Here is a 52,906-nt window from a genome sequence, read left to right as displayed (position 1 = left end):
GAAACATTAAAATACTTTATCTGAAAAATAAAAAAAGATTGACAAGTTTATTGAGAAACATTATCATTTCGGTGTAAGATAGTAAATGAAAAACATTATCAATAAAATAGATTTTAAAGTAATGCGCACTTGACCAATTAGTTTAGTAAGTGTATTATTTTTTACAACGCTGATGATAATGAAAATCAATATCATTATTATTAGTGTTACTTAATGAAATTAATGTTTATGTGAAAGGATAGAGAAAATGAACTTAGGGGAATTTGATGGGAAAACAGTTTTAGTAACAGGTGCAGCACAAGGCATAGGCAGTGTCGTTGCCGAAATGTTTTTAGAAAGAGGAGCCACAGTTATTGCGGTTGATCAAAATGAAGAGGGGTTAAATGTACTCTTAAATCAAAATGAATTAAATAAAACACGTATGAAAACGTTTCGTTTAGATGTGAGTGATAGCACTGCTGTTGAAGACATTGTAAATCATATTGCAAATGAAATAGCGCCAATAGATATTTTAGTAAACGTTGCAGGGGTTTTACGTATGGGAGCAATTCATTCGTTAAGTGATGAAGATTGGAATAAAACATTCTCTGTAAATACTACAGGGGTTTTCAATATGTCCCGAGCGGTAAGTAAAAATATGATGTTAAGAAAATCAGGGGCAATTGTTACAGTCGGTTCAAATGCGGCAAATACGCCGAGAATGGAGATGGCTGCGTATGCTGCGTCAAAGGCTGCAACAACGATGTTTATGAAGTGTTTAGGATTAGAGCTTGCAGCATACAATATACGCTGCAACTTAGTTTCTCCAGGTTCTACTGAAACTGAGATGCAAAGATTACTATGGGCTGATGAGAATGGAGCTAAAAATATAATTGCTGGTTCTCAAAATACATATAGACTCGGAATTCCATTACAAAAAATTGCACAACCTTCAGAAGTTGCTGAAGCAGTGTTATTTTTAGCTTCAGATAGAGCAAGTCATATTACAATGCACAATTTATGTGTCGATGGCGGTGCTACGTTAGGAGTTTAATAAAAATTCAGGAGGTTATTATATTATGAGTGAACATACAGCTGTAAAGGAATTGTCAGAAAAACTTTTAGAAGATTATAAGACTGAATCTTCGTTCTTTTTTGCTTCACCAACTCGAACGATATTAGCAGAAGGAGAGTTTACTACAGTAAAGCATCGTGAAATTGAAAGTTTCCCAGAGCTTGTGCAAGCGACATTAAGTAATGCGAAACAAGCTGGAAATCCAAATCCTATTGTTATGGGTGCTTTGCCATTTGATCGTAGAAAAGAAGTCCAACTTATCGTACCAGAATATAGTAGAATTTCTGAGCGTTTACAATTGGATACAACCAATCAGCTTGAAACAAATGAGAACGTAACATTTGAAATGACGCCAGTACCAGAACCTGAAGTTTATATGAATGGTGTGAAGCAAGGAATTAAAAAAATACAGGACGGTGATTTGAAGAAAATCGTTCTATCTAGATCGTTAGATGTTAAATCTTCCGAAAAGATTGATAAGCAAAAACTTTTGCGAGAATTAGCAGAGCATAATAAGCATGGTTATACATTTGCTGTAAATTTACCGAAAGATGAAAAAGAGAACAGTAAGACGCTAATTGGAGCAAGCCCTGAATTACTTGTTTCACGTAATGGTATGCAAGTTATTTCTAACCCGTTAGCTGGTTCAAGGCCACGTAGTGAGGACCCAGTAGAAGATAAAAGAAGAGCAGAGGAATTACTTTCTTCGCCAAAAGATTTACATGAACATGCGGTAGTAGTTGAAGCGGTTGCCGCTGCACTTCGTCCGTATTGTCATACATTACATGTTCCAGAAAAGCCATCAGTTATTCATAGTGAAGCGATGTGGCATTTGTCTACAGAAGTGAAAGGTGAACTTAAGGATCCAAATACTTCTTCTTTACAATTAGCAATTGCCCTTCATCCTACGCCAGCAGTTTGCGGAACTCCGATGGAAAAAGCAAGAGAGGCTATACAGCATATTGAGCCATTTGACCGCGAGTTCTTTACAGGAATGCTAGGATGGAGCGATTTAAATGGAGATGGAGAATGGATTGTTACAATTCGTTGTGCTGAAGTACAAGAAAATACACTTCGTTTATATGCAGGAGCTGGAGTTGTTGCTGAGTCAAAACCAGAAGATGAGTTAGCAGAAACATCAGCTAAGTTCCAAACAATGCTAAAAGCTTTAGGGTTAAGAGATAGTTCACTTAATGAAAAATAGGGGGAAGAAAGAATGCTAGTAGGTTATACAGAATGGCCAAAAGAATTTGCCGATCGTTACCGAGAAGCAGGATGTTGGCTTGGTGAAACATTTGGAGGAGTGTTAAGAGAGCGAGCTGAGAAATATGGAGATCAAATCGCGGTTGTAAGCGGTAAGACGCATGTAACGTACAGTGAACTTGATAAAAAGGTAGATCGTTTAGCAGCAGGTTTACTGAATTTAGGAATAAAGAAAGAGGACAGAGTTGTAATCCAGTTACCTAACATTATCGAGTTTTTCGAAATATGTTTTGCACTATTTCGAATTGGAGCGCTTCCTGTCTTTGCACTGCCTTCACATCGAAGTAGTGAAATTAGTTATTTTTGTGAGTTTGGTGAGGCGAGCGCTTACGTTATTTCAGATAAGGCCCTCGGTTTTGATTATCGAAAACTAGCAAGAGAAGTGAAAGAGAAAGTGCCAACTTTACAACATGTAATTGTAGTGGGAGAAGAGGAAGAGTTTGTGAACATAAATGATCTGTATATGGATCCTATCTCATTGCCAGAAGTTCAGCCCAGTGATGTTGCATTTCTCCAATTATCAGGAGGGACAACAGGTCTTTCTAAATTAATTCCTAGAACACATGATGACTATATTTATAGTTTACGTGTTAGCGCTGAAATTTGTAATTTGAATGCAGAAAGCGTCTATATGACAGTTCTTCCAGTAGCACACAATTATCCAATGAGTTCTCCAGGAACATTTGGAACTTTCTATGCGGGTGGAAAAGTGGTATTGGCAACTGGTGGTAGCCCAGATGAGGCATTTGCTCTTATCGAAGAAGAAAAAGTTACAATTACAGCGCTCGTTCCGCCATTAGCAATGATTTGGCTTGATGCTGCATCTTCTCGTAATGCCGATTTATCGAGCCTAGAGGTTATTCAAGTAGGTGGTGCTAAGTTTAGTGCTGAGGTTGCAAAACGTATACGCCCTACATTTGGATGTACGTTACAGCAAGTATTCGGTATGGCGGAAGGATTAGTGAACTATACAAGATTAGACGATCCGGAAGAAATTATTATTCATACACAAGGTAGACCAATGTCTGCACACGATGAAGTACGAGTTGTTGATGAAAATGACAACGATGTAAAACCTGGCGAAGTAGGTAGTTTATTAACACGAGGTCCATATACAATTCGTGGTTACTATAAAGCCGAAGAGCATAATGCACGATCATTTACAAAGGATGGATTTTATCGCACAGGAGATCTTGTAAAAGTAAATGAACAAGGATACATCATTGTAGAAGGAAGAGATAAAGATCAAATTAACCGTGGTGGTGAGAAAGTTGCTGCGGAAGAAGTTGAAAATCATCTATTAGCACACGATGCGGTTCATGACGTAGCAATTGTATCTATGCCTGACGATTATTTAGGTGAACGCACCTGTGCTTTTGTTATAGCTCGCGGACAAGTTCCAACTGTAAGTGAATTAAAAATGTTTTTAAGAGAACGTGGTATAGCGGCTTATAAAATTCCAGATCGAATTGAATTTATTGAATCATTCCCGCAAACAGGAGTCGGAAAAGTCAGCAAAAAAGAACTACGTAAAGTCATTGCTGAAAAACTTATTACAGTAAAACAATAATAAAAACCGGAAGGAAGTGATTAGATGGCTATCCCATCTATTTCAGTATATAAAATGCCAATTGAATCAGAACTACCAAAAAATAAAGTGAATTGGACACCAGATCCGAAACGTGCAGTACTTTTAATTCATGACATGCAAGAATATTTTCTTGATGCATATAGCGATAAAGAATCACCAAAAGTAGAACTTATTTCAAATATTAAAATGATAAGAGAAAAATGTAAGGAACTTGGTATACCAGTTGTTTATACAGCACAACCTGGTGGGCAAACGTTAGAACAACGAGGTTTATTACAAGACTTTTGGGGTGACGGTATTCCTGCTGGACCGGATAAAAAGAAAATTGTTGATGAACTTACTCCTGATGAAGATGATATATTCCTAACAAAATGGAGATATAGTGCATTTAAAAAGACAAATCTATTAGAAATTTTAAATGAACAAGGAAGAGATCAACTTATTATTTGCGGTATTTATGCGCATATTGGCTGTCTTTTAACAGCTTGTGAAGCATTTATGGATGGTATAGAGCCCTTCTTTGTAGCAGATGCAGTTGCTGATTTTTCACTAGAGCATCATAAACAAGCATTGGAGTATGCATCTAATAGATGTGCAGTAACGACATCAACAAACCTACTGTTAAACGATTTGCAAAGTGTAAAAGGTGATGAGAGTGAAGGAATCACTATACAGGAAGTGCATGAACTAGTTGCACAACTACTTCGTGAGCCAATAGAAAGTATTGATTTTGATGAGGACTTATTAAATAGAGGACTTGATTCGGTCAGAATTATGAGTTTAGTAGAGAAGTGGCGTCGTGAAGGGAAAGAAATCACTTTTGCAGATTTAGCAGAACATCCAACTGTTGCAGGTTGGTACAGTTTACTATCTTCACAAACAGCACAGGTGCTGTAACAAATAGACTACATAATAAAGGGGTAGTAAAGAATGCCTAACAGTCAAAAGATTCGTCATTCGTTATCATCTGCGCAGTCTGGTATGTGGTTTGCGCAACAATTAGATCCGCTTAACCCAATTTATAATACTGGGGAATATGTAGAAATAAACGGAAATATTCATCAAGAAATTTTCGAATTAGCTGTACGTAAAGTTGTAATAGAAGCAGAAGCACTTCATGTTCGCTTCGAAGAGGATGAAATTGGCCCATGGCAAGTTATTGAAGAATCACAGTTTTATATGCATTTTATTGACGTTCGTAAAGAAGAAAACCCTGAAGAAGCTGCTAAAGTATGGATGAAAAATGATTTATCTATGCCCGTCGATTTGAAAAAAGATATTTTATTTACGGAAGCACTTATTCAAGTTGAAAATAATCGTTTCTTTTGGTATCAGCGCATCCATCACATTGTGATGGATGGCTATGGATTTTCACTTCTTAGCCAAAAGGTAGCGAATGAGTATACATCACTTATAGAAGAAACAAACAAGAATGAAAAGCCATTTGGTTCTCTTACAAAAGTTGTACAAGAAGATATTGAGTATCGTGAGTCTAAACAATTTCAGGAAGATCGTACTTTTTGGTTAGAAAAGTTTGCTGATGAACCAGAAGTTGTAAGCTTGGCAGAACGAGCACCGAGAACATCAAATGGATTTTCACGAGAAACAGCTTATTTATCTAGTTCTAGCACGAAAACTTTACTAGAAGATATCAATATTTCGTTAACAAGTTGGCCGGAATTCATTGTCGCTGTAACAAGTATTTATATGCATAAATTAACAGGTGAAAATGATATTGTTTTAGGTTTACCGATGATGGGGCGTCTAGGTTCTGTATCTATTCATACACCAAGTATGGTAATGAATTTAGTACCACTGCGTCTCACTGTAACTCCAAATATAACTCTTGCGGAATTATTGCAGCAAGTTTCTAAAGAAATCCGAGATGTACGTCGTCATCATAAATACCGTCACGAGGAATTAAGAAGAGACTTAAAGTTACTAGGTGAAAATCAAAGGTTGTTTGGACCGTTAGTGAATGTTATGCCTTTTGATTACGGGCTTAATTTTGCTGGAAATCGTGGTATTACGCATAACTTATCAGCAGGACCTGTAGATGATTTATCGATAAATGTATATAAACGTTTTGATCAAAATGAGCTAATGATTCATTTTGATGCGAATCCCGAAGTATATAATGGCGCGGAGCTAGCATTGCATAAAGAAAGATTTATGAATCTATTTGAATTAGTAATAAAGAATTATGAGAAAAACGAGTCGATTGGAAAAATAAATATTACTCTGCCTGAAGAAAATCATAAGGTTTTATTGGAATGGAATGAAACGAAGGAAGATGATGAGTTAATCAGTCTACCTATATCATTTGAAAAACAAGTGCAAAAAAATCCAAATAAACTAGCGATTACTTGTGACGGTATAAACCTTACGTATAAAGAGCTAAATGAACGAGCGAATGAACTAGCACATTATTTAGTAGAAGAAGGAATACGACCAAATCAGTTTGTAGCTTTAGTATTCCCTAGATCAATAGAAATGGTAGTTAGTATGCTAGCAGTCTTAAAGGCTGGTGCAGCATATTTACCAATAGATCCAGAATACCCAGCAGAAAGAGTTAATTATATAGTAGATGATGCAAAACCAGTTTGTATCATAACACATTCATCTGTTTCATCTAAGTTAGTTATAGAAAATGGTATGAAAAAAATTGTATTAGATGGCGAAGAAACGAAACTAGCGTTACATACATATTCTCGTATGAATATAGCATGTAAGAATGATGTATTACTTTTAAACCCAGCCTATACAATATATACTTCAGGCTCAACAGGAAACCCAAAAGGTGTAATTGTTCCTATGAGAGGTTTAAGTAACTTTTTAATGGCTATGCAACAAAAATTTTCGTTAAATGAAAATGATCATTTATTAGCAGTTACAACTTTTGCGTTTGATATTTCTGCTCTAGAAATTTATTTACCTCTTATTAGTGGTGCAAGTTTAACAATTGCGCAAAAAGAAGACATACAAGAGCCTTCTGCATTAACGACACTTTTACAAGAAGAAAGAGTGACCGTTATGCAGGCTACACCGACGCTTTGGCAGGCGTTAGTAACTGATTATCCAGAGAAGCTACAAGGGCTAAACATACTTGTTGGTGGTGAAGCTCTTCCAGCGCATTTAGCAAATAAATTAAAAGAATTAGGTTGCTCAATAACTAATTTATATGGACCAACTGAAACGACGATTTGGTCTACTTTCATGAACATTGATGAAAGTGAAAAGGGTATACCTCCTATTGGAAAGCCAATTTCCAATACAGAAGTGTATGTATTGGATGCAGGGTTACAACCAGTTCCACCTGGAGTTATTGGTGAATTATATATTGCAGGGGAAGGACTTGCAAGCGGATATTTAGGAAAACCTGAGTTAACAGCTGAACGGTTTGTTGCAAATCCTTATGGAGAATCAGGGAAGCGCATGTACCGTACAGGAGATCTTGTGAAATGGCGTAGTGATGGTGCGTTAGAGTACATTAGTCGCGCAGATCATCAAATTAAAATTCGTGGATTCCGAATTGAATTAGCTGAAATTGAAACGGTATTACAACGACATGAAAATATTCAACAAGCGGTAGTAATGGTACGAGAAGATCGTCCAAATGATAAACGCATCATTGCATATATCATTGCAGAAGAAAAGGAACCGATTAATCTTTCAGAAATTCGTTCTTATGTTTCAGAAAGTTTAGCGAATTATATGATACCATCGGCATTTGTTGTGCTAGAAGAATTACCATTAACGCCAAATGGTAAGGTTGACAGAAAGAAATTACCTGCGCCTAATTTTAATGGAATGAACAATGAGAGGGTTGCTAGAAATCCGAAAGAAGAAATATTATGTGATTTATTTGCAGAAGTACTTGGTGTTTCTCGAATTAGTATTGATGATAATTTCTTTGAAATGGGTGGACATTCCCTTCTTGCATCTCGTTTAATGGCAAGAATTCGTGAAACGTTAAGTGTGGAATTAGGTATCGGGAAACTATTTGAATCACCAACTGTTGCCGAACTGGCGAAACAATTAAACCATGCAAAAAGTGCAAGACCAGCTATTCAGAAAGCAAGTAGGCCAAATGAAGTTCCACTTTCATTTGCACAGCGCAGGTTATGGTTCTTAAATTGTTTAGAAGGTCCAAGTCCTACTTATAATATTCCGCTAGTCATTCGTATGAATGGAATATTGAATGAGGAAGCATTACAAGGTGCTTTTTATGATGTAGTTGAGAAACATGAAACACTTAGAACAATTTTCCCTAACGTATTAGGTAGTTCCTATCAGAAAATTTTAGATATGGAAAACTTAAATCTAGAAATGATTATAACAAAAACATGTAAAGATGAATTAGAAAGTGTACTTTCAGAGGCGGTAAGATATAGTTTTAACCTCGATATTGAGCCGGCAGTTCGTTTGCAACTTTTTACAGTGAGTGAAAACGAACATGTATTATTAATTTTATTACATCATATTGTAGGTGATGGCTGGTCATTACAGCCGTTAACGAGAGATTTTACAGCGGCGTATAAAGCACGATGTCAAGGTGACAGAGTTCAGCTGGAGACACTTCCAGTTCAATACGCAGATTATGCACTTTGGCAACAACAATTGCTAGGTGATGAAACGACACCAGAGAGTCTTATTTCAACACAATTAGATTTTTGGAAAGAAGAACTTAAAGGTTTACCAGATCAAATGGAGTTACCTACAGATTTCCAGCGTCCAATTGAGACGAGTTACCGCGGGGAAACAATTCATTTTCATATAGATGAAGGTATGCATAGTAGGTTAGTAGAGCTTGCACGTAAAAATGGAGTTAGTTTGTTTATGGTGTTACAAGCAGGGCTTAGTGCACTATTTACAAGATTAGGTGCAGGCACTGATATACCAATTGGAAGTCCCATTGCTGGAAGAAATGATGATGTACTTTCAGATATTGTTGGTTTATTTGTAAATACATTAGTGTTACGTACAAATACTTCAGGAGATCCAAGTTTTAAAGAATTATTAAATAGAGTGAAGCAGGTAAATCTTGCAGCTTATGAAAATCAAGATGTTCCATTTGAAAGGCTTGTTGAAGTGTTAAATCCAGTACGTACTCGAAACAGCCACCCGTTGTTTCAGGTTATGTTAGCTTTTCAAAATACACCAGAAGCAACGTTTCATGTACCAGGTTTAGAAGCGAGCCTTGAAATTCAAAGCGTCGGTTCTGCAAAATTTGATTTAACATTTGAAATTAGTGAGAGTAACGGGGATGATGGTACTCCGAACGGTTTACATGGATTACTAGAGTTTAGTACCGATTTATATAAACGTGAAACGGTTCAAAAACTAATAGAACGATTCATTTTGTTATTAGATGATGCGGCGACAAATCCGGATCAATCCATTGGCAGATTAGAAATATTAACTTTAGCAGAGAAAAATACAGTATTAGAAAAGTGGAATGGTGGTTTTCAAATTGCACCAGAAATGACATTGCCACAATTATTTGAAAAACAGTCTCATATAAATCCAAATTCTATTGCTGTTGTCTTTGAAGATAAGAAATTAACTTATGAAGAGTTAAATAGAAAAGCAAATAAAATAGCTCGATTCCTAATAGCAAAAGGGATTGGTCCTGATCAACTCGTTGCTTTAGCGATGCCAAGATCATTAAACATGGTGGTAAGCTTATTAGCTGTTCTTAAAGCGGGTGCTGGATACCTTCCGTTAGATCCAGATTACCCAGCAGATCGTATTTCATTTATGCTACACGATGCGAAACCATCATGTGTTTTAACGAATTCAGAAGTGGAAATTGAATGTGACGAGGCACTAAAAGTTTTAGTTGATGATGTGAAAGTAATAGCAGAAGTTGAGAAATATAGTGAAGACAATATTGATGAAGTGGAACGAATTAAGCCATTATCTCCATCACATATTGCTTACGTTATTTATACATCAGGCTCAACGGGTAGACCGAAAGGCGTTATGATACCTCATCAAAATGTAGTAAGACTTTTAGGGGCAACTGATCATTGGTTCCAGTTTGACGGAAACGATGTTTGGACGATGTTCCATTCATACGCTTTTGATTTCTCGGTTTGGGAAATTTGGGGACCTTTATTATACGGAGGGCGTTTAGTTGTAGTGCCACATACTGTAAGTCGCTCGCCGAAAGAATTTTTACAGCTTCTTGTTAAAGAAAAGGTTACGGTTTTAAATCAAACTCCATCAGCGTTCTATCAATTGATGCAAGCAGATCGTGAAAATGAAGAGATTGGCCAAAAATTATCTTTACGATATGTTGTTTTTGGAGGAGAAGCACTTGAGCTAAGTCGCTTAGAAGATTGGTATAGTCGACATCCTCATAATGCACCAAAGCTTATTAATATGTACGGTATTACGGAGACGACAGTGCATGTTAGTTATATTGAATTAGATGAAACTATCGTCTCTTTACGAGCAAATAGTTTAATTGGGTGCAGTATACCTGACCTTAAAGTGTATGTGTTAGACAACTATTTACAACCAGTGCCACCTGGAGTAGTTGGAGAAATGTATGTTGCAGGTGCAGGGCTTGCGCGTGGATATTTAGGAAGAGCAGGATTAACGGCAGAACGCTTTATCGCAGATCCATTTGGCAAGCCAGGTACAAGAATGTATCGTACAGGAGACTTAGCTCGCTGGCGTAAAGATGGGACGCTAGATTATATAGGACGTGCAGATCATCAAATAAAAATTCGTGGATTCCGAATTGAATTAGGAGAAATAGAAGCAGTCATAATGAAGCACCCTAAAGTTGAGCAAGTAGCCGTTATTGTACGGGAAGATCAACCAGGGGATAAACGGTTAGTTTCTTATATCGTCGCATCAAATGATGAAGAGATTGATACGAATGAAATGCGTCAGTTTGCTAGTGGTAGTTTACCAGATTATATGGTTCCATACGCTTTTGTAGTAGTAAATGAGTTACCTTTAACTCCAAACGGTAAATTAGATAGAAAGGCATTGCCAGCTCCAGAATTTATCGCATCATCTTCTAGTCGTGGTCCAAGAACACCGCAAGAAGAAATGTTATGTGACTTGTTTACAGAAGTGCTAAGTGTACCTCAAATTGGAATTGATGACGGATTTTTTGATCTTGGTGGGCATTCACTCCTTGCAGTACAGCTTATGAGCCGCATTAAAGAGGCGCTTGGAGTGGAACTAAACATTGGCACTTTATTTGCAGCACCGACTGTTGCAGGGTTAGCTGAAAGACTTGAGATGGGGAATGGTCAAAGTGCACTTGATGTGTTGCTTCCATTACGAGCAAGCGGGGATCAATTACCACTATTTTGTGTACATCCAGCAGGTGGATTAAGTTGGTGCTATGCAGGACTTATGAAATCTTTAGGAACAGATTATCCAATCTATGGTGTACAAGCACGTGGTATTGCTAAAAATGAAGAACTTCCAAAAACTTTAGAGGAGATGGCGGCGGATTACTTGAAACACGTTCGTGAAGTACAGCCTCATGGACCATATCGTTTACTAGGCTGGTCGCTTGGAGGAAATGTTGTGCATGCAATGGCGGCGCAACTACAAAATGGAGGGGAAGAAGTAGAATTACTCGTTATGCTTGATTCTTATCCTGGACACTTCTTACCGAATACGGAAGCGCCTACTGAAGAGGAAGCGTTAATAGCATTACTTGCTTTAGGCGGATATGACCCAGATAACATGGATGGTAAACCACTTACAATGGAAAGTGCAGTTGAAATCCTTCGTAAAGATGGAAGTGCATTAGCAAGTCTTGAAGAAGAGACTATATTGAATTTGAAAGAAACATATGTAAATTCAGTAGGGTTGTTAGGGAAGTATGTACCGAAAGTTTATAACGGAGATATCTTATTCTTTAGATCTACTGTTATACCAGATTGGTTTGATCCTATTTCTCCAAATACGTGGCTAAATTATTTAGACGGGCAAATTGTGCAGCACGATATTGATTGTAGACATAAAGATCTATGTCAGCCAGGTCCACTCACGGAAATTGGACAAGTATTAGCGAAATATTTGCAGAATAAGAAAGGGGTAAGTAGAGTATGACGAATCCATTTGAAAATGATAATTACACATATAAAGTATTAATAAATGAGGAGGGCCAGTATTCTCTCTGGCCTGCTTTTCTCGATGTACCTATTGGCTGGAATGTCGTATATGAAGAAGCTAGTAGGCAGAGCTGCTTAGAATATGTTGAATATAACTGGAAAGATTTGAATCCGAAAAGTAATCAAGTTCGCGAAAAAACATTAGCAGGAAAACGATAATGAAAGCAAAACTAAATCCAAAAGTAGTTGTAAGTATCGTGTATATAACTGCGATGTTTATGGCTGCGATGGACGCAACGATTGTAAATGTAGCACTGCAAACGATAAGTAGAGAACTACAAGTACCTGCATCTGCAATGGGGACGGTTAATGTTGGGTATTTAGTTAGTTTAGCTGTTTTCCTTCCGATTTCTGGTTGGTTAGGAGATCGTTTTGGGACGAAAAGAGTATTTTTAATTGCTCTTTTCGTATTTACAATCGCTTCTGCTTTATGCGGAATGGCTAACGATATTACTTCATTGAATATTTTTCGTATCATTCAAGGTGCTGGTGGAGGGCTTTTAACACCGGTCGGAATGGCGATGTTATTTCGAACATTTTCACCAAAGGAAAGACCGAAGATTTCCCGGTTCATTGTACTTCCAATTGCTGTAGCGCCAGCAGTTGGGCCTATCATCGGTGGTTTCTTTGTAGATCAAATGTCTTGGCGTTGGGCATTTTATATTAATGTACCGTTTGGAATCGTTGCATTGCTATTTGGACTTCTATTTTTAGCAGAGCATGTTGAAAAATCAGCTGGTCGCTTTGATTCTCTTGGCTTTATTTTATCAGCACCAGGATTTGCGATGCTCATATATGCACTCAGCCAGGGACCATCAAAAGGGTGGATTTCTCCAGAAATTATGAGTACCGGGGTAGCTGGGCTTGTATTCATTGCGTTGTTTATAATCGTAGAACTGAAAGTAAAGCAACCGATGTTAGATTTACGCTTATTAAAAGAACCAGTATTTAGAAAGATGAGCATTATATCATTATTTTCATCAGCTGGTTTATTAGGAATGTTATTTGTTTTTCCACTTATGTATCAAAATGTGATAGGAGTTTCCGCGCTAGAATCAGGACTTACGACATTTCCAGAGGCGATTGGATTAATGATTTCTTCACAAATTGTGCCATGGTCATATAAGAAATTAGGAGCTCGAAAGGTAATTTCTATTGGATTAATATGTACGGCGGTTATATTTGTTTTATTGAGTTTTGTAAATCACGATACGAATCCGTGGCAAATCCGGGCATTATTGTTTGGCATTGGTATTTTCTTAGGTCAATCTGTCGGTGCGGTTCAATTTTCTGCCTTTAACAATATCACGCCGCCTTCTATGGGGAGAGCGACTACTATATTCAATGTGCAAAATCGATTAGGTTCAGCAATAGGAGTAGCTGTTTTAGCTAGTATACTAGCTGGTTTTGGAAGTAATAACGTTCAATCCGATTTTTTACCATATCAAGCAGCATTAATTGGATCAGCAATATTTTTGCTTATAGCACTACTATTTTCTTTACGTATTTCCGATAAAGAGGTAATGTCAAAGAAGAAAGAAAAAACATTATCAGTATCAGAAAAAGAGAAAGTACTTGTCAATGAGTAACAATATACGTATGCTTTTTTATGAAAATTGATATTCGTTGAATAAAGGAGAGTTTACATGATAGAAAGTAAAGTTGTAGATTCTATTCCAACTTTGAATGAGAATGATTGTCAAATATGGTGGGCAAGAATTTCAGATTTACAATCATGGCATTACAATTTACTAAATAATATAGAGCGAGAGAAAGCAAATTCGTATCATCATTCGGCAGATCGAGCTCGTTTTATAATAGGTTGCGTAATTAGTAGATTAGTTCTCGGCAAGATACTTTCTATGTCACCAGTCCAAGTACCAATTGATCGAATGTGTTCCGTATGTAAATTGCAGCATGGAAGACCACAATTACCAGAAGGTATGCCGCAATTATCTGTTTCGCATTCAGGTGAGTGGGTTGTCGTTGCATTTACAAAATCTGCACCTGTTGGCATAGATGTAGAACAAATGAATCCAAATGTAGATGTTATGAAAATGGCAGAAGGTGTATTAACAGAGATTGAAATAGCACAAGTTATGAAACTGCCAAATGAACAGAAAATAGAAGGTTTTTTAACATATTGGACTCGAAAAGAAGCGGTGTTGAAAGCGACAGGTGAAGGACTAATGATTCCACCAGTACATATTACAGTATCAGCTCCAAATAATCCTCCAAGATTGTTAGTTTTTAAGGATAAGCAAGAGTTGGCAAATAATACAATGATGGAAGATGTAAGGCCTAGTTTAGATTATATGGCTTCTGTTGCAATATTCAGTAAGGAAGTGACTGAAATTACGCAATTAGACGCGGTAGCACTTTTAAATCTTAAATAAAAAATTATAGAAGAGGTGTTCCTCATGTTAGTGGCGGAAAATAGAAAGAATGAATTCACTTATAATATACAAGCAATTAAAAATATTTTATTTTCTGGAGATACATCATCCATTCACGCTTTAGAAAAGCTTTTAAATGATACAGTTCAGTTTGATGTTCTTGAACAAGAGGCACTTGGTAGACAGTACATTCCGAAAGAAGCAAAGAATTTCTTTGATAAAGATGGAACATTTCTTTACCGTGTATCTAATGTTAGTTATAAAGGTAAGGTTTTATCTGAAAATCTAATTTTTGCAGACACTTCGTTTTTACCGGACGCAATAAAGAGTGAATTAGAGAGTGGAAATATTCCTGTTGAAAAGCTTATAGAAAAGATGGAAGTAAGAAGAAACGTATTATATGAAGGATATCAGCCATCTGGAAATATTATCGAATTGTTTGATGGATGTTCTGTTACAGCGAATGTGTATCCAACTAGAAAGTATCAAATTGTAAGTAACTGCAAATGTGTATTTTATATTTGTGAAGTGTACCATGCAGAGAATATAAAGCAATTGCTTAAATGAAAACAAGAAACCAGCCTATAAAATGGCTGGTTTCTTGTTTATTTAACAGCTTCTTTTAATTCTTTACCTGCTTTAAATGCAGGAACTTTACCAGCTGCGATTTGAATTTCTTCGCCAGTTTGCGGATTACGTCCTGTACGAGCAGATCTTTCGCGCACTTCAAAAGTTCCAAATCCGATTAATTGAACTTTATCGCCAGATTGTAATGCATTAGCAATTGTGTCAAATACGGATTGTACAGCTGCAGAAGCGTCCTTTTGAGAAATATCAGCTGATTGTGCTACGTTTTTAATTAATTCTGTTTTGTTCATGTTTTCACCTCATAAAAAAATTTTTGGAATGAATGTTTTAGTATAATAGATAGTAAAGATAAAGCTATCACTATGATTAGAAAGAATACTATATAATTATGTTAATTTCGTTGCAAGAGACTGAATCCCTTCTATTATTTAGGGATTAATTAAGAATCGATGCATATAAAAAGCTTAAGTATGAGGATGAGGGGGAGTATAGGAATGATTTTTCGTGAAAAAAATGAGAAGGAAAGTATATTAATTCGTCAACATGATCATGGTTTTTTAGCTGGAGAGATTGCAAAGCATATAAAAGAGGACTTTTTTGAAGGTAAAACATATTTAAAAGAAACAGTTGATGCAATATATGAGCATGACAGAGGATGGATAGAGCTTGATAAAGTACCAATTTTGAATGATGCTAAAAATATTCCATATACATTTATGGATTGTCCAAGCCCATTACGTTTTGTTTTTTATACGATTGGTTTGAATGAAATTGAAAATTCTAATCCATACGGGGCATTGCTTTGCAGTAAACATTTTTTATCATTTCCACTAAACGAGGAAGATGAAGAGATGATGTCATTTTATAAACATGAATTAGAACGACAAAAAAGAATTTTGAAAACGTCAACAAAGGAACAGTTTGCGATGTTTGATAAACATTATAGATTATTAAAGTTTTGTGATGAACTTTCTTTATACGTATGTATGAATAAGCCTGGTGTAAAAAAGAAAGATGAAATTGATTTATTTAAAGATGGTTTTGAAGGAACAGAAATGTTTAATAGTAATGAGGAGAAACTTATTCAAGCTGAATGGGTAGACGAGGAAACAATTCGGATTACACCATTTCCATTTCAAACGGAATTTCATACGTATGTAAAATATAAAACGATAAATAAACAGGAAATGAAAGGAAAAGGGATTGCAAAGGCTGATAGAGAATCGGAAATGAAGAAACAAACCATTCGTTTCATACAATAAGGAGGTAATATAAATTGAAAGACTATATATTAAAACAGTGTGATTACCATGCTTGGGCTAATACTCGATTATTCAATCGATTAAAAGAGTTACCAAACTATGAGACAATTTTTAATGAGCAGATACAGAGTGTATTCCCATCCATTAAGGATACTTTTGTGCATATTTATATTACAGATCAAGTGTGGTTACACATATTGCATGGTAAAAGTATGAATGAAGCAATACAAGACCGAGAAGATTTACGAAAACAAATTGAAACTAAATCGTTACATGAATTAGAAAAAATGTTTGAAAACATGGCAAATCAATATAAAGACTTTTTAATTACAATACAAGACGTGAATGCTGTATTTGTTATTGAGAACCCATATGCAGGGGCATTAGAAACTTCAATTTTAGAGTTAGTACAACATGTCGTAAATCATGGTACATATCATAGAGGAAATATAACAGCGATGATTCGTCAACTTGGTCATTCGTCGACAATGATGGATTTTGTACTGTATTTACATATGGTTAAAAAGCAGGGAGAGTAATATAGTTTGTAAGAAGGAGAGGCTTTAATTATAGAAGTCTCTCCTTCTATTTTATTCCGCATTCATGGTAGATCGACTGATTAAAGTTTTCTTAAGAAGCTTTATTTTCTTGTAATTGCTTAGCGTATTGTACAGCCTTAAATGCATTGACTCTACCATTTTTCCAGTACGTACCTGTACCACTAATTTTATCAGAAGTTGACTCAATAATTTGGCGAATTTGTGTATTGCTATATCCTTGATTTGCTAAAAGAGCAGCGACTCCTGCAACATGAGGTGTTGCCATAGAAGTACCACTTAATGATTGATACGAGCTTCCTTTATAAGTGGAGTATATATTTGAACCTGGTGCTGCAACATCTACCCAGCTACCATAAGTAGAAAATGAAGATTTCTTATCTGCTTGATCTGTAGAAGCAACTGCAATTACTTCGCTGTAATAAGCAGGGTAATTAGCTTTTGTATTTCCAGCATTTCCAGCAGCTGCAACTATAACAGAGCCTTTATTCCATGCATATTGAACGGCTTGTTGTAATGCAGTACCACCATTTGGAGCTCCTAAACTTAAACTAATTACTTTTGCTCCCGAATCAGCAGCTTCTCGAATACCTTGCGCTACAGCATCAAGTGTACCACTTCCTTGATTATCTAATACGCGGACAGCATAAATTGAAGTTTGTGGGGCAACACCAGCAATTCCGACACTGTTATTCGTAAGGGCTCCAGTAATTCCAGCGCAATGTGTACCATGACCATTACCATCATCAGATGTATTGTCGTTATCAACATAATCATGCCCGTAAATTACTTTCGAAGCCAAATCAGGGTGTGAGCCTTGAACTCCTGTATCAATAATAGCTACTTTTACACCAGGATCACTTCGTTGGCTATCCCAAGCTTGTGGAGCTTGAATCTTTTGCAATCCATATTGATTTTTAAAATATGGGTCGTTCGGAGTCCAAAAGGCGTGAACGTAATAATTCGGTTCTGCATATTCTACATCTGGATTATTTTTATAACTCTTTATTTTTTCTTTTACAGTACCTTTCGAAAATTGAACGACTTCAAAACCTAACTTATCATCTTTAGATAAGACATTAGCTCCGACAGATTTATGAAAAGATTGCACGTTACTTAAAGATGCATTTTGCTTGAACTTAACGATTAATTGGTTAGGAACGTAATCAGTAGATGATGTTTCAGCGCTTGAAGTATTCGTGTTAAAGAAGAAACCACCAATAATAAATGATAAAACAGATAGGAAAACAATGATTTTGTTTTTCAAAAGATTTTTCCTCCCTTTTCTTGGATAAGTTTTTCAGCGACGCTTTAATGTCGCATTCCTTTTCAACTATATAGTTAGACCATACGATTTATGTCATTTATGTGAAAAACTTTTAGTGGAATAAAAAAGGGAAAGATTGATATAAATATATTTTTAATGATATTTACTGAGTAAGAAAACAAAAAAAGGAATGCTCATCATGTATGAGTCATTCCTTTTTTCAGAGATTAACTTGCCTGTTTTTTATGACTTTCTTTTAATTTCTCTGCATGTAAAAAGCGATTCGTTTCAGCGACAACAATACTACTTAATCCAATTAGACCAATTAAGTTTGGAATTGCCATAAGTCCATTTGCAATATCCGCAAATGTCCATACGATGCCTAATTTTAAATTCGCACCAATAGCAATCATGACGATAAAGATTGCTTTATAATATTTAACAGCACTTTCTCCAAATAAATAAGCCACGCATTTCTCTCCATAATACGACCAGCCTAAAATAGTAGAGTAGGCAAATAAAATAATTGCGATACCGAGAATCATACTACCAGCAGTACCGAATACAGATTGGAATGCAAGTGTTGTAGCTTCAACGCCAGTTTTACCTGATTTCCATGCACCTGTTGTAATTAATACAAGTCCTGTAATTGTACATACAATAAACGTATCTAGAAAAGTACCGGTCATAGAAACTAATGCTTGCTTTGCAGGTGAATCTGTTTTTGCAGCCGCCGCGGCAATAGGGGCACTCCCTAAACCAGCCTCGTTCGCAAATACACCGCGCGCCATTCCGATTTGAATAGCTGATGCAACTGTTGCTCCGATAAAACCACCAGCAGCTGCAGTACCAGTAAATGCACCAGAAAAAATAAGTGAAAATGCTTCTGGAATTTGATCGTAGTGAAAGAAAATAATAATAAGGCCAGCAATGATATAAAAGAAAGCTTTAATAGGAACGACATATCCCGTCACTTTCCCGATTTTTTTTACACCGCCTAAAATAACAATTGCGATTAAAAATGCCATTAGTATACCAGTTAAAGCAGGAGGGAAAGAGAAATTAATTCGCATTGCCTCTGCAACTGAATTAGATTGCACCATATTACCAATACCGAAAGAAGCAGTTGTACCGAATATAGCGAATAATACTGCTAGCCATTTCTTACCCAAACCACGTTCTAAATAATACATTGGCCCACCTGAATATTCACCATTTTCATTACTAACACGGTATTTCACTGCAAGTATTGCTTCAGCATACTTTGTTGCCATACCGAACAATGCGGTAATCCACATCCAAAATATTGCACCAGGTCCACCTATAGTAACAGCTGTTGCAACACCAGCGATATTTCCCATACCAATCGTTGCGGCCATAGCTGTCATAAGTGCTTGGAAGTGACTAATATCTCCAGAAGAAGAGGTATCTTCTGATTTTTTAAATGCTAGTTTGTGAGCGTATAATAGTTTACTAAACTGTAAACCTTTTAAACGCACTGTGAGAATGACACCAGTTCCAACGAGTAGCAACAAAGTTGGTAATCCCCACACGTATTGATTTAGTTGTTCTAATACTCTACTTAATGTCTCCATCTTTATTCTCCTTTTTTAGAAAAAATAAAAACCACTTCAAGTAAATGAAATGGTCTCTGGAGAAACAAGAGATAGAAAAATAAACCGATACAATCGGCTTTTTCTTTCGCTTGTCTCTGTCCTTTTACCTGAGAGATTATCCGCTAAAGTAGCGGATTTGCTCCTTCGGTGCTCGTTTTCCTCCACGCTCTATAAAAGCGAGAGGGAGTCTCTCCAGAGATTCGTCCCCATGCAGTTCTACTTGTAACCAAGACCTGAGAGTTTCAAAGTTGGTATAACAACTTTTTGCCCCGTCGGTAGATCAATAGACCTTCTCCTGAATGGTTCATCCGAATTATAAAATTTACAAACACATTGATTGTAAATCAATAAAAATATTATAGACAGACAAATTGTAAATTGCAATCATTTTTTATTTTAAAATAGTAAATAGTTTTATTTTTTTGTAAGTCCTAATTTATCTTCAACTTCATTTAAAGTAGATAAAGCGATGACAATATGTTGATCCGCAAGTCCTAAAGCTTGTTTTGTTTTTTCAATAGTTTCATTGGTTGGAGTAGAGTTATTTGCTCCGTCTATAATCAAATTTGCTGCATTTTTCATGAAATTTGATGCGGATTTAAACTGAGTTGTGAATTGAAGTAGTTGTTTTTGTATATCTATATCTGTTATGTTTTCTTCAATTTTAAGTGTGTCTATTTCGTTCATAATTGTTTCATACTGCTTGGAAACGGCATTCATTGTAACTAATAGTTTATTTCGATCTACTGAATCTCCATTCGTGTTAATCTCTTCCCAGGCAGGCAACCAATCTTTTTCAATGATTTCATTATAATTAGTAGTCAATTCATTAATTTTAGGTTGTAATTTCGTTTTGAAAGTTTTTGTATCCGCTGTTTCTACAGGTGCTTTTTCGTTGTTATTTTTAACATTAGTAACGTAGAAAATTGTACCGAAAATGATGAAAATAGAAATAATAACTGTCCATTTAGTAAAAAGTAATTTCTGCAATATGTAACGCCTCCAAAATTTAAAAACTTATAATTATAATATATAACAATAATGTTGTTTGGAGTAGAGAAAATAGGTTGGAAATGATTTAAATTATGTCTTTTCTATACATAAATAATTAAATTTAGTAAAATGATGAAAGTTATATGTGAGAAAAGAGGGTTTTTAGTGAAAATGAATAGAAGAAAACTAGTTTCAAGTATTTCAATGGCTATGTTATTAGTTGGTGTAATTGCATTCATATTTATGAATAAAGAATCTAAAATTAAAGGTTTTCCAGTACCAATGTCAGCAATTCATATTAACGATGATAAGGAAGAGGATTATCAATATATAAGTGTAATGCCAATTACAAAGGCGAGTGGATGGGAGAACTTAGGGGAAAACGGGCATACTGTTAGTTTTAAAAAGGGGGAGCGGAAGGTAACTGTATTACATTATCCAGGAGAAATTACGTATTATTTGTTTGAAAAATAATTGATGATAAAAGAGATAGGGAGTAGATGATAATGTAAGATTGTTTACTTTCTATCTTTTTTGGATTTTAATTCTGAATTGTTTGAATTAAAATTATTATGCGTATAGTATAAAATAATATGTTTTATTGAATGATATAGATAATTGGTAATACATAATAATGTTATGTAAACTATAAGCGGGGTAAGAAAGCAAAGCAAGAGATTTTAATTTTTATATTTTAGATGTATTTTTACACGGTAAGTATTCCAATAATCAACTTACAACATTTACGGAGGGCATCAAACTTTGAATAAGTAATGGAGTTGATAACAAAATAAATTAACGTTTGTGTATATGGAAAAATAGAAAGTATGGCGAGTGGGAAATGGATCGAATCATAAGGGGGAATTAAAAATGTTACTAAAAACAATCTACTGTAAGGTGGAAGAAGAGAAAAAAGAATTGTTTTCCAGTGCGCAAGAAAAATGGCGTGATATACAACACCTAGATGGTTTTCATGGACAATTTGGTGGATGGAATGAAGATGAGGCATGTGTATTTACTTTATGGGAAGATAGAAGTGTATATCAATCATTTATGAATGGAGCTCACGATACAATTTATTTAAATAGTAATCAAGAGGATACGTTTCTTTCATGTGAAATTGAATTATTTCAAACGTTGTATGATATAACTGATATGCATTTGAAAGACGTTGTAATAGAGGGGGCATTCGTAAGAGTTGCTATATGTGATGTAAAGTTGGAAAAGGAAAAGTATTTTTTACATAAGCAAGAAACAATTTGGAATAAAGGAATGGAAAAAGCAAAAGGAATGCTAGGTGGAGTAGTTGGGAAGTCTTTAAAAAATGAAAATCGTTACATAGTGTTAACGTATTGGAAAGATGAAATAGCGCACCAACATTATGTGGAAGAGATTTTCCCAGATTTATATAAATTAGCTAATATTCATGAAGATATAGAAAAGATACAAGGAAAACAAGCTGTATGTAAGGAAGAATGGCTTGTATATTAAACGCTGAAAAAGTGCATAAATGATTGTATAATAACGATATTTTCTTATAAACAAGTAATTAATAGAAGACGTTATATACCCTTTCATGTTAATATATTTAAGTTATAATAGGAGGCTTACCCTTTTGTATTGTACGGTAGAAGCAGTGTGAGCTTGAAATTTTTTTAGAAAAGGATGTGCCTAATTTGCGTATCAATAAATTTATTAGTGAAGCTGGAAAAGCGTCTCGACGTGGAGCGGATAAACTAATTAATGAGAGAAGAGTAATTATTAACGGTAAGGTTGCAAAAATTGGTGACCAAGTGAACCCAGGTGATGATGTACGAGTAAATGGAGAGCAGCTTCGAATTGCTCGAGATCACGTATATATCGCTTTAAATAAACCAGTAGGTATTACATGTACGAGTGAAAAAGCTGTAAAAGGTAATATTATCGATTTAGTGAACCATCCTTTACGAATTAGTCACATTGGACGTCTTGATAAAGACTCAGACGGTTTAATTTTATTAACGAATGATGGTGATATTGTTAATGAAATTTTACGTGCTGAAAACAAACATGAGAAAGAATATATCGTTTCAGTAGATAAGCCAATTACACCTGATTTCTTAGAGAAAATGGCAGCGGGTGTTAAAATTTTAGGAACAAAAACGCTTCCTTGTGAGGTTACACAGTTATCAAAATATGAGTTCCAAATTATTTTAACACAAGGGCTAAATCGTCAAATTCGCCGTATGTGTGAAGCTTTAGGTTATCAAGTATACACGTTAAAACGTACGAGAATTATGAATATCGAATTGAATAATTTACCAGTTGGGCAGTGGAGAGATTTAACGAAGAAAGAGAAAAGACGTCTATTTGCAGACTTAAATTACGAACCACAAGATTGGTAAAATTGTGAAGTGAAACCAAAAAAATTTGGTTTCACTTTTTTAATTAAATAAATAATTTTTTTAAACACTTGCAAAAATAAAATGAATAAGATATATTAAATAACAATAAATGGATGTTTTACAAAAAGCAAAGAAAAGGACACGAGTTATTTTACCCGGTTATACAGAGAAGGAAGGAAAGCTGAGAACTTCCAAACGCAGAAAAATAACTTACCACCTTAGAGCTGCACTAGGGAAATTAAGTATCTAGTGCCGTGTATGCGACGTTATCGCAAAAGAAGCCATTATGTTTTTTGTGATGGGAATCTGGGTGGAACCACGGATATAAGCATATTCGTCCCTATATTTAGGGATGAATATGCTTTTTTGCATTCAATTTCATAATAAGCGAAGAAAAGGACACGAGTTATTTTACCCGGTTATACAGAGAAGGAAGGAAAGCTGAGAACTTCCAAACGCAGAAAAATAACTTACCACCTTAGAGCTGCACTGGGGAAATTAAGTATCTAGTGCCGTATAAACGACGTTACCGTAAAAGAAGCCATTGTATGTTTACAATGGGAATCTGGGTGGAACCACGGGTATAAGCACGCTCGTCCCTATTTTAGGGATGAGTGTGCTTTTTATTATGAAATGGAGAGATGAAAAATGAAAGAACAAATGATTGAAATTAAATTTCCAGATGGTAGCGTGAAAGAATTTGTAAATGGAGTTACTTTAGAAGAAATTGCTGGATCCATTAGCAGTAGTTTGAAAAAGAAAGCAGTCGCGGGGAAAGTAAATGATGGATTATATGATTTACGCCGAAATATTGAAGAAAATGCGGAAGTGGAAATCATTACTATAGATTCAAATGAAGGTGTAGAAATTGCAAAACACTCTGCGGCACATATTTTAGCGCAAGCTGTAAAAAGATTGTATGGTGATATAAATCTTGGAGTAGGGCCTGTTATTGAAAATGGATTTTATTATGATATGGATCTTCCAAGTAGTGTAAACATAGAAGATTTACGAAAAATTGAAAAAGAAATGAAAAAGATTATAAATGAAAATATAAAGATAGAACGAGTTGAGGTTTCTCGAGAAGAAGCAGCTAAGCTGTTTCAAGAAATAGATGATAGTTTGAAATTAGAACTTTTAGAAGCAATTCCTAGTGGAGAAAGTGTAACACTATATAAACAAGGTGAATTTGTAGATTTATGTAGAGGACCACATTTACCATCTACAGGTTATTTGAAAGCATTTCAATTAACTCACGTTTCCGGTGCATATTGGCGAGGTGATAGTAATAACCAAGTGCTTCAGCGTATATATGGTGTTGCATTCTCTTCTCAAAAAGAATTAGAAGAGTATTTACATTTCGTTGAAGAAGCAGCAAAAAGAAATCATCGTAAGTTGGGAAGTGAGCTTGAGTTATTTATGTTTTCTGAAGAGGCTCCGGGAATGCCGTTTTATTTACCGAAAGGACAAATTATTCGAAACGAATTGGAAGCATTTTTAAGAGAAATTCAAAAAGAGTACAATTATCAAGAAGTACGCACTCCGTTCATGATGAACCAAGAAGTATGGGAGAGATCAGGGCACTGGGGACATTATAAAGATAATATGTATTTCTCTGAAGTAGATAATAAAAGTTTTGCATTAAAACCGATGAACTGCCCAGGGCACATGCTTATGTTTAAAAATAAATTGCATTCTTATCGTGAATTACCGATTCGTATGTGTGAATTTGGTCAAGTACATCGTCATGAATTTAGTGGTGCGTTAAACGGATTATTAAGAGTACGTACTTTCTGCCAAGATGATGCACATTTATTTGTAACTCCAAAACAAATTGAAGAGGAAATTAAATCCGTAATGGCGCAAATTGATTACGTATATAAAACTTTTGGATTCGAATATGAAGTAGAGCTTTCTACTCGTCCAGAAGATTCAATGGGTGATGATAAATTATGGGAGCAAGCAGAAGCAGCATTAGAAAATGTATTACAATCGCTAAATTATAAATATAGACTAAATGAAGGTGACGGTGCATTTTACGGGCCGAAAATTGATTTTCATATTAAAGATGCTTTAAATAGAAGTCACCAGTGCGGAACAATCCAGCTTGATTTCCAAATGCCAGAGAAATTTGATTTAAATTATATAGATGAAAATAATGATAAGAAAAGACCAGTTGTTATTCACAGGGCAGTTTTAGGGTCATTAGATCGCTTCTTAGCAATATTAATTGAGCACTTTGGAGGTGCGTTCCCGGCATGGGTGGCACCAGTTCAAGTGAAAATAGTTCCGGTTTCAAATGCAGTACATGAACAATATTGCAGTGAGGTTGCACATAAATTAGCACAAGCTGGAGTTCGTGTTGAACAGGATGCACGAGATGAAAAATTAGGATATAAAATAAGAGAAGCACAAATGCAAAAAGTACCGTATGTTCTTGTTATTGGGGATAAGGAAATGGAAAGCGGAGCTGTAAATGTACGTAAATATGGGGAAGAGAAGTCAGAAGTTGTTGCGCTAGATGTATTTGTGGCAAGGATTGAAGAGGAAATAAAGAATAGAGAATATTGATTGTAAAGAAAACACACTATTAAAAATTAGTGTGTTTTCTTTTTTATCTTACAAAAATGTAAGGTAAATGTAAGCGAAATCGAGGGAACGAGTTGTAGAAAAATGAGAATATGAAGTAGGAAATAGGTTCATGTTACGGATGTAACTCTTATTGAATGCATAATTAAAAAATTCTTAAGAATTCACATGACAAAATAATAAGAAATATGTGAGAAATTGATTTTATACAAAAGGGATGGAGTGAAAGAGATGTCAACAAATGTAGTTACTGTAGAAAGTGTAGAAAAAACGTATGGGAAAAGAAATGAGAATCAGTCAAAAGCATTAAGGGGCGTATCGTTAAGTATTAAAGAAGGAGAATTTGTCGGGATTATGGGGCCTTCTGGATCTGGAAAAACGACTTTACTTAATGTGATAAGTACACTTGACCAGGCGACAGGTGGTAGTGTGACGATAGCTGGAACAAATATTACTTCTATGAAAGGTAATGCATTATCAGATTTTCGATCTCAAAAATTAGGTTTTATCTTTCAAGATTTTAACTTACTAGAAAATTTATCAATTTATGAAAATATCGCTTTACCACTTTCTTTGCAAGGCGTACCGTCCAGTGAGATTACTGGAAAGGTAAATGACGTTGCAAAAAAATTAGGCATCACTGAAATTTTAACAAAATATCCGACTGCTGTTTCTGGAGGACAAAAACAAAGAACAGCGGCGGCAAGAGCTTTAGTACATAATCCGGCAATTGTATTAGCAGATGAACCGACAGGAGCGCTTGATAGTAAAAACGCAAAAAGTTTATTAGAAGCGATGCAAGATTTACATGAAAATCACAATGTAAGTATTTTAATGGTTACACACGATGCATTTAGTGCAAGTTATTGTGAGCGTATTTTATTTATTCAAGATGGTCTTCTTTATAAAGAATTAAATCGTCAAGGCACTCGAGAGAATTTCTATCAAGACATTTTAGGTGTGCTCGCTCATATGGGCTCAGCTGCTGAGTCTAAGTAGGGGGCGAAACTATGTTATTTAAATTATCACGTCATAGTATGAAAAAGATGTTAAAAGATTATATGGTTTTACTTATTGGTCTCGTTATTAGTATTAGTATTTTCTACATGTTCCAAACGATGGCGATGAATAGTGAATTTACGAAAGATAATAGCCTAATTAGTAGTATTAGACTCGTCTTTTGGGTAGGTGCAATACTATTATCTTTCATTACTGTATTTTATATTATATATGCCAACTCTTTCTTGCTCACGTTAAGAAGAAAAGAACTCGGTATGTACATGATGCTTGGTGCGAAAAAGAAAAAAGTAGCACAGTTATTATTTATTGAAACATTCGGTATGGGGATTGTAAGTATTATTATCGGTATTGTAGTAGGGATGTTACTTGCAAGTGTAGCAGGAAACTTTTTAATGAATGGAATGGAAATTTCAGCAAAAGGTAGTTACGCATCTGTATACACACCAGCAATTTTAGTTACAGCTATTTTCTTCTTAATACTATTTTTCATTACTGGCTTAATGAACAGCGTCCGATTGTTACGTAAAACTGAACTAGAGTTAATTCGTGAAGATGAAACACTAGATGAAGTGAAGAAAAGTAAAACTCGCATTATTATAATGACAGTACTTGGTGTATTACTGGTAAGTACAGGGTACTATTTTATGATCAATGTAAAAATATATGCTGAATTAGGTTTTATTATAGCAACCATCGTTACAACACTTGGAACATATTTTATCTTTAGTTCATTACTCCCATTTTTTGTGATGAAAATTAAAGGGAATAAAAAACGAAATGAAATTGGTCTAAATAGTTTTACATATGCACAGCTACGCTTTCGAGTAAATAGTTTATCGAGAGTATTAGGTACTGTAGCGATGTTAATTGCATTAGGAGCAGGTGCGATGACTGCAGGTATGGCGTTCCAAAAAAATGTAGGTATTATGACAGACTTTTCTCGTGTATATGATGTTGTAATTCATGATCCGAATGATCAAGACAAAGCGGCCTTGAAAGAAATGGAAATTGTTGAAGAGAGCAATTACAAATATAAAGTAGATGGAGAAGCGGTTTATTATTTACGTAACGACTTAACTGCGAAACCACCACTTGTTTCAGACCATTTTGATACAAAAACTTTAAAAGAGCCTGTTCGTAAACGTGTGACTGAACCTTTAACTGAACCTTTAACTGAACCTGTATATTCAGCTTTAGAGGCTCCTGAATTAGCAAAATTCCCTCAAATGCCAAAGGATTGGGAAGACGCAGTTGTAAGAGAGATACAAATTACGCATAATCAATTTAGCGGAAAACCAGTAAGAATTGCAGACGAAGAGCATTATAAAGGGATTCAAGGAACAGAACACACTGTAACATTAGCAAAAGTAGATGATATGAAAAAATATAAACCGTTATTGATCGAAATAGACAAGAGACAAAAAGAACAAATTGAAAAAGCAACAGGTGCAAAGGTAGACTTATTTACGAAAATGACAATTTATCAGTTTATGAACAGCTTCATGAGCGGAACAATGTTTATGGGATTTTTCCTCGGAATTGCCTTTTTAGCAATGATGGCGAGTTCCCTTATGTTCAAAATATTAACAGGTGCTTCTCGTGATGTACGCCGTTATGAAATGTTACGAAAAATCGGCGTAAGACGTAGTATGTTAACGAAAAGTATATATAAAGAAATTTCATATTTATTTATCTTCCCAGCAATCATTGGCATCTCTCACGTTTTAGTGGGGCTTAACTTATTCAGCTTTATATTAGTTGATCCGTTTGTAAAAGTGTGGGTGCCAATAGGAATCTTCTTAGTCATTTATTTCATCTATTACTGGATAACTGTTCAACTTTATAAAGGGATGGTAATGCCGAAAGAAGAGGTAGCTAAATAGTTTATGAAAAGAGTCCTTGTTTTGAAAATAGGGCTCTTTTTATGTTTTTTATAAAGAAGGAAAAGATTGGTAATGGTCGAAAAACATAATGTTATTTCCAATAAATTACTAAAATGATAATGTTTTATTAAGAGAAACGACCCGAAGTATGAAAGAAATGCTACAGTTATTTCGAAACAAAGTGTATGCACGTTTTTTCTAGGGAATATTTTAGAGCGACTTAGTTCTATGATTGCTGGAATTATTCTTTCTATAGAGAGATAGAAAGAATAAAAAAGATAGCTGAAGACAAATTGTTTTCAGCTATCTTTTTTGTTTAATTTAGTGATGTCCAGCTAGTAGAGTAAACGCTATTATTAGGAGAAAACCACTAGTTGCCCACATTAGAAATGTAAGGAAAGAGAGCTGTTTCTTAGCTTTCCAAAGCATTTCATGAATTGTGACATATCCAAGTGAACCAATAGCACTTCCCATAATGAGGCCTTGCAGGTGAAGAGCTTTTCCTTCCATCAAAATTCCAAAAACCGTACCAGTACCGAGAATAAGAGAAAGTAATAAAGTCGTTAATAAAAAGGAAATATATTTATGCTTTGTAAAAAGAAATGGAATAATTAAAGCTAATCCTTCTGGAATATGGTGCACGACGATTGCTATTAAAAAGGGAATGGCAGAGTCATTATGATTTATAAAAGCTGTACCTAACGCAAATCCACTAGGTATATTATGAATAAATATAGCGAAAGAGAGAAAAAGGAAGGTTTGCCATGCTTGTTGATCTTTTTTATGTATCATTGGATGATGACAATAGTTATCTAATAAGCTCATAACTAAAATACCGATGGCTATACCAAGTATAGGCCCAATTATTTCATAGCTTGAAAATGTTTCAGGGATAATTTCAAGTGATAATAACCCGAATAAAATACCACCACATAATGCGTATAAACGATGCATCTTTTCTTCAATGAGTTGGCGTGTTGCTACTCCAACAGCACCACCTAACAGTAATCCACCGAACGAAAAAAATGTTACAATCATTGGGATCCATAAACGTTCCATAGTATCACACTCCGATTCTATTCCCTTATTTTTAGCTTACGAAAAATTAAGTTGGATTAGTCCAAGTAATTGTGTTTGAGTATAGAGAAAAAAGTAGTGATTCGTTATAATTTATATATTAAATTTAAGTGAGAAAATGAAAAGGGGAATTGGTTATGCAACAAATTAAAAAAATAGGAAACTCATTTTGGTATATGACACCAGTTTCTGAAACGGATAGACCTATATTAGGAATGGTTGTTGGAAAAGAAAAAACTTTAATGATTGATGCAGGGAATTCAGAAGAACATGCACAATTATTTTTAGAAATGTTAAAAGAACAAAATGTATCGAATCCTGATTTTGTAGCACTAACGCATTGGCATTGGGATCATATTTTTGGATTATCTGTATTACGGAATGCATTAACTATTTCGCACGCTGAAACGAAAAAAGAAATGCAGGCAATAGTATCTTATGAATGGACAGATGAAGCGTTGGACGCACGCGTAAAAGAGGGTACTGAAATTGAATTTTGTGCGGATTGCATCAAGAAAGAGTTTGAAGAAAAAGCGAGAAATATTAACATTATTCCTCCAACCTTAACGTTCCAGGATCAAATAGAATTAGACCTTGGTGAAGTGACCTGCGTGTTAAAACATGTGGGCGGAGATCATGCACATGATTCTGTTGTTATGTACATAAAAGAAGAAAAGATATTGTTTTTAGGAGACTGTATATATGCAGATATTTTTTCTTCGAAGTGGAACTATACGACGAAAAGAACGTTTAAATTGATAGATGAATTAGAGAAATTTGATGCTGAGACATATATTCTTTCTCATGGGGAAGCGATAAATCGAGAGGAGTTTTTACAAGAGATTCGTATGTTAAAAACAGTAGGAACTTATACAGAAATTCATAAAGGCGATGAAGAGAAGATAAAGGCAGTGTATAAACAAGAACTAGATAGGGAATTAAATGAAGATGAGTTAGAAACAATAACGTATTTTGTCAATGGTTATGAAATGGTTAACCTGTAAAACATAGCTCTAATCAAATAGCATTATACTGCACAAAAAGAGTATTGAAATTTAATTCAATACTCTTTTAAATATTAAGTTCCAAGCAATTTCTAAATTTTTTGGCTGGTTCATCATCTGGATTTATACCACTTTCAAAACTGGTAGTGAAAGGTAACCACTGCCAATCTTCGCATCCTACAAAAGCTACTCTTGACCAATTCTCAATGAATTCAATGAAATTATTCGCAATCTTATACCCATGTCCTTCTCCATCGTCGTGGCTTAGGTAAATTATCGGAGCATCTATATCATCTTTCATATCAAATGCTAAATAATCTCCATTTCCCACTTCACAAAATGCTAATTTGTTGTGCCAAACTACATCATATTCATCATCTAGATTTGAAAAAACCTCGTCAACCAAGTCTTTACGTTCTTTTTCGAATTCAGAAAGACTTTCTAAACTCCAGTGGGGTGTTCCGCAAAAAATATCAGTAAATTCATTTGGTAGCTCTACATCGTCAGGTAAAAACCAGCGTAAGCTAAAATTTCCTGAGAACTCTAAAAGTACTTTTTTGAAGCTATTTGGTAGTTTAATACCCAGTTTTTCTTCTACTTGGATTATTTGTTCAAGGGAAGATGGTTCATCTATACAAACTTCTTGAACTTCACCACCTATGTATTTAATTCTAGAAGTTATAATTTCTATTCGTTCTTTTAGTAACTCATAATCCATCTTATCACCTCATGTTATATTAATTAAAGTATATCATTCTTAATAAATTTTTTCGTGTTATTGAGGTTTTAAGTAGCAGCTTTTTTAGCTAATTTAGTAATATATTCAAAGAAAACATCGTGTTTTACATCGTAAACGACATTTACAGGTCGTCCATTAGCAGTTTCCTCTGTACGTCCTTGGCTTGGTCCGTATGTATGAACGATACTATTAATCGTTTCAGTTTTTGCAAGGTTAGTGTTTCCGACAAGCGCGGTAGTTAGTACATCCCATAAATAGTAAGTAGAGTTCGTTGAGAAGTGAACGAGAGGGGGGACCATTGCATAGCATTGACCAAGGAAATCCATACCAATATACTTTCGTTCTTTTGCCCACTGTTCACGTATGTTTATAGTTAACGGAACTTGGTTTGTACTTTCTAGTGTCACTAAGTCGATTTTAATTTTTGCATCCCATACACGAGCCACTGCTTCAGGGTCCCAAAACGAATTCCACTCAGCTGTTCCATCATGCTCTGGTTCATGTACATTGCCTGCTGTAAGAAATGTACCACCCATCCAAACGAGACGTTCAATTTTATCTTCGATTATGGGAGCTTCATATAATGCACGAGCAAGGTCAGTTAGGGGCCCAGTAAATAATAAAGTTGTTTTTCCTTCCGTTTGTAGAAGCGTTTCTATTAAATGATGATGCGCGGGTTTTGTCACCACGGGTGTTACAACTTTTCCAGACTCATTTAAAATTGGTAGAGCATCTACATAAAATGCATGCATCCGCCAGTCTTTTGGAAACGGGTTTTGCCCGCGAGAGTTTGAAGCGGCTACTGCAATATTACCTTTGCCGAAGCGATCGATAATTTTACGACTGGCAGACATTGCGGGTTCTAAATAGCAGTCTGCTGGGATAACAGATACACCGGTAAGCTCAACGTTTTCCATTTGAAGTAATAAAAATAATGAAATTAAATCATCTACGCCGCCATCATGATTGAAGTACACTTTTTTCTTCATTGTAATCTCCATCCTATATGATTTAGTTAGAAATTAAATATGAATTGAGGAGAAGTCATCAATAATTTCCACCACTTCAATTTCTCCATTAATCAGTAGCTCAGGAAGTTCATTTCTAATATTTCCTTTCCAATACTCTCTAGCTTGTTCGATTTTTTGAGAAAAAGGAATACCATCTTCTTTTGGTAAAAGATTCCCGTCACCTTCAAAAGAACTTCCGATTACTTGTAGTTTAACAATCTGTAAAACTTCTCGATTGTAAGAATCAAATAATGCTTTCCATTTTAAAGCATCTTCATAGCTTTTTGCAGCGTATAAACAAGATAATCTGGAAGGATATTCAGGGAATTCTTGTAGTCTAACCATTTCTACAATTGTTTCTCTAGCTGCTCTAATTGTTTGATCCATATAACTCATGACTACTTTAGCATTTTCATTATTTATATGTAATTCGTTATTTTTATAGTGTTTATTTAAAATTTGTATGCCATCTTCACCATTAGCATTTAATTGTTCTCTTTCAAAAAAGAAGTGATATAGAGTATTGTGTTGATTTTTGTTAAAAGGAATGATTTGTCCGATATGCATTTTTTTCTTTGTTACGATATGATATACGAAAAATCCTTGTTCATTCATGGTTATCCTCCTAGTAATAATGTAATGCAATGTTAAATTTAGTAATTCAACATTGAAATATATAAAACCTTTATAAGTAAAAGTGAGAATTTGAGTTGAAAGTAAAGAAAATACATGAAAACGTTTTAAATTTGTTCACAAAATGTTCACTTACGAAGGGGGTTTCAATATCGATATAATGACAAAGACTCAAAGAGAAAGGATGATGAATTTTGCCAACAACAAGAAAAGAAAACCTCCAATTTGGTATGATGATGTGCCTTGGGATGGTTATCGTAATGACGTTTTACAATTTACTAATGAATGAAACAGGAGGACCAATTTATACTAAAGAGATTGCATTAGAACTATTAATTGGCTTTATTATTGCGCTATTAATTGAAATATGTATCGTTGGACCTTGTGCGAAAAAAATTGTATTCATGTTGCCATTTGATAAATCTAAGAAAATAAATATTATCGTTGCGATGGCGACAACTATGGTAATCGGAATGGTGTTCTTTATGTCATTTTTCGGTATGGCTATGATGCATTTACATGGTGGACTACAAGGAGCTTCATTTGTTTCAATTTATTTTTCGATTTTTATTAAAAATTTCATAATGGCATATCCATTACAATTAATTATTATGGGACCGCTTGTACGTTTCTTATTTGCAAAGTTTGTTATGAAAAAGAAATCTTTTAATGTAGCGTAATTCAAATTTATAAAATTTTATATATAAATAATAAAGATAAACACATCTCGCATTTTTGAGGTGTGTTTTTTGTTCATTCCAAGTTATTTTCATAGTGATGTGACATTTGTCCTTTTGCCATTATAGGATTATAGCTTTTAATTAAGTCAGAAATAAAAGATGAGGAGATGATTTTTTGAAAGGTATTATATTTGCTGTTTTTGCGGGGATATTTATAACACTTCAAGGAACCTTTAATGCGAAACTTAGTTCACATATCGGTATATGGTCGACAAGTATTATAACCCATTTAATTGGATTCCTTATTGTAACAACTGTATTTTGGTTAAAGAAAGAAGAGAAAGTAACAGATTTAAAGAGTGTGAAAAAAGTATATTTAGCAGCGGGTGCATTTGGTGGATTCATTATTTGTGCAGAAACGATGGCGATATATTCACTAGGAGTTACATTGACAGCTGGCACACTAATGGTTGCTCAATTGTTAACGGCAACAGTTATTGAAATGAAAGGACTGTTTCATATAAAAAAGATACAGATGGAGAGATATCATATTGTGGGAACAATAGTAATGATTATAGGTATTGTTGTATTTAATATGTAAATGAAAGGAGAAATGAATATGGAGGATAAATCAGGTTTAATTACGCATTATTTGAGAACCAATAAAACGCTCGAGATTTTTTCAGAAATAGATACAGTTTATTTTCAATTAAATCACTTTGAAAAAGGCGAGCTTATTTGCAATATAGATGACGAAATGGATCGTTTATATTTTGTTGTTAAAGGTAAAGTAAAAGTTTACACGATTACACCTGAAGGGAAGAAACTAATCCTTCGCTTTATCAATCCATTGGCCATTATTGGTGATATTGAATTAATTCAAAATAGCAAAGCACATAATGTCGTTGAAGCTTGTTCAGATGTTGTAGCAATCTCTATTTCTAATACGGTTATTAGAAACAAGTTATTACATGATCCTATATTTATGAAGTTCTTGCTTGAAAACATTGCCAACACGTTAAAAATATCGACTCGTTTTACTGCTCTTAATTTACTTTATCCTGTAGAAGTACGTGTAGCTAGTTATTTGCTTTCAATTTCAACAGATAGTAACGGGAATATGTATAAAGGGGATTTGGATGCAACTTCAGTAACGAGTATTGCAGACTTTATAGGGGTAAGTTATAGGCACGTAATTCGGGTATTACAAAGATTTTATAATGATAAATTAATTGAAAAGAGTAATGGAGTTATTGTCATTAAAGATTTTTCTAGAATGAAGGAAGTCGCTAAAGATAATATATATGAGCAATGAAAGGGAGAGGAAGATTTTGATTGGATTTAGTTTAGCTATATTAGCAGGAATATTAATTAGCTTACAATCTGTTTTTAATGTAAAAGTAAATGAAAATGTAGGACAGTGGTTAACGACTACATGTGTCCTTGGAATAGGTCTCATTAGTTCTATTCTATTTTATATCATTACAGAAAACAGTATTAACATTAAAGTGTATACTACAAATTATTTGTTTTATGTAAGTGGACTGTTTGGCATCGGGTTAATTATTTGTATAATGGGTGCAATAAAGAGCTTAGGTCCAGCATATACGGTGCTAATTAGTCTTATTACTCAATTGGTCGTTGCGTTATGCATTGATACATTCGGATTATTTGGAATGGAGAGTATTCCATTACAATTAAATAAATTAGTTGGTATAGGTTTATTAATTGTGGGAGTAGGAATTTTTAAAAATCTATTTTTGAATAAGAAAGCTATTAGAATAACCGAGGATGAGATTTAAAGGTTATAAGGATGTTGATAATCAGATTATAGATGTTTATGTAGTGGGAATACATTTTATATATGTCTCTGTTAGTGAAGGGTCTATATATATTCGATAAAAAACGTGAATTAGCTATTAGTGTAGTTGAAAAGAAGACGTCAATAAGTTAAGGTCTTCTTTATGTATTGTTCTGAAGTTATCAGAACTTAAGTATAAGGGAATGGGAAGTGGTTTAAGTTAAGAAGAATATGCCCGAAAATAAAATATTACTTAACATATATAACTAATGAATGCAATGTCTTTTTCAGTTATTAAGTTGTAAATCATTTTATGATAAAATCTTTTACATAATTTAATAAAGGGGTAGTTTTCAATGGGTTATTTCTCAAATGGTTTATTAGTTTTGTTTGTGCTAATCGTATGCAGTTGTATATTTTTTGGTTGATAATATAATGAGAGTCTTATATAAAAGAAGTTATCTTAAGTGAGATAACTTCTTTTTATTTTATATTGAGAAGGAATTCTATCTTTCTTATTGAAGTTTGTTCTAGTTATTTTTACATCGATCAGATTTGTGTAAAGGGAATTTTATGAAATATAAACAAGCCAGAGAATAGGGAGTATTTACATGGAAAATAGTATACGCCACACAAGTGAACATCCTACAGATTTTAATGGATTATTATCCTTATACGAATCTTTAGGATGGAATTCTCTTAAATTAAAGGTTAACGAGTTAGAACAAATGTGTAAGCAAAGTTGGTATGCAATTTATGTTTTTGATGATAAGAGGTTAGTAGGGATGGGGCGTGTCATATCAGATGGAGTCATAACAGGCATTATTTGTGGAGTTGGTGTATTGCCAAAATATCAGTCTAGTGGCATCGGAAAAGAAATAGTGAAACGATTAATCCAGCACTGTGAACAAAACAAGGTTATTCCACAACTTATGTGTGTAGAAAAATTGCAATCTTACTATGAATCTATAGGGTTTGAAGCATTCTCTATTGGGATGACAAAACATATTATAAGATAGAGGTGCTTTATCCCGCTATTTGCCGGGCAGTAAAACCCCCACGGATTAAAGTTTCACTTTATATTTTCAGTTTACTCGTACATATTTTCAAACTTCAGTATAAAGGAGAATGGCTGTATGGAGATTGCTAAAGAGATAGAAATGTTACAACTTGAATTTCAAGAATTTGTTATTCATCCAATTCTTTTATGGGATGATGAAATGGCAGTATTAATAGATACGGGTTTCCCAGGACAAATTGAAGATATACAAGTAGAGATGGAAAAGGTTGGGGTATCATTTGATAAGTTAAAAGTCGTGATTTTGACGCATCAGGATATTGATCATATAGGTAGTCTTCCGGAGTTGTTGCAGCGCTGTGGAAATAATATTAAGGTTTATGCGCACGAATTAGATAAGCCATATATTGAGGGGGATTTGCCTTTATTGAAGGATGGAAATGTAGAGAACCGACCAAAAGGAAAAGTGAGTGATACTGTGATTGACGGGCAAGAACTTCCGTATTGCGGTGGAATACTAATTCTTCATACTCCAGGGCATACTCCGGGTCATATTAGTTTATATTTGAAACGAAGTAAAATTCTTATTGCAGGAGACTCTATGTATAGTGTGAATGGGATGTTAGGAGGAATTCACGCCCCAACAACTATAAATATTAAGGAAGCAAAGCAGTCTTTGAAGAAGTATTTAAATTTACATATTGAATCTGTAGTTTGTTACCATGGGGGATTAAGTAAGGAGAATATAAATGTTCAACTTCAAAATTTGTAAAGTTAAAATGGAATTTTTTGTTAAGTGACGTTGAAGTATAATCTGATTATTAGTATATAAATAAATTATAAAAGAGCATGTTTGAAAAAATTAAACATGCTCTTTTATTAAAGTAAATCAGTTTAATATGAATGACCTAACCCATTCCAATAAAAAGAAACGATTTCTTGTGCTAATTCATCTATATTTGCCAGAATAGGATTGTGATTTTCATCTTTAAAATTCCCAATTGATAATAAAGATACGAAAGCATGAGCCACAAATTTAGCGTTTCCTTTCGGAATTTCTTCGATGTGCATCGCAGTATCGAGTGCTTTTTCTAGCACTTCATACATATTATTTTCAGCATTTTTTAATTCCTTCAATTGTTCTTCAGATAACGACAGTTTAGCATCTTTCATAAAATTTTTCATATCAATATCCATCGTTGCGTGTAAGTAAACTTTGGCGAAGTCTAATAATCTTTCTTCTAAAGTTTTGTTTGTAGAGAGTATTTGAGACATATTCTCTCGTATACGTATCATCATTTGGGTCATAGTAGCGGTAAATAAATCGGCTTTTGTTGAATAGTAATAGTAGACGGTTGCTTTCGTAACACCACAAACTTTTGCGACCTCATCCATAGAAACGACTTGATAATTTTGTGTAAGAAATAAGCGGGTTGCCACTTCTAAAATGGTTTCTTTTGTAGATTTTGTATTTTTATTTTGACGCGGCCTTCCGAGAGGACGTTGTTTTTGTTCCAAATACATTCGCTCCTGACATTTATGATTGAGATAATTATAACATAATTTTCAATCATTCTTGATTAATTAACCGACCAGTATATATAATTAATAATGGAGGAAAAAAGGAAGGTGGGTTTTTATGAAAAAGCACCCGTTACATATGTTAGGGAGGCTTGTAGCAGGGAAAAATACGCAATGGATCACTTTATCGGTGTGGGTTCTTATTACATTATTACTTTCATTTACGTTACCACAAGTAAACAGTACGAAAGAACCGAATCCAAAAAATTTACCTGAAACAGCTATGTCACAGCAAGCGGAAGCGCTTATGAAAAAAGAGTTTCCGAATAATGCAGGGAATCCGTTGTTAGTAGTATGGTATAGAGATGGTGGATTACAGTCACAGGATTATAAACTCATACAAGACGTTTATAAAGAGTTAAAAGCTAGTCCTTTAAAAGAACAATCAACGTTACCGCCATTTGATACAATTCCAGAGCAAGTATTATCAAAAAGTGCATCAAAAGATGGTACATCATTTGTTACACCGGTATTCTTTAATAAATCTGCTGGTACGGATATATTAAAAGGGAATCTGGAAAAAATTGTAAAAATAGTGAATAGTAAGGTGGATGAAGATCCATTTAAACAAAAAATAAGTGAATCTGGTTTACATGTTCGATTATCTGGGCCTGTAGGTATTCAAACGGATGCAGTTAGTTTATTTAGTCAAGCAGATGTGAAATTGTTAGTGGCTACTGTATTATTAGTCTTGGTCCTATTAATTTTGCTTTACCGTTCGCCAATTTTAGCAATTTTACCTATACTTGTTGTTGGCTTTGCATACGGTATCATTAGTCCTACACTCGGTTTTTTAGCTGATCACGGATGGATTAGAGTAGATGCCCAAGCAATATCAATTATGACAGTATTATTGTTTGGTGCTGGAACGGACTATTGTCTATTTTTAATTTCGAGATATAGAGAGTACTTGTTAGAAGAAGAAAGTAAATATAAAGCATTACAACTTGCGATTAAAGCTTCTGGCGGTGCAATAATAATGAGTGCGTTAACTGTTGTACTTGGATTAGGAACATTACTACTTGCTCATTATGGTGCCTTTCATCGATTTGCAGTACCATTTAGTGTTGCTGTATTTATAATGGGAATCGCGGCTTTAACCATTTTACCAGCACTATTATTAATTTTCGGTAGGATTGCATTTTTCCCGTTTATACCGAGAACAACTTCAATGAATGAGGAGTTTGCAAGAAAGAAAAAGAGGGCTGTAAAAGTTGAAAAATCAAAAGGCTCCTTTAGTAAAAAACTTGGAGATGTAGTAGTACGAAGACCGTGGACAATAATTATGCTAACTGTGTTTGTATTAGGTGGATTGGCTTCGTTCGTACCACGTATTCAATACACATATGACTTATTAGAATCGTTTCCAAAGGATATGCCTTCTCGTGAAGGGTTTACGTTAATTAGTGATCATTTCTCAGCTGGTGAACTAGCACCAGTAAAAGTGGTTGTTGATACGAAAGGAAAAGAGCTCCCTATTAAACAAGAACTAGAGAAATTTTCTTTCGTAAATACAGTGAAAGAGCCAAAAGAGGGAAAAGAAAATAAGCAAATACAAATGTATGAAGTTTCTTTAGCGGAAAATCCATACTCAATTGAAGCGTTAGATCAAATTCCTAAATTGAAAAGTAATGTAGAAAAAGTATTAAAAGATGCTGGGATTCGTAATACTGAAGATCAATTGTGGATTGGTGGAGAAACAGCTTCATTATATGATACAAAGCAAATTACTGAACGTGATGAATCAGTAATTATTCCAGTAATGATTAGCATTATCGCTTTACTATTACTTGTCTACTTACGATCGGTTGTTGCGATGATTTATTTAATTGTAACTGTCGTTTTATCATTCTTCTCAGCGTTAGGAGCAGGATGGATATTGCTTCATTACGGTATGGGAGCGCCGGCCATTCAAGGTGCGATACCGTTGTACGCATTCGTATTTTTAGTTGCTTTAGGTGAAGATTATAATATCTTTATGGTTTCAGAAATATGGAAAAACAGAAAGACACAAAATCACTTGGATGCAGTAAAAAATGGTGTAATACAAACAGGTAGTGTTATTACATCGGCAGGTTTAATTTTAGCAGGAACTTTTGCAGTGTTAGGTACACTTCCAATTCAAGTATTAGTTCAATTTGGTATTGTAACTGCAATTGGCGTATTACTAGATACGTTTATCGTAAGACCGTTACTTGTACCCGCAATTACAGTTGTGTTAGGCCGATTTGCTTTTTGGCCAGGTAAACTTTCAAGAAAGAGTGAAGAAATACAAAAGGTGGATGCATAGTTAAAAAAGCCAAGGATATTTTCCTTGGCTTTTTCAATGTAGTTAATTAATTTTTTGAAGTCAAATCATCAGCTGCAGCGTGATCAGCATCTTCAATTGTTGTTTCGGGCATTCCGTATAAGCCGTTCATTGCTTGTTCTTCGATAGTAAGGTTTGCAGTATTATTATTTTGAATAGATGTAGTGTTTTCAGTAACATTTTCTTTTTTATTCATATTTTTGTTATTCATGTATGTATCCTCCAAATTTCATTTGATTTATCTATAGTATGTGGATGGATTTCCAGAAATATGTGAATTGATTCTTACATATGTTATATAATTAAATAAATAATTAGGGTGAAATGTACACTGTTAGGAGTGAACAATTATGGTGAAAGCAAGGGAATTAGCCTTCTAAAATAAAAAGAAAATTTTAGGAGGCTATTAGAATGAAGTTCCATGTAATTGATAGAGAAGATTGGAATAGAGAGCAGTATTTTGAGCATTATTTAAAGTTGAAATGTACATTTAGTATGACTGTGAATGTTGATATCACGATGTTATTAGAGGAAGTATATCAAAAGGGAATAAAATTTTATCCCGTTTTTATGTATTTAATTTCTAGAGTAGTAAATAATCATAAAAAATTTCGAACATGTTTTAACGATGAAGGAGTTTTAGGCTATTGGGAGGAAATGATACCGAATTATACAATCTTTCATAAAGATGATAAGTCTTTTTCAAGTATATGGACGGATTATTCAAGTGATTTCCGCACTTTCTATAAAAATTATGAAGACGATATGAGATGCTATGCTAATGTTCATGGTCTTTTCACGAAAGAAAATATTCTGCCTAATGTATTTCCGATTTCTAGCATACCTTGGACTAGTTTTACTGGATTTAATCTTAATATTAATAATGATGAAAAATTTCTATTGCCAATTATAACTTGTGGGAAATATTTTAACGAAGGAAATAAGGTTATGCTACCAGTTTCATTGCAAGTACATCATTCGGTTTGTGATGGATATGATGCGAGTCAATTTATAGAAGATTTACAGCAGTTAAGTAATACTTGCAACGAGTGGCTTAAGTAATATCTAATTTTTAATTATATAAAGTGAAACTTTAATCAGTGGGGGGTTCAGCCCTCACCAATCGGGCGTTCACGGGCAGCAGGGCCCCACTTAACTTCTTTACTTTTGCTGAATTTTGAGGTGGGGGTCTTACTGTCCGGCAAATAGCGGGATAAAATTGAAAATGAATAAAAGAAGAGAACATGTTGATATTACATGGTCTCTTCTTTTATTCATTAATACTAAGTAATTGTGGAAAATATAGGGTGATTTGTAGTTTGATAGTAAAGAGAGTGATTAGTATTAATTTTCTTTGTTTTTAAAAATTTAAGGATATAAATGTTTTAATAGGGGGGAATAAAGTGAAATTCTTAAGCATTGAAAAAGATGAAATCTTAATTGGGAATATGGCAAAATTGTATTGTAAAATATTTGAGAAAACAAATTTCAATGAAATGATCGAGCGAATGAATAGGCATATAGAATATACAGGTTTTAAAGGTATAGTAGCAATAAATGATGAAAATGAAGTAGTTGGCTTTACTTATGGTTATCGCTCAATGGAGGGACAGTACTATAATCAATTAATGAGAGAAGCGTTACATCTAGAGCAAGTAGACGAATGGTTACAAGATTGTTTTGAATTTGTAGAGTTAGCAGTTCACCCACAATACCAAAATGAAGGTCTTGGAACAAAATTACATAATAAATTACTAGAAGGGCTTTCAAATAGAACAAGTGTTTTAACAACACAAATAAACAATGAAAAAGCACGTTCGTTATATGAAAGATTAGATTGGGTAAATGTATTAGAGCCATTTCATCCAAGTAAAAATGATGTTCCATATATAATAATGGGAAAAGCATTAAAAATAAAAGTGAATTGATAATTATGGAATTCACAATAGTTGTTGGTTTGTAATAATGAAAGGGAAAACAACAATGATATCTATAGAAAAAGCTACAATTTTAGATGCTGAGAAATTAACAGAAATAATGAAAAGAACATTTGATGCAGAAGCAAAACAATGGCTATACGGCCAAGATAATGTCATTGATTATAACATTCAACCGCCAGGATATTCTTCAGTTGAAATGATGGAATATTCCATTGAAGAATTGGATTCTTTCAAAGTTGTCATGGATAAAGAAATAATCGGAGGGATAATAGTTACGATTTCTGGTAAGTCGTACGGTCGAATTGATCGTATTTTTGTAGATCCTGTTTATCAAGGAAAAGGAATTGGATCACATGTTATGAAATTAATAGAAAAGGAATATCCGAACATAAAGATTTGGGATCTCGAAACATCTAGTAGACAAATTAACAATCATCACTTTTATAAAAAGATAGGTTACCAAATGATTTTTGAATCGGAAGATGAGTATTGTTACGTGAAAAGAATAAAAACAAGCTCAAACAAAGAGAGTGTAGTTACAAATAAAGATATGAAAAATAGTCAATACGAAAACTGTAATTTAGCAAATACAGAGTATTATCAAGTGAATTTAAAAAACAGTTCATTTGTTGGTAGCAATATAATGAATACGAATATGAGTAATTGTAATGTAAGTCAATCAAAGTTTAGAAATATAAATTTTAGAAGGTCATCATATGCAGATTTAAATCTTTCTGGCAGTAAATTTAATTTGGTGACTTTAGGTGGAGTGCAATTTAAAAATACAAGTCTCGGAGATGAGAAGGAACCTATTGTATTCGATAAATGTGATTTGGAAGGTGGCACCATAAGTAATAGTAATCTGAAAAATATTGAAATAGAAAATTGTGATATAGTCGGCATGAAACTAAATGGTATTCTGATTGAAAATTCGCTTAATTTATATAACAAGGTGAAAAGTTAACCATATCCATATAGTTGTTAATCTTTTAGGAAATTAAGTATTATATCGAACTAATTATGTGAAAATGACATAAAGAAATACGGATGAGAAGGTCATTCATGAACGTTTCTAGAATACACACAAATATATTGTTATTTATATGGAGGAGAGAAAGATGGGGATCAACGTTAGAGCAGTAGAAATACAAGATGCTAGAGCAATTCATCGTATATGTATACAAGATGACGTTTTACCGTATATGGTTTTCTTACCTAGCATGCGTGTAGACGCTATGGAAAATAGAATTCGAAATTTAGCACCAAATCAATTTGAATTTGTTGCAGAATATGATGGAGAAATTGTTGGGTTTGTAGGTTTAACACAAAGTCCGGGACGAAGATCTCATTCAGGCGATTTATTCATTGGGGTTGATAGTGAATATCATAATAAAGGAATTGGGAAAGCACTTCTTACGAAGATGCTTGATCTGGCTGATAATTGGTTAATGTTAGAGAGAGTAGAACTAGGTGTGTTAGAAACGAATCCAAAAGCAAAAGCTTTATATGAAAAATTTGGATTTGTAGAAGAGGGAGTAAAGATAGGGAATTTGAAAGCTCACGGAAAGTTTATTAATGAAATTATGATGAGTCGTTTTAGACCGGATGGTTTAATTGTACATAATTAATAGTTAAAAGCATGACAGTATACTGTCATGCTTTTTTATTAGAATTTGGCTGTATTAAAAATAATACTAAACCAATAAAAATAACGGTAATTCCTAGTCCTTGTTGTAAAGAAATGGTCTCATGTAATATAAAGTACGCTAGTATACAAGTGCCAATTGTTTCACCTAAAATACTCATTGAAATTACAGTAGCACTTATCCATTTTAATAACCAATTAAAAATGGTTTGTCCTAAAATTGTAGCAATGAAAGCTAATCCAATAAAGCACAACCAAGTTTGTGTAGAATAATGGATGAAAGATTCTTGTTGCGTGAAAGCAAATATGCCAAGAAAGCCAGCACTACTTCCATAACTAATTACCGAATATGGTATAAGTGCCAAATCTTTACGAACGTGTTGGCTAATGAAAAAATAAGCAGTAATGATACCGGCAGCGATAAATGCTAAAATATCTCCATATAAAGCTGCGCCACTAATTTGGAAATCTTGCCAGCCAATAACGATACTACCTGAAATAGCGATGAGGCAACCAATAACCGCTCCTTTCGTAAATCTCTCCTTAAATAAAAAATAAACACCAATCATTGAGAACAAAGGTTGTAGCGTTACGATAACTGTAGAGCTTGCTACAGAAGTATATTGTAATGATTCAAACCAAAGTACATAATGTGCAGCTAAAAATAGTCCAGATATGGATCCGAATCCCCATTGTTTTTTCGTTAAAGTTTTTAGCTCATTTCGACTATTTTTATTAAATAGTAATAACGGTAACAGAATCAGTGTGGCAAAGAATAATCGGTAAAAAGCAATGATTGTAGCAGGAGCATCTGCCAATTTTACAAAAATTGCAGAAGTTGATAAGGCGAATACACCAAAAAATAAGATGCAATATGAAAGAATAGGTGATTTCAAAGTTTGTCCCTCCGATAGAATGTTTATTATAATAAACTTAATACGATATAATGTACAAAAGTAAGTATATAAGTCCCGGAGATAATAGGGAAGGGTTATTTGCCTTTGTTTAGTATGTCAGCACAAAGACAACGAAACATGCATTATGATGGACGAAAGGAATTTTTACTATGATACATGATAGGCTTGGACAAACGGTATTAAGTTACCGTAAGAAAAATAACATGACAATTCGTGAATTCGCTGATTATGCAGGGATTAGTACATCGTTAATTAGCCAAATTGAAAGAGGGCATGCTAATCCTTCTTTAAATGTTTTGGAATTAATTGCAAAAGCATTAAATGTACCGCTGTTTACACTTTTTATTAACGAAATTGATACAGATTCGCTCATTTCTAAGAAAAAAGATCGAAAAAAAGTATATCGGGAAAACAATAATCACATTGTATATGATGTATTAACACCTGATTTTATGAAAGCACGTATTGAAATGCTAATGATGGATTTAAATAAACAAGCAAACACAACAGAAAGCCATTATTCCCATGAAGATAAGGAAGAGATTGCTGTTGTTATGAAAGGGGAAGTGTATGTGGAATTGGAGGGAAAAGAATATTTTTTAGAAGAAGGCGATGTTGTACGTATTCCACCGAATGTGAAGCATCGATTTTTGAATAAAAGTGATGAATCGAATCACATTTTATTTGTACTGACACCATCTTTAGGGTGAAAATATAGTGGTTTTTATCCCGCATTAACGGGCAGTAAGACCTCCCTCAAAATTCAGCGAAAGCAAAGAAGTTAGGTGGGGGATTAACTGCCCATAAATGCCCGATTGGTAAGGGCTGATTAAAGTTTCACTTTATTAGGGGAGATAGAAAATGGAAAACAAAAGTATTTTAAAAGGCGGCCTTTCAATTATTTCTCAATGCAAAAAAGAAACAAATGATATTTGGCATGCGCATTTTGGAGCAGCTGCAATTGCTAGTTATTTTTTTATGAAAGATAATAATATTGATGAAGAAACAGCTCGTAATATGTATTCGCAAACAAGGATGATGCTGAACAAGAAAAAAATTGGTGAGATGATTGATGATAAAAAAGAAATAGATTTTCAAATTGCGGAGAATATGATTATAAAATCTTTAGAACAAACGATTGATGAACTTCATTGGGTGGGGCATAACGTCATTTATGCGTCATTAAGTTTATTGGCTATGAAAGAGCTACAAAAATGGGGCGATAATCAAGCAATTGAAGGGATTACTACTCTTATTTTATCATTTCGAAAAACAATTCCAGGTAGATCGTGGATTGGTTATACGACGAAAGAAGTAAAACAATTAAGTTTTGAAGATGAGATAAAAAGTGAATTGAGTAATCCAACACAAGTATCTCAGTTCATTTTAAATGAGTTATCGAAATTTAATAGTATTTATCGAGCGGAATCGCATCATGATTTAATTGGGCATTTGCTTACTTACTCCCACGCAATTAATATAATGTACGATTTAGGGCATATAGATATATTTCAACGAGGGATACGCCCGCTTTTAAAACTAGTATACGTACTACGAGCTAGCCAAAAGCTCAAGCTGAATACGGGAATAACTTTACACTCACCTATAGATCGATTACCTTTAATTCAATCTAAACGTGCAAATATTTTACCAACTGAAAATATATTTTGGATAAAAGACTATAGTGAATTCGATTGGGATTTTGGTCATGTATTTAAATTCTCATATAGTTATTTTAATCATATAAAGAGAGCTCCAGATTATAAAGATATAACATTAGAAAAATTCCGGTATGTTATTAATTCTTAATGAACGTCAATAATCTGTAAGAGGGAGCTTAATCTAGTTTCTTTTTTGTTAGTAGTATATTATTTTTTCAAATTTGTAAGATTTTACATGCGTATTTTACTTTTACTAATTATGTAAGTAGGCTATACTGAAATACATACATTTTATTTTTGGAGAGATGTAAAACGACATGGAACTAGCGAAATTAGAAAAAGTAATTGAAATAAAAAAAGAAGAACTTTTATATTTAGTATCGGATTATGGAATTCAACATGAAAAAGTATTGGCATTGAGTCAAGAACTAGACAAATTAATCAATTACTTTATGTTTTTAAAATAAAGAGAACTATGACGTGGTTTGTATATGTTATAGTTCTTTTTTATTAGGTAATTTGAAAATATATTCAAATATATTGTCTAATTTCTTACAGAATGCGCAACTTGCTAGTCGAATATAAGGACTTTTGGTTATAATAAAAAGGAATTATTAATTGTATCGGTTAGGAGCGCAGCACATATGAAAACAGTTGTTGTTATCGGTGGAGGTATAACGGGACTTTCTACTATGTTTTATTTAGAAAAATTAAAAAAGGATTATAATATCGATTTAAATTTAATTCTTATTGAGAAAGAAGAGTATTTAGGTGGTAAAATCCATAGTGTGGAAGAAAAGGATTTCATTATGGAGTCAGGAGCGGATTCAATCGTTGCTCGTAATGAACATGTTATGCCACTTGTAAAAGATTTAAATTTAGAAGATGAAATGGTATATAATGAAACGGGTATTTCTTACATATATTCTGAAAACATGTTACATCCGATTCCTTCTGATACTATATTTGGGATACCGATGAGCGCCCGGTCGTTGTTTAGCAGTACGCTAGTTTCAACGAAAGGGAAAATCGTAGCTTTAAAAGATTTCATAACGAAAAATAAAGAGTTTACGAAAGATACATCACTTGCTCTATTTTTAGAAAGTTTCTTAGGGAAAGAGTTAGTGGAAAGACAAATTGCTCCTGTGCTTTCAGGCGTATATTCTGGTAAATTGAATGAGCTTACAATGGCATCTACATTACCGTATTTACTGGATTATAAAAATAAGTATGGAAGTATTATTAAAGGTTTTGAAGAGAATAAAAAACAATTTCAATCAGCAGGAAATAAAAAATTCGTATCATTTAAAGGTGGACTATCTACGATAATTAATCGCTTAGAAGAAGTGCTGACTGAAACTGTCGTAAAAAAAGGTGCTATAACGACGGCTGTAAGTAAACAAGAAGATCGATATGAGATTTCTTTTTCAAATCATGAAACAATACAAGCTGATTATGTTGTTTTAGCAGTTCCACATGATATTGCACAAACTTTATTACAGTCTAATGAGTTAAATGAGCAGTTTAATACATTTAAAAACTCATCTCTTATAAGTATTTACTTAGGATTTGACATACTAGATGAACAACTACCAGCTGACGGTACAGGGTTTATTGTAACGGAAAACAGTGATTTACATTGTGATGCTTGTACATGGACAAGTCGAAAGTGGAAACATACATCGGGTAAACAAAAATTATTAGTAAGAATGTTTTATAAGAGTACCAATCCGGTATATGAAACAATCAAAAATTATAGTGAAGAAGAATTAGTACGAGTTGCTTTATATGATATTGAAAAGAGTCTCGGAATTAAAGGTGAACCAGAAGTAGTCGAAGTTACAAATTGGAAAGATTTAATGCCGAAATATCATTTAGAACATAATCAAGCGGTTCAAGCATTGCAAGAAAAAATGAAGAATCTTTATCCAAATGTATATGTAGCTGGTGCCTCATATTACGGTGTCGGAATTGGTGCATGTATTGGAAATGGAAAGAATATAGCCAATGAAATAATGGCTACATTACATAAATAATATTGTAGAATAAATAAAAACTGTCCCTTCAGCAAAATGGAGGAACAGTTTTTATTTATTTTATTTGAATGGAAATTTTATTGTTTTTTACATTGTTTTCTTTTATTGTTAATGTTATTTCTCCAGACTCTTTAAATGAATACGGTGATAGTTGATAAATATCTTTTATATCATGTTTTTCTTGTAACTTATTTATCGGTATTGATACGATATTTGGCTCCCATGTTTCTTGTTTTCCTGAAGGATATTCTATAAGTATTACCGGATTTTTTAACTGCCTTGTTTTCCAAGAGACGAAATATAGTTGAACTTCTGTATCTTTTTTTAATAATTCTTCGGAGAAATAACCGAATTCGCCTACATTACCGAAAATAGTGTAGTTTTGATTTTTAAATTTAATATCTAAATAACTAGGTTGAAATGTTACTACATGATAAGTTCCATATGAAAGTGAGAGTATGGCAGCGATTAAAATACCGATTGAAAATGTCTTAAAGCTATTGCCTTTAAAGCTAGTCATCATGAATGAGTTTGGTGTGAATTTTTTTGCGAATAAAAAAATAAGTAATATGAGTAAGAGGGATAAGCCGATGAATATATACATAGGAAATTTACACCTCCACAATAAAATAATATATTAACTATATTTTACCATAAATGTATGGAATAGGGCGTTTGTTTAGAAGGAGAAAATAAAAAACAATTTCTTTACAGTTCTTGATAATTTAAAATTGATTTATGGAAATTATAGAGTGGTGATTGAGTCGCAATTAGAGGTATCTAATTCGTGTATATAGAATAAAGAGGGAATGCGTCATTAGAAATGTTTGATTTATGGAACAATAAGGACTTTACTAATTATAAATATTTTTTCTGATATAATGAATGAGTAGAGAGAAAGGAGTGATCCTATGACATTTCCTATATTAGAAACAGAACGCTTACGTTTAGTTGAAATAGAACAATCTTATTGTCAAAAAATATATGAAATCTTTTCATTGGATGAAGTAACGTGTTATTACGGTATGAATTCTTTTACGGAGTTTGGACAAGCTTCACGTATGATCGAATCTTTTTCAAAAAATTACTTTGAGAAAAAGGCAATACGATGGGGAATTGTGTTAAAAGAAACGAACGTTTTAATAGGAACAATTGGACTAAACAATTTACAATTATGGAGTAAACGATCTGAGATTGGATATGACCTGCATCCTCGTTATTGGGGAAATGGTTATGCTTCAGAAGCAGCTCGAGAAATTATTGATTATGGATTTAAAGATTTAGGTTTGTTTAGAATTGGAGCTATTACATATCCTGAAAATCTTACTTCTTGTAGAATGTTATCTAAAATTGGCTTTCAAAAGGAAGGTTTATTGCGCGGATATATTCATCAAGGAAATAAGCAACACAATGCATTATTGTATTCTATAGTGCGAACTGATGTGGAGGACATAAATTTATAATAAAAAAACCTCTTAATTAAAAGAGGTTTTTTTTATTATAAATTAACCTAATTTAGGTAATAAACGTTCTCCGCTTTTCATGCTACTTTTACATAAAGGGCATTTAGGCTCTTCTTCAAATGAAAAGTTCTTTCTCATCCATCCTAAACAATCCTCTGCTTCACATTCCCAAACAGGGGTTTGTTCTGGTGGTACTTCTGCTACATCGTTCTTTCGATTGCGATACATGTAACCACTCCTTTTATGTAAAAAATTTTAGTTATATATTAAAAAGGTTGTTAACCTTGCTGGTAACAACCTTTTTATTGTTTGAATTATAGCTTTACAACGTTTTTAGCTTGAGGTCCGCGGTTACCTTCTTCAACTTCGAAGCTAACTTCTTGACCTTCGTCAAGAGACTTGAAGCCGTCGCCAGTGATAGCTGAGAAGTGAACGAATACGTCGTTACCGTCTGCAACTTCGATGAAACCGAAACCTTTTTCGCTGTTAAACCATTTTACTTTACCTGTTAATGTCATGGTAATGCCTCCTAAAAGTAGAAAAATTACAATATGATCGGCCTTATTTGAATGAAAATAAAAGTTCACATATTATCAAAAACCCATAAGGAGTACAAAATGTTCCTGATTGATACTTGATAATATGCAAAGAAAATATAGTGTTAAATTGACCTTAATTACTATCTTACAACAAATGGTGGGAAATAGCAAGTGCTGGTAATACCACTGAGTAAACTGGGTGATAATAGTAAAGGCACAAAGGCACCTCTTTTATTTATATATTATTCCTAATTTGGATTTATTCCAAACAAAAATAATTTATATGAAAAAATAAGTTTAAATAAAAGGCTAAATATTATTTTAATATTGCTAATGAGTAACATAATTAGGAGGATAGAATATTGCAAAATAAACAATTTAAAATAATTGAAGCAGTAAAAGAAGGAAGAAGAAAAGTTCATCCTGTTTTTGCTGTCATACTCGCGATTATATTTTTAACTTTAGGTGAGTTATTTATGTTGTTTATGCTGATTTTACCGAAAGCAGAAACAACTTTTATGAAGGCGATTTATAACGACATTGAGATGATATTAACGTTTGGCGGCGCAATATTTTTTGTGTTTTTATGGATTAGATTTGTAGAGAAAAGATCATTTTCATCCATTGGTTTTTGGAGAAATCAATGGATAAGAAAATATTTGAGAGGTGCATTAATAGGATTTGTTTTCATTTCAATACCAGTAATTTTACTCCTATTGGCAGGAGTTGTGACACTACAAATGCAACAAATTACAGTAACCGCTATGTTGGGTATTGTAGGTTCTTTAGTTGCATTTTTAATACAAGGGGCAACGGAAGAAATTATTGTACGAGGTTGGTTATTCCCGGTTCTTTCTGTTAGAAGTCGTATATGGGTTGGGATTGTTGTGACGTCTTTCTTATTTGGTTTTCTTCATTTACTTAATCCAGGTATTACAATTCTTTCAATATCGAATATAATATTAGTTGGTGTATTTGCAGCTGTTTACGTTTTAAAAGACAGTAGTCTGTGGGGGATTTGCGCATGGCATTCCATTTGGAATTGGGCACAATATAACGTCTACGGTTTTGCAGTTAGCGGGATGACCATATATTCAACGCCGCTATTTAAACCTACAACAAATGGCCCCGAATTCCTTCATGGAGGTTCGTTCGGAATTGAAGGTAGTATCATTACAACAATCATGCTCGCTATTGCTTCAATTGTTTTATGGAGAAAGTTATGGGGAAGAAAAGTGAAACAACGAAGTTTTAGTTAATGAAAGGGGGAGAAACTATGGGGATAATAGCATTTGAGGGAGCAAGCGCTGTTGGTAAAAGTACCACGTGCCGTGAATTAGAAAAGAATTATGGTGCTTATATAATACCTGAAGTGAATTCTTTATTTGAAAGGCCAAAAAATGAACATAGAACATGGTATTTTGAAAAACAAGTTGAGCGCTGGAATATAGCTGTTCAGAAGTCAGAGCAATATGAATTAGTAATACTCGATGGCGATATATATCAGCCACTTAGTTATAATTGGTGTTTTCATTTTGATCTATTTAATCAGCCATTATCTGTAATAGAAAATTTTTATAAAGAAAAGATGATAAATAGGGAAATTGGTTTTCCGGATCAATATTTTTATTTATATACGAACGATGAAGAACTTAGAAAGCGGAAAGTATCTGATGAAACGAAAAGAAGGAGAAACTTTGAAAAACATTTACATATATCAAAATCGTTTCAGTGTTATTATGAAAATTTAAATTCTGTTACAGATGGGTATTGTAAATTAATTGAGGCGAAAAGTGTAAAATCGAATGAAATAGAAATTGTAAAGAATTTAAACAGTTTAAATGTTTGTGAAGAAAGACGTTTTGATGTTTCGAGGTTAGATGCTATTACGAAGTGGTTAAAAGAAAATCGTGCATAAAGTAAAAACAACGAGTGTTATTTATCGCGCTCGTTGTTTTTTGTTTCTTTATAAATATAAAGGGAAAATTTGTAGAATATTTTCATTATTTAACAGAATAATCTTTCAATTTTAAAGAAAAAGAAATACAATAGGAGGAAGTATATATAAATAATATGATAGGGGATGGGATGCGATATTTTGAATGAAGGAACAGTTTTTATATAAGAAGTAATTAGGTAGTAAGAACAGAGATATTTGGGAGGAAACAAGCGCGATGAAAACACTATTTAAAATAATAGGTATTCTAGCTGGTATGGCGGTAATTGGAGTAGGTTTAACAT

At 33.8% G+C, this 52,906-nt stretch carries 50 protein-coding genes, 2 pseudogenes, 1 riboswitch and 2 other annotated features; of the genes and pseudogenes, 38 read left to right on the top strand and 14 right to left on the bottom strand.

Features of this window, described 5'->3' with window-relative positions; all coding sequences use genetic code 11:
* Positions 1 to 247 precede the first annotated feature (247 nt).
* From dhbA to DN403_RS19570, 9 genes are read left to right on the top strand one after another with little or no spacing between them, the layout of a single operon-like run.
* Positions 248 to 1,033 carry a 2,3-dihydro-2,3-dihydroxybenzoate dehydrogenase gene (gene dhbA / locus DN403_RS19610; RefSeq protein ID WP_001048419.1) on the top strand — a complete coding sequence of 262 codons (786 nt, stop codon included), beginning with the start codon at positions 248 to 250 and terminating at the stop codon, positions 1,031 to 1,033.
* A 25-nt stretch (positions 1,034 to 1,058) separates the two neighbouring features.
* Positions 1,059 to 2,258, top strand: coding sequence for an isochorismate synthase DhbC (gene dhbC / locus DN403_RS19605; RefSeq protein ID WP_001289294.1), 1,200 nt, complete (start codon positions 1,059 to 1,061; stop codon positions 2,256 to 2,258).
* A 12-nt stretch (positions 2,259 to 2,270) separates the two neighbouring features.
* Positions 2,271 to 3,887 (top strand): (2,3-dihydroxybenzoyl)adenylate synthase, encoded by a 1,617-nt coding sequence (locus tag DN403_RS19600; RefSeq protein ID WP_000960115.1) that lies wholly within the window; start codon positions 2,271 to 2,273, stop codon positions 3,885 to 3,887.
* A 24-nt stretch (positions 3,888 to 3,911) separates the two neighbouring features.
* Positions 3,912 to 4,805 carry an isochorismatase family protein gene (locus tag DN403_RS19595; protein ID WP_001007261.1) on the top strand — a complete coding sequence of 298 codons (894 nt, stop codon included), beginning with the start codon at positions 3,912 to 3,914 and terminating at the stop codon, positions 4,803 to 4,805.
* Positions 4,806 to 4,838: 33 nt separating this feature from the next.
* Positions 4,839 to 11,996 carry an amino acid adenylation domain-containing protein gene (locus DN403_RS19590; RefSeq protein ID WP_001133919.1) on the top strand — a complete coding sequence of 2,386 codons (7,158 nt, stop codon included), beginning with the start codon at positions 4,839 to 4,841 and terminating at the stop codon, positions 11,994 to 11,996.
* A complete protein-coding gene (locus DN403_RS19585; protein ID WP_000184057.1) occupies positions 11,993 to 12,217 on the top strand; it encodes an MbtH family protein in 225 nt (74 codons plus the stop codon). The genes DN403_RS19590 and DN403_RS19585 overlap by 4 nt, the downstream gene beginning before the upstream one ends.
* Positions 12,217 to 13,647 carry an MDR family MFS transporter gene (locus tag DN403_RS19580; protein WP_000644938.1) on the top strand — a complete coding sequence of 477 codons (1,431 nt, stop codon included), beginning with the start codon at positions 12,217 to 12,219 and terminating at the stop codon, positions 13,645 to 13,647. The genes DN403_RS19585 and DN403_RS19580 overlap by 1 nt, the downstream gene beginning before the upstream one ends.
* A 57-nt stretch (positions 13,648 to 13,704) precedes the next feature.
* A complete protein-coding gene (gene sfp, locus DN403_RS19575) occupies positions 13,705 to 14,454 on the top strand; it encodes a 4'-phosphopantetheinyl transferase Sfp (protein WP_000573015.1) in 750 nt (249 codons plus the stop codon).
* Between the two features lie 24 nt (positions 14,455 to 14,478).
* Positions 14,479 to 15,021 carry a hypothetical protein gene (locus DN403_RS19570; RefSeq protein ID WP_000959120.1) on the top strand — a complete coding sequence of 181 codons (543 nt, stop codon included), beginning with the start codon at positions 14,479 to 14,481 and terminating at the stop codon, positions 15,019 to 15,021.
* Positions 15,022 to 15,059: 38 nt separating this feature from the next.
* On the opposite strand, the gene DN403_RS19565 is transcribed toward DN403_RS19570, so the two are convergent.
* Positions 15,060 to 15,332, bottom strand: coding sequence for an HU family DNA-binding protein (locus tag DN403_RS19565; RefSeq protein WP_001043905.1), 273 nt, complete (start codon positions 15,330 to 15,332; stop codon positions 15,060 to 15,062).
* 204 nt (positions 15,333 to 15,536) lie between these two features.
* Between DN403_RS19565 and DN403_RS19560 the strand changes: the two genes are divergently transcribed.
* Both DN403_RS19560 and DN403_RS19555 read left to right on the top strand, forming a co-directional pair.
* Positions 15,537 to 16,304 (top strand): DUF3891 family protein, encoded by a 768-nt coding sequence (locus DN403_RS19560; protein WP_000577289.1) that lies wholly within the window; start codon positions 15,537 to 15,539, stop codon positions 16,302 to 16,304.
* 14 nt (positions 16,305 to 16,318) lie between these two features.
* The gene (locus DN403_RS19555) at positions 16,319 to 16,843 is read left to right on the top strand and encodes a DinB family protein (RefSeq protein ID WP_000656265.1); all 525 of its coding nucleotides are present in this window, start codon (positions 16,319 to 16,321) and stop codon (positions 16,841 to 16,843) included.
* Between the two features lie 91 nt (positions 16,844 to 16,934).
* Here the strand turns inward: DN403_RS19555 and DN403_RS19550 are convergent, their stop codons facing one another.
* The 3 genes from DN403_RS19550 to DN403_RS19540 all read right to left on the bottom strand — a co-directional run bounded on the left by DN403_RS19550 (position 16,935) and on the right by DN403_RS19540 (position 20,734).
* Complete coding sequence (locus tag DN403_RS19550) at positions 16,935 to 18,128, bottom strand: S8 family peptidase (RefSeq protein ID WP_000790929.1); 1,194 nt, start codon at positions 18,126 to 18,128, stop codon at positions 16,935 to 16,937.
* A gap of 227 nt (positions 18,129 to 18,355) precedes the next feature.
* Positions 18,356 to 19,723 carry an alanine/glycine:cation symporter family protein gene (locus tag DN403_RS19545; RefSeq protein WP_098437211.1) on the bottom strand — a complete coding sequence of 456 codons (1,368 nt, stop codon included), beginning with the start codon at positions 19,721 to 19,723 and terminating at the stop codon, positions 18,356 to 18,358.
* 106 nt (positions 19,724 to 19,829) lie between these two features.
* A riboswitch (glycine riboswitch) is annotated at positions 19,830 to 19,950 on the bottom strand.
* A 208-nt stretch (positions 19,951 to 20,158) separates the two neighbouring features.
* Positions 20,159 to 20,734, bottom strand: coding sequence for a hypothetical protein (locus tag DN403_RS19540; protein ID WP_001170866.1), 576 nt, complete (start codon positions 20,732 to 20,734; stop codon positions 20,159 to 20,161).
* Positions 20,735 to 20,866: 132 nt separating this feature from the next.
* Between DN403_RS19540 and DN403_RS19535 the strand changes: the two genes are divergently transcribed.
* From DN403_RS19535 to DN403_RS19505, 7 genes and pseudogenes are all read left to right on the top strand, one after another.
* The gene (locus DN403_RS19535; RefSeq protein ID WP_003278183.1) at positions 20,867 to 21,211 is read left to right on the top strand and encodes a hypothetical protein; all 345 of its coding nucleotides are present in this window, start codon (positions 20,867 to 20,869) and stop codon (positions 21,209 to 21,211) included.
* Positions 21,212 to 21,607: 396 nt separating this feature from the next.
* Complete coding sequence (locus DN403_RS19530) at positions 21,608 to 22,228, top strand: YdbC family protein (protein WP_098437212.1); 621 nt, start codon at positions 21,608 to 21,610, stop codon at positions 22,226 to 22,228.
* Positions 22,229 to 22,413: 185 nt separating this feature from the next.
* Positions 22,414 to 23,121 carry a 23S rRNA pseudouridine(2604) synthase RluF gene (gene rluF / locus DN403_RS19525; RefSeq protein ID WP_001222162.1) on the top strand — a complete coding sequence of 236 codons (708 nt, stop codon included), beginning with the start codon at positions 22,414 to 22,416 and terminating at the stop codon, positions 23,119 to 23,121.
* Positions 23,122 to 23,242: 121 nt separating this feature from the next.
* Positions 23,243 to 23,466 (top strand) — a binding site (T-box leader).
* A gap of 36 nt (positions 23,467 to 23,502) precedes the next feature.
* Positions 23,503 to 23,725, top strand: a binding site (T-box leader).
* 44 nt (positions 23,726 to 23,769) lie between these two features.
* Positions 23,770 to 25,692 carry a threonine--tRNA ligase gene (gene thrS, locus DN403_RS19520; RefSeq protein ID WP_098437213.1) on the top strand — a complete coding sequence of 641 codons (1,923 nt, stop codon included), beginning with the start codon at positions 23,770 to 23,772 and terminating at the stop codon, positions 25,690 to 25,692.
* A gap of 249 nt (positions 25,693 to 25,941) precedes the next feature.
* Positions 25,942 to 26,709, top strand: coding sequence for an ABC transporter ATP-binding protein (locus DN403_RS19515; protein ID WP_000106426.1), 768 nt, complete (start codon positions 25,942 to 25,944; stop codon positions 26,707 to 26,709).
* Between the two features lie 11 nt (positions 26,710 to 26,720).
* Positions 26,721 to 28,613, top strand: a complete 1,893-nt coding sequence (locus DN403_RS19510; RefSeq protein ID WP_149185687.1) for an FtsX-like permease family protein — start codon at positions 26,721 to 26,723, stop codon at positions 28,611 to 28,613.
* Between the two features lie 148 nt (positions 28,614 to 28,761).
* Positions 28,762 to 28,862: pseudogene (locus DN403_RS19505) on the top strand (MFS transporter); the annotation flags it as partial.
* 72 nt (positions 28,863 to 28,934) lie between these two features.
* Here the strand turns inward: DN403_RS19505 and DN403_RS19500 are convergent.
* Positions 28,935 to 29,672: a ZIP family metal transporter gene (locus DN403_RS19500; RefSeq protein WP_000440612.1), complete on the bottom strand. Its 738-nt coding sequence runs from the start codon at positions 29,670 to 29,672 to the stop codon at positions 28,935 to 28,937.
* A 155-nt stretch (positions 29,673 to 29,827) separates the two neighbouring features.
* On the opposite strand from DN403_RS19500, the gene DN403_RS19495 reads away from it, so the two are divergent.
* Positions 29,828 to 30,694 carry an MBL fold metallo-hydrolase gene (locus DN403_RS19495; protein WP_098437214.1) on the top strand — a complete coding sequence of 289 codons (867 nt, stop codon included), beginning with the start codon at positions 29,828 to 29,830 and terminating at the stop codon, positions 30,692 to 30,694.
* Positions 30,695 to 30,761: 67 nt separating this feature from the next.
* Here the strand turns inward: DN403_RS19495 and DN403_RS19490 are convergent, their stop codons facing one another.
* The 3 genes from DN403_RS19490 to DN403_RS19480 form a co-directional block, all read right to left on the bottom strand.
* Positions 30,762 to 31,412, bottom strand: a complete 651-nt coding sequence (locus DN403_RS19490; protein ID WP_098437215.1) for an SMI1/KNR4 family protein — start codon at positions 31,410 to 31,412, stop codon at positions 30,762 to 30,764.
* 68 nt (positions 31,413 to 31,480) lie between these two features.
* Positions 31,481 to 32,434 carry a nucleoside hydrolase gene (locus DN403_RS19485; protein ID WP_003278193.1) on the bottom strand — a complete coding sequence of 318 codons (954 nt, stop codon included), beginning with the start codon at positions 32,432 to 32,434 and terminating at the stop codon, positions 31,481 to 31,483.
* 21 nt (positions 32,435 to 32,455) lie between these two features.
* Positions 32,456 to 33,058 carry a DUF2441 domain-containing protein gene (locus DN403_RS19480; RefSeq protein ID WP_001005235.1) on the bottom strand — a complete coding sequence of 201 codons (603 nt, stop codon included), beginning with the start codon at positions 33,056 to 33,058 and terminating at the stop codon, positions 32,456 to 32,458.
* A gap of 212 nt (positions 33,059 to 33,270) precedes the next feature.
* Between DN403_RS19480 and DN403_RS19475 the strand changes: the two genes are divergently transcribed.
* The 6 genes from DN403_RS19475 to DN403_RS19450 all read left to right on the top strand — a co-directional run bounded on the left by DN403_RS19475 (position 33,271) and on the right by DN403_RS19450 (position 37,347).
* On the top strand, positions 33,271 to 33,756 hold the full coding sequence (locus DN403_RS19475) for a DUF2798 domain-containing protein (RefSeq protein ID WP_016077755.1): 486 nt from the start codon (positions 33,271 to 33,273) through the stop codon (positions 33,754 to 33,756).
* 175 nt (positions 33,757 to 33,931) lie between these two features.
* Positions 33,932 to 34,357 carry a DMT family transporter gene (locus DN403_RS19470; RefSeq protein WP_016077754.1) on the top strand — a complete coding sequence of 142 codons (426 nt, stop codon included), beginning with the start codon at positions 33,932 to 33,934 and terminating at the stop codon, positions 34,355 to 34,357.
* Between the two features lie 18 nt (positions 34,358 to 34,375).
* Positions 34,376 to 35,071 carry a Crp/Fnr family transcriptional regulator gene (locus tag DN403_RS19465; protein WP_000389683.1) on the top strand — a complete coding sequence of 232 codons (696 nt, stop codon included), beginning with the start codon at positions 34,376 to 34,378 and terminating at the stop codon, positions 35,069 to 35,071.
* 16 nt (positions 35,072 to 35,087) lie between these two features.
* Complete coding sequence (locus tag DN403_RS19460; RefSeq protein ID WP_016077752.1) at positions 35,088 to 35,558, top strand: DMT family transporter; 471 nt, start codon at positions 35,088 to 35,090, stop codon at positions 35,556 to 35,558.
* Between the two features lie 610 nt (positions 35,559 to 36,168).
* Positions 36,169 to 36,576 carry a GNAT family N-acetyltransferase gene (locus DN403_RS19455; protein ID WP_000431723.1) on the top strand — a complete coding sequence of 136 codons (408 nt, stop codon included), beginning with the start codon at positions 36,169 to 36,171 and terminating at the stop codon, positions 36,574 to 36,576.
* 117 nt (positions 36,577 to 36,693) lie between these two features.
* A complete protein-coding gene (locus DN403_RS19450; RefSeq protein WP_000401466.1) occupies positions 36,694 to 37,347 on the top strand; it encodes an MBL fold metallo-hydrolase in 654 nt (217 codons plus the stop codon).
* 122 nt (positions 37,348 to 37,469) lie between these two features.
* Here the strand turns inward: DN403_RS19450 and DN403_RS19445 are convergent, their stop codons facing one another.
* The gene (locus DN403_RS19445; protein WP_000436037.1) at positions 37,470 to 38,093 is read right to left on the bottom strand and encodes a TetR/AcrR family transcriptional regulator; all 624 of its coding nucleotides are present in this window, start codon (positions 38,091 to 38,093) and stop codon (positions 37,470 to 37,472) included.
* Between the two features lie 121 nt (positions 38,094 to 38,214).
* On the opposite strand from DN403_RS19445, the gene DN403_RS19440 reads away from it, so the two are divergent.
* Positions 38,215 to 40,446 (top strand): MMPL family transporter, encoded by a 2,232-nt coding sequence (locus DN403_RS19440; protein ID WP_149185686.1) that lies wholly within the window; start codon positions 38,215 to 38,217, stop codon positions 40,444 to 40,446.
* A gap of 46 nt (positions 40,447 to 40,492) precedes the next feature.
* On the opposite strand, the gene DN403_RS19435 is transcribed toward DN403_RS19440, so the two are convergent.
* Positions 40,493 to 40,675, bottom strand: a complete 183-nt coding sequence (locus DN403_RS19435; RefSeq protein ID WP_001060657.1) for a DUF4021 domain-containing protein — start codon at positions 40,673 to 40,675, stop codon at positions 40,493 to 40,495.
* Positions 40,676 to 40,875: 200 nt separating this feature from the next.
* On the opposite strand from DN403_RS19435, the gene catA reads away from it, so the two are divergent.
* The 4 genes from catA (at position 40,876) to DN403_RS19415 (ending at position 44,032) form a co-directional block, all read left to right on the top strand.
* Positions 40,876 to 41,526, top strand: a complete 651-nt coding sequence (catA, locus tag DN403_RS19430; protein WP_149185685.1) for a type A chloramphenicol O-acetyltransferase — start codon at positions 40,876 to 40,878, stop codon at positions 41,524 to 41,526.
* Positions 41,527 to 41,867: 341 nt separating this feature from the next.
* Entirely contained in the window at positions 41,868 to 42,392 is a 525-nt protein-coding gene (locus DN403_RS19425; RefSeq protein ID WP_000670759.1) for a GNAT family N-acetyltransferase, read from the top strand.
* A 37-nt stretch (positions 42,393 to 42,429) separates the two neighbouring features.
* Positions 42,430 to 43,368 (top strand): GNAT family N-acetyltransferase, encoded by a 939-nt coding sequence (locus tag DN403_RS19420; protein WP_098829824.1) that lies wholly within the window; start codon positions 42,430 to 42,432, stop codon positions 43,366 to 43,368.
* 154 nt (positions 43,369 to 43,522) lie between these two features.
* On the top strand, positions 43,523 to 44,032 hold the full coding sequence (locus tag DN403_RS19415) for a GNAT family N-acetyltransferase (protein WP_000512615.1): 510 nt from the start codon (positions 43,523 to 43,525) through the stop codon (positions 44,030 to 44,032).
* A 25-nt stretch (positions 44,033 to 44,057) separates the two neighbouring features.
* Here the strand turns inward: DN403_RS19415 and DN403_RS19410 are convergent, their stop codons facing one another.
* Positions 44,058 to 44,945, bottom strand: coding sequence for a DMT family transporter (locus DN403_RS19410; protein WP_098437218.1), 888 nt, complete (start codon positions 44,943 to 44,945; stop codon positions 44,058 to 44,060).
* Positions 44,946 to 45,115: 170 nt separating this feature from the next.
* On the opposite strand from DN403_RS19410, the gene DN403_RS19405 reads away from it, so the two are divergent.
* The 4 genes from DN403_RS19405 (at position 45,116) to DN403_RS19390 (ending at position 48,663) form a co-directional block, all read left to right on the top strand.
* Positions 45,116 to 45,676: a helix-turn-helix domain-containing protein gene (locus tag DN403_RS19405; RefSeq protein WP_000581034.1), complete on the top strand. Its 561-nt coding sequence runs from the start codon at positions 45,116 to 45,118 to the stop codon at positions 45,674 to 45,676.
* A 151-nt stretch (positions 45,677 to 45,827) separates the two neighbouring features.
* Positions 45,828 to 46,775, top strand: coding sequence for a hypothetical protein (locus DN403_RS19400; protein ID WP_000428900.1), 948 nt, complete (start codon positions 45,828 to 45,830; stop codon positions 46,773 to 46,775).
* Positions 46,776 to 46,944: 169 nt separating this feature from the next.
* The gene (locus tag DN403_RS19395) at positions 46,945 to 47,094 is read left to right on the top strand and encodes an aspartyl-phosphate phosphatase Spo0E family protein (RefSeq protein ID WP_000417698.1); all 150 of its coding nucleotides are present in this window, start codon (positions 46,945 to 46,947) and stop codon (positions 47,092 to 47,094) included.
* Positions 47,095 to 47,271: 177 nt separating this feature from the next.
* On the top strand, positions 47,272 to 48,663 hold the full coding sequence (locus tag DN403_RS19390; RefSeq protein WP_098437219.1) for a protoporphyrinogen oxidase: 1,392 nt from the start codon (positions 47,272 to 47,274) through the stop codon (positions 48,661 to 48,663).
* 55 nt (positions 48,664 to 48,718) lie between these two features.
* Here the strand turns inward: DN403_RS19390 and DN403_RS19385 are convergent, their stop codons facing one another.
* Positions 48,719 to 49,267: a hypothetical protein gene (locus DN403_RS19385; RefSeq protein ID WP_086406129.1), complete on the bottom strand. Its 549-nt coding sequence runs from the start codon at positions 49,265 to 49,267 to the stop codon at positions 48,719 to 48,721.
* Positions 49,268 to 49,574: 307 nt separating this feature from the next.
* On the opposite strand from DN403_RS19385, the gene DN403_RS19380 reads away from it, so the two are divergent.
* A complete protein-coding gene (locus tag DN403_RS19380; RefSeq protein WP_000143817.1) occupies positions 49,575 to 50,126 on the top strand; it encodes a GNAT family N-acetyltransferase in 552 nt (183 codons plus the stop codon).
* A 42-nt stretch (positions 50,127 to 50,168) separates the two neighbouring features.
* Here DN403_RS19380 and DN403_RS19375 read toward each other — a convergent pair whose 3' ends face one another.
* Together DN403_RS19375 and cspD are read right to left on the bottom strand one after the other, a co-directional pair.
* Complete coding sequence (locus DN403_RS19375; RefSeq protein WP_000286198.1) at positions 50,169 to 50,354, bottom strand: cold-shock protein; 186 nt, start codon at positions 50,352 to 50,354, stop codon at positions 50,169 to 50,171.
* Positions 50,355 to 50,440: 86 nt separating this feature from the next.
* A complete protein-coding gene (gene cspD, locus DN403_RS19370; RefSeq protein WP_000176366.1) occupies positions 50,441 to 50,644 on the bottom strand; it encodes a cold-shock protein CspD in 204 nt (67 codons plus the stop codon).
* Positions 50,645 to 51,027: 383 nt separating this feature from the next.
* Here cspD and DN403_RS19365 point away from each other — a divergent pair, with 383 nt between their 5' ends.
* The 3 genes and pseudogenes from DN403_RS19365 to DN403_RS19355 all read left to right on the top strand — a co-directional run.
* The gene (locus DN403_RS19365) at positions 51,028 to 51,924 is read left to right on the top strand and encodes a CPBP family intramembrane glutamic endopeptidase (RefSeq protein WP_086397857.1); all 897 of its coding nucleotides are present in this window, start codon (positions 51,028 to 51,030) and stop codon (positions 51,922 to 51,924) included.
* Positions 51,924 to 52,583, top strand: coding sequence for a nucleoside/nucleotide kinase family protein (locus DN403_RS19360; RefSeq protein WP_003278212.1), 660 nt, complete (start codon positions 51,924 to 51,926; stop codon positions 52,581 to 52,583). The genes DN403_RS19365 and DN403_RS19360 overlap by 1 nt, the downstream gene beginning before the upstream one ends.
* Positions 52,584 to 52,839: 256 nt before the next feature.
* Positions 52,840 to 52,906, top strand: a pseudogene (locus tag DN403_RS19355) (PRK06770 family protein); the annotation flags it as partial.

It is taken from the genome of Bacillus sp. AY2-1, assembly GCF_008368965.1.
Lineage (GTDB): Bacteria > Bacillota > Bacilli > Bacillales > Bacillaceae_G > Bacillus_A > Bacillus_A thuringiensis_S.
The sequence above is the reverse complement of the archived record's forward strand: the minus strand, read 5'-3'. Positions and strand labels throughout refer to the sequence as shown.

What these genes read in the sequence shown, in the direction of transcription:
- DN403_RS19485 (WP_003278193.1), bottom strand. Translation starts at nt 32,434, where the DNA reads ATGGAGATTACAATGAAGAAAAAAGTGTACTTCAATCATGATGGCGGC.
- DN403_RS19560 (WP_000577289.1), top strand. Translation starts at nt 15,537, where the DNA reads ATGATTTTTCGTGAAAAAAATGAGAAGGAAAGTATATTAATTCGTCAA.
- DN403_RS19385 (WP_086406129.1), bottom strand. Translation starts at nt 49,267, where the DNA reads ATGTATATATTCATCGGCTTATCCCTCTTACTCATATTACTTATTTTT.
- DN403_RS19435 (WP_001060657.1), bottom strand. Translation starts at nt 40,675, where the DNA reads ATGAATAACAAAAATATGAATAAAAAAGAAAATGTTACTGAAAACACT.
- DN403_RS19380 (WP_000143817.1), top strand. Translation starts at nt 49,575, where the DNA reads ATGACATTTCCTATATTAGAAACAGAACGCTTACGTTTAGTTGAAATA.
- DN403_RS19420 (WP_098829824.1), top strand. Translation starts at nt 42,430, where the DNA reads ATGAAAGGGAAAACAACAATGATATCTATAGAAAAAGCTACAATTTTA.
- DN403_RS19500 (WP_000440612.1), bottom strand. Translation starts at nt 29,672, where the DNA reads ATGGAACGTTTATGGATCCCAATGATTGTAACATTTTTTTCGTTCGGT.
- DN403_RS19395 (WP_000417698.1), top strand. Translation starts at nt 46,945, where the DNA reads ATGGAACTAGCGAAATTAGAAAAAGTAATTGAAATAAAAAAAGAAGAA.
- thrS (WP_098437213.1), top strand. Translation starts at nt 23,770, where the DNA reads ATGAAAGAACAAATGATTGAAATTAAATTTCCAGATGGTAGCGTGAAA.
- DN403_RS19535 (WP_003278183.1), top strand. Translation starts at nt 20,867, where the DNA reads ATGATGAAAGTTATATGTGAGAAAAGAGGGTTTTTAGTGAAAATGAAT.
- DN403_RS19490 (WP_098437215.1), bottom strand. Translation starts at nt 31,412, where the DNA reads ATGGATTATGAGTTACTAAAAGAACGAATAGAAATTATAACTTCTAGA.
- DN403_RS19405 (WP_000581034.1), top strand. Translation starts at nt 45,116, where the DNA reads ATGATACATGATAGGCTTGGACAAACGGTATTAAGTTACCGTAAGAAA.
- DN403_RS19360 (WP_003278212.1), top strand. Translation starts at nt 51,924, where the DNA reads ATGAAAGGGGGAGAAACTATGGGGATAATAGCATTTGAGGGAGCAAGC.
- DN403_RS19590 (WP_001133919.1), top strand. Translation starts at nt 4,839, where the DNA reads ATGCCTAACAGTCAAAAGATTCGTCATTCGTTATCATCTGCGCAGTCT.
- DN403_RS19415 (WP_000512615.1), top strand. Translation starts at nt 43,523, where the DNA reads ATGGGGATCAACGTTAGAGCAGTAGAAATACAAGATGCTAGAGCAATT.
- DN403_RS19515 (WP_000106426.1), top strand. Translation starts at nt 25,942, where the DNA reads ATGTCAACAAATGTAGTTACTGTAGAAAGTGTAGAAAAAACGTATGGG.
- cspD (WP_000176366.1), bottom strand. Translation starts at nt 50,644, where the DNA reads ATGACATTAACAGGTAAAGTAAAATGGTTTAACAGCGAAAAAGGTTTC.
- DN403_RS19465 (WP_000389683.1), top strand. Translation starts at nt 34,376, where the DNA reads ATGGAGGATAAATCAGGTTTAATTACGCATTATTTGAGAACCAATAAA.
- dhbC (WP_001289294.1), top strand. Translation starts at nt 1,059, where the DNA reads ATGAGTGAACATACAGCTGTAAAGGAATTGTCAGAAAAACTTTTAGAA.
- DN403_RS19455 (WP_000431723.1), top strand. Translation starts at nt 36,169, where the DNA reads ATGGAAAATAGTATACGCCACACAAGTGAACATCCTACAGATTTTAAT.
- DN403_RS19390 (WP_098437219.1), top strand. Translation starts at nt 47,272, where the DNA reads ATGAAAACAGTTGTTGTTATCGGTGGAGGTATAACGGGACTTTCTACT.
- DN403_RS19580 (WP_000644938.1), top strand. Translation starts at nt 12,217, where the DNA reads ATGAAAGCAAAACTAAATCCAAAAGTAGTTGTAAGTATCGTGTATATA.
- DN403_RS19440 (WP_149185686.1), top strand. Translation starts at nt 38,215, where the DNA reads ATGAAAAAGCACCCGTTACATATGTTAGGGAGGCTTGTAGCAGGGAAA.
- DN403_RS19565 (WP_001043905.1), bottom strand. Translation starts at nt 15,332, where the DNA reads ATGAACAAAACAGAATTAATTAAAAACGTAGCACAATCAGCTGATATT.
- DN403_RS19570 (WP_000959120.1), top strand. Translation starts at nt 14,479, where the DNA reads ATGTTAGTGGCGGAAAATAGAAAGAATGAATTCACTTATAATATACAA.
- DN403_RS19400 (WP_000428900.1), top strand. Translation starts at nt 45,828, where the DNA reads ATGGAAAACAAAAGTATTTTAAAAGGCGGCCTTTCAATTATTTCTCAA.
- DN403_RS19510 (WP_149185687.1), top strand. Translation starts at nt 26,721, where the DNA reads ATGTTATTTAAATTATCACGTCATAGTATGAAAAAGATGTTAAAAGAT.
- DN403_RS19595 (WP_001007261.1), top strand. Translation starts at nt 3,912, where the DNA reads ATGGCTATCCCATCTATTTCAGTATATAAAATGCCAATTGAATCAGAA.
- DN403_RS19530 (WP_098437212.1), top strand. Translation starts at nt 21,608, where the DNA reads ATGTTACTAAAAACAATCTACTGTAAGGTGGAAGAAGAGAAAAAAGAA.
- DN403_RS19375 (WP_000286198.1), bottom strand. Translation starts at nt 50,354, where the DNA reads ATGTATCGCAATCGAAAGAACGATGTAGCAGAAGTACCACCAGAACAA.
- catA (WP_149185685.1), top strand. Translation starts at nt 40,876, where the DNA reads ATGAAGTTCCATGTAATTGATAGAGAAGATTGGAATAGAGAGCAGTAT.
- DN403_RS19480 (WP_001005235.1), bottom strand. Translation starts at nt 33,058, where the DNA reads ATGAATGAACAAGGATTTTTCGTATATCATATCGTAACAAAGAAAAAA.
- sfp (WP_000573015.1), top strand. Translation starts at nt 13,705, where the DNA reads ATGATAGAAAGTAAAGTTGTAGATTCTATTCCAACTTTGAATGAGAAT.
- dhbA (WP_001048419.1), top strand. Translation starts at nt 248, where the DNA reads ATGAACTTAGGGGAATTTGATGGGAAAACAGTTTTAGTAACAGGTGCA.
- DN403_RS19600 (WP_000960115.1), top strand. Translation starts at nt 2,271, where the DNA reads ATGCTAGTAGGTTATACAGAATGGCCAAAAGAATTTGCCGATCGTTAC.
- DN403_RS19585 (WP_000184057.1), top strand. Translation starts at nt 11,993, where the DNA reads ATGACGAATCCATTTGAAAATGATAATTACACATATAAAGTATTAATA.
- DN403_RS19450 (WP_000401466.1), top strand. Translation starts at nt 36,694, where the DNA reads ATGGAGATTGCTAAAGAGATAGAAATGTTACAACTTGAATTTCAAGAA.
- DN403_RS19495 (WP_098437214.1), top strand. Translation starts at nt 29,828, where the DNA reads ATGCAACAAATTAAAAAAATAGGAAACTCATTTTGGTATATGACACCA.
- DN403_RS19545 (WP_098437211.1), bottom strand. Translation starts at nt 19,723, where the DNA reads ATGGAGACATTAAGTAGAGTATTAGAACAACTAAATCAATACGTGTGG.